General features: G+C 67.5%; 46 protein-coding genes (2 of these 46 running past the window's edge). 22 read left to right on the top strand and 24 right to left on the bottom strand.

From position 1 onward, the window contains the following. The 16 genes from ACTOWK_RS08505 to ACTOWK_RS08430 form a co-directional block, all read left to right on the top strand. Nucleotides 1-1,310, top strand: the 3' portion of a protein-coding gene (locus tag ACTOWK_RS08505) for an ATP-binding protein (protein ID WP_441329740.1). It extends 778 nt beyond the left edge of the window; 1,310 of the gene's 2,088 nt are visible here — the last part of the coding sequence; its start codon lies beyond the left edge, outside the window; its stop codon occupies nt 1,308-1,310. Next, a complete protein-coding gene (locus ACTOWK_RS08500) occupies nt 1,307-1,567 on the top strand; it encodes a hypothetical protein (protein WP_441329739.1) in 261 nt (86 codons plus the stop codon). The genes ACTOWK_RS08505 and ACTOWK_RS08500 overlap by 4 nt, the downstream gene beginning before the upstream one ends. Further along, complete coding sequence (locus ACTOWK_RS08495) at nt 1,564-4,083, top strand: eCIS core domain-containing protein (protein WP_441329738.1); 2,520 nt, start codon at nt 1,564-1,566, stop codon at nt 4,081-4,083. The genes ACTOWK_RS08500 and ACTOWK_RS08495 overlap by 4 nt, the downstream gene beginning before the upstream one ends. Then, the gene (locus tag ACTOWK_RS08490; RefSeq protein WP_441329737.1) at nt 4,080-4,793 is read left to right on the top strand and encodes a hypothetical protein; all 714 of its coding nucleotides are present in this window, start codon (nt 4,080-4,082) and stop codon (nt 4,791-4,793) included. Before ACTOWK_RS08495 ends, ACTOWK_RS08490 begins: the two co-directional genes overlap by 4 nt. Nucleotides 4,794-5,190: 397 nt before the next feature. Further along, on the top strand, nt 5,191-5,694 hold the full coding sequence (locus ACTOWK_RS08485) for a hypothetical protein (RefSeq protein ID WP_441329736.1): 504 nt from the start codon (nt 5,191-5,193) through the stop codon (nt 5,692-5,694). Beyond that, on the top strand, nt 5,628-6,416 hold the full coding sequence (locus tag ACTOWK_RS08480) for a hypothetical protein (RefSeq protein WP_441329735.1): 789 nt from the start codon (nt 5,628-5,630) through the stop codon (nt 6,414-6,416). Before ACTOWK_RS08485 ends, ACTOWK_RS08480 begins: the two co-directional genes overlap by 67 nt. A 24-nt stretch (nt 6,417-6,440) precedes the next feature. Further along, on the top strand, nt 6,441-7,094 hold the full coding sequence (locus tag ACTOWK_RS08475; RefSeq protein ID WP_441329734.1) for a hypothetical protein: 654 nt from the start codon (nt 6,441-6,443) through the stop codon (nt 7,092-7,094). 66 nt (nt 7,095-7,160) lie between these two features. After that, nucleotides 7,161-7,484: a LysM domain-containing protein gene (locus ACTOWK_RS08470; RefSeq protein WP_441329733.1), complete on the top strand. Its 324-nt coding sequence runs from the start codon at nt 7,161-7,163 to the stop codon at nt 7,482-7,484. Between the two features lie 3 nt (nt 7,485-7,487). Beyond that, nucleotides 7,488-8,615 (top strand): hypothetical protein, encoded by a 1,128-nt coding sequence (locus ACTOWK_RS08465; RefSeq protein WP_441329732.1) that lies wholly within the window; start codon nt 7,488-7,490, stop codon nt 8,613-8,615. Continuing rightward, nucleotides 8,612-9,154, top strand: coding sequence for a phage baseplate assembly protein V (locus tag ACTOWK_RS08460; RefSeq protein ID WP_441329731.1), 543 nt, complete (start codon nt 8,612-8,614; stop codon nt 9,152-9,154). Before ACTOWK_RS08465 ends, ACTOWK_RS08460 begins: the two co-directional genes overlap by 4 nt. 10 nt (nt 9,155-9,164) lie before the next feature. Continuing rightward, nucleotides 9,165-9,524, top strand: a complete 360-nt coding sequence (locus ACTOWK_RS08455; protein WP_441329730.1) for a hypothetical protein — start codon at nt 9,165-9,167, stop codon at nt 9,522-9,524. A gap of 27 nt (nt 9,525-9,551) precedes the next feature. Then, nucleotides 9,552-9,908 (top strand): GPW/gp25 family protein, encoded by a 357-nt coding sequence (locus tag ACTOWK_RS08450; protein WP_441329729.1) that lies wholly within the window; start codon nt 9,552-9,554, stop codon nt 9,906-9,908. Between the two features lie 19 nt (nt 9,909-9,927). Further along, on the top strand, nt 9,928-12,438 hold the full coding sequence (locus tag ACTOWK_RS08445; RefSeq protein ID WP_441329728.1) for a putative baseplate assembly protein: 2,511 nt from the start codon (nt 9,928-9,930) through the stop codon (nt 12,436-12,438). Beyond that, complete coding sequence (locus ACTOWK_RS08440; protein WP_441329727.1) at nt 12,435-15,644, top strand: putative baseplate assembly protein; 3,210 nt, start codon at nt 12,435-12,437, stop codon at nt 15,642-15,644. The genes ACTOWK_RS08445 and ACTOWK_RS08440 overlap by 4 nt, the downstream gene beginning before the upstream one ends. A gap of 8 nt (nt 15,645-15,652) precedes the next feature. Then, nucleotides 15,653-17,905, top strand: coding sequence for a hypothetical protein (locus ACTOWK_RS08435; protein WP_441329726.1), 2,253 nt, complete (start codon nt 15,653-15,655; stop codon nt 17,903-17,905). An 18-nt stretch (nt 17,906-17,923) separates the two neighbouring features. After that, on the top strand, nt 17,924-19,528 hold the full coding sequence (locus ACTOWK_RS08430) for a DUF6519 domain-containing protein (protein WP_441329725.1): 1,605 nt from the start codon (nt 17,924-17,926) through the stop codon (nt 19,526-19,528). 298 nt (nt 19,529-19,826) lie between these two features. On the opposite strand, the gene ACTOWK_RS08425 is transcribed toward ACTOWK_RS08430, so the two are convergent. The 10 genes from ACTOWK_RS08425 to ACTOWK_RS08380 all read right to left on the bottom strand — a co-directional run bounded on the left by ACTOWK_RS08425 (nt 19,827) and on the right by ACTOWK_RS08380 (nt 32,798). Further along, on the bottom strand, nt 19,827-20,978 hold the full coding sequence (locus ACTOWK_RS08425) for an XVIPCD domain-containing protein (protein WP_441329724.1): 1,152 nt from the start codon (nt 20,976-20,978) through the stop codon (nt 19,827-19,829). Between the two features lie 250 nt (nt 20,979-21,228). Then, nucleotides 21,229-21,981 (bottom strand): uroporphyrinogen-III C-methyltransferase, encoded by a 753-nt coding sequence (gene cobA / locus ACTOWK_RS08420; protein WP_441329755.1) that lies wholly within the window; start codon nt 21,979-21,981, stop codon nt 21,229-21,231. A gap of 79 nt (nt 21,982-22,060) precedes the next feature. Continuing rightward, nucleotides 22,061-24,892 (bottom strand): nitrate reductase, encoded by a 2,832-nt coding sequence (locus tag ACTOWK_RS08415; protein WP_441329723.1) that lies wholly within the window; start codon nt 24,890-24,892, stop codon nt 22,061-22,063. Next, a complete protein-coding gene (gene nirD / locus ACTOWK_RS08410; RefSeq protein ID WP_441329722.1) occupies nt 24,892-25,236 on the bottom strand; it encodes a nitrite reductase small subunit NirD in 345 nt (114 codons plus the stop codon). Before nirD ends, ACTOWK_RS08415 begins: the two co-directional genes overlap by 1 nt. Nucleotides 25,237-25,239: 3 nt before the next feature. Beyond that, entirely contained in the window at nt 25,240-27,693 is a 2,454-nt protein-coding gene (nirB, locus tag ACTOWK_RS08405; protein ID WP_441329721.1) for a nitrite reductase large subunit NirB, read from the bottom strand. A 20-nt stretch (nt 27,694-27,713) separates the two neighbouring features. Next, complete coding sequence (locus ACTOWK_RS08400) at nt 27,714-28,883, bottom strand: nitrate/nitrite transporter (protein ID WP_441329754.1); 1,170 nt, start codon at nt 28,881-28,883, stop codon at nt 27,714-27,716. A 1,301-nt stretch (nt 28,884-30,184) separates the two neighbouring features. Continuing rightward, entirely contained in the window at nt 30,185-30,445 is a 261-nt protein-coding gene (locus ACTOWK_RS08395; protein WP_441329720.1) for a hypothetical protein, read from the bottom strand. 550 nt (nt 30,446-30,995) lie between these two features. Further along, complete coding sequence (locus ACTOWK_RS08390; RefSeq protein WP_441329719.1) at nt 30,996-31,586, bottom strand: hypothetical protein; 591 nt, start codon at nt 31,584-31,586, stop codon at nt 30,996-30,998. Nucleotides 31,587-31,635: 49 nt separating this feature from the next. Further along, complete coding sequence (locus ACTOWK_RS08385) at nt 31,636-32,241, bottom strand: hypothetical protein (protein ID WP_441329718.1); 606 nt, start codon at nt 32,239-32,241, stop codon at nt 31,636-31,638. A gap of 110 nt (nt 32,242-32,351) precedes the next feature. After that, a complete protein-coding gene (locus ACTOWK_RS08380) occupies nt 32,352-32,798 on the bottom strand; it encodes a hypothetical protein (protein ID WP_441329717.1) in 447 nt (148 codons plus the stop codon). Between the two features lie 236 nt (nt 32,799-33,034). Here ACTOWK_RS08380 and ACTOWK_RS08375 point away from each other — a divergent pair, with 236 nt between their 5' ends. Further along, nucleotides 33,035-33,796 carry a glutathione S-transferase N-terminal domain-containing protein gene (locus ACTOWK_RS08375; RefSeq protein ID WP_441329716.1) on the top strand — a complete coding sequence of 254 codons (762 nt, stop codon included), beginning with the start codon at nt 33,035-33,037 and terminating at the stop codon, nt 33,794-33,796. An 18-nt stretch (nt 33,797-33,814) separates the two neighbouring features. Here the strand turns inward: ACTOWK_RS08375 and ACTOWK_RS08370 are convergent, their stop codons facing one another. After that, nucleotides 33,815-34,957, bottom strand: a complete 1,143-nt coding sequence (locus ACTOWK_RS08370; RefSeq protein ID WP_441329715.1) for a serine hydrolase domain-containing protein — start codon at nt 34,955-34,957, stop codon at nt 33,815-33,817. 473 nt (nt 34,958-35,430) lie between these two features. On the opposite strand from ACTOWK_RS08370, the gene ACTOWK_RS08365 reads away from it, so the two are divergent. Then, complete coding sequence (locus tag ACTOWK_RS08365) at nt 35,431-35,904, top strand: DUF1456 family protein (protein WP_031372738.1); 474 nt, start codon at nt 35,431-35,433, stop codon at nt 35,902-35,904. A gap of 864 nt (nt 35,905-36,768) precedes the next feature. On the opposite strand, the gene ACTOWK_RS08360 is transcribed toward ACTOWK_RS08365, so the two are convergent. Together ACTOWK_RS08360 and ACTOWK_RS08355 are read right to left on the bottom strand one after the other, a co-directional pair. Further along, entirely contained in the window at nt 36,769-37,845 is a 1,077-nt protein-coding gene (locus ACTOWK_RS08360; RefSeq protein ID WP_441329714.1) for a CmpA/NrtA family ABC transporter substrate-binding protein, read from the bottom strand. 7 nt (nt 37,846-37,852) lie between these two features. Continuing rightward, a complete protein-coding gene (locus ACTOWK_RS08355; protein ID WP_441329713.1) occupies nt 37,853-38,428 on the bottom strand; it encodes an ANTAR domain-containing response regulator in 576 nt (191 codons plus the stop codon). Between the two features lie 86 nt (nt 38,429-38,514). Between ACTOWK_RS08355 and ACTOWK_RS08350 the strand changes: the two genes are divergently transcribed. From ACTOWK_RS08350 to ACTOWK_RS08340, 3 genes are all read left to right on the top strand, one after another. Next, a complete protein-coding gene (locus ACTOWK_RS08350; RefSeq protein WP_441329712.1) occupies nt 38,515-39,495 on the top strand; it encodes a siroheme synthase in 981 nt (326 codons plus the stop codon). A gap of 472 nt (nt 39,496-39,967) precedes the next feature. Beyond that, nucleotides 39,968-41,014 (top strand): type VI secretion system protein TssA, encoded by a 1,047-nt coding sequence (gene tssA, locus ACTOWK_RS08345; protein ID WP_441329711.1) that lies wholly within the window; start codon nt 39,968-39,970, stop codon nt 41,012-41,014. Between the two features lie 27 nt (nt 41,015-41,041). Beyond that, the gene (locus tag ACTOWK_RS08340) at nt 41,042-41,392 is read left to right on the top strand and encodes a hypothetical protein (RefSeq protein ID WP_441329710.1); all 351 of its coding nucleotides are present in this window, start codon (nt 41,042-41,044) and stop codon (nt 41,390-41,392) included. Here ACTOWK_RS08340 and recJ read toward each other — a convergent pair. The 11 genes from recJ to hrcA form a co-directional block, all read right to left on the bottom strand. Further along, nucleotides 41,364-43,088, bottom strand: a complete 1,725-nt coding sequence (gene recJ / locus ACTOWK_RS08335) for a single-stranded-DNA-specific exonuclease RecJ (RefSeq protein WP_441329709.1) — start codon at nt 43,086-43,088, stop codon at nt 41,364-41,366. The two genes, ACTOWK_RS08340 and recJ, sit on opposite strands and share 29 nt — an antisense overlap. Before the next feature lie 8 nt (nt 43,089-43,096). Then, a complete protein-coding gene (locus ACTOWK_RS08330; protein WP_441329708.1) occupies nt 43,097-44,038 on the bottom strand; it encodes a phosphoglycerate mutase in 942 nt (313 codons plus the stop codon). Between the two features lie 42 nt (nt 44,039-44,080). Beyond that, the gene (gene greA, locus ACTOWK_RS08325) at nt 44,081-44,557 is read right to left on the bottom strand and encodes a transcription elongation factor GreA (RefSeq protein ID WP_036149007.1); all 477 of its coding nucleotides are present in this window, start codon (nt 44,555-44,557) and stop codon (nt 44,081-44,083) included. 214 nt (nt 44,558-44,771) lie between these two features. Continuing rightward, nucleotides 44,772-48,023, bottom strand: a complete 3,252-nt coding sequence (gene carB / locus ACTOWK_RS08320) for a carbamoyl-phosphate synthase large subunit (RefSeq protein WP_441329707.1) — start codon at nt 48,021-48,023, stop codon at nt 44,772-44,774. A 3-nt stretch (nt 48,024-48,026) separates the two neighbouring features. Further along, entirely contained in the window at nt 48,027-48,431 is a 405-nt protein-coding gene (locus tag ACTOWK_RS08315; protein WP_441329706.1) for a four helix bundle protein, read from the bottom strand. Beyond that, the gene (gene carA, locus ACTOWK_RS08310) at nt 48,428-49,597 is read right to left on the bottom strand and encodes a glutamine-hydrolyzing carbamoyl-phosphate synthase small subunit (protein ID WP_441329705.1); all 1,170 of its coding nucleotides are present in this window, start codon (nt 49,595-49,597) and stop codon (nt 48,428-48,430) included. Before carA ends, ACTOWK_RS08315 begins: the two co-directional genes overlap by 4 nt. A 379-nt stretch (nt 49,598-49,976) precedes the next feature. Continuing rightward, nucleotides 49,977-50,714, bottom strand: coding sequence for a 4-hydroxy-tetrahydrodipicolinate reductase (dapB, locus tag ACTOWK_RS08305; protein ID WP_441329704.1), 738 nt, complete (start codon nt 50,712-50,714; stop codon nt 49,977-49,979). A gap of 282 nt (nt 50,715-50,996) precedes the next feature. Beyond that, complete coding sequence (gene dnaJ, locus ACTOWK_RS08300) at nt 50,997-52,130, bottom strand: molecular chaperone DnaJ (protein ID WP_441329703.1); 1,134 nt, start codon at nt 52,128-52,130, stop codon at nt 50,997-50,999. Between the two features lie 212 nt (nt 52,131-52,342). After that, nucleotides 52,343-54,259, bottom strand: a complete 1,917-nt coding sequence (gene dnaK / locus ACTOWK_RS08295) for a molecular chaperone DnaK (protein ID WP_441329702.1) — start codon at nt 54,257-54,259, stop codon at nt 52,343-52,345. Between the two features lie 229 nt (nt 54,260-54,488). Continuing rightward, the gene (gene grpE, locus ACTOWK_RS08290; protein WP_441329701.1) at nt 54,489-55,004 is read right to left on the bottom strand and encodes a nucleotide exchange factor GrpE; all 516 of its coding nucleotides are present in this window, start codon (nt 55,002-55,004) and stop codon (nt 54,489-54,491) included. A 437-nt stretch (nt 55,005-55,441) separates the two neighbouring features. Beyond that, the gene (hrcA, locus tag ACTOWK_RS08285; protein ID WP_441329753.1) at nt 55,442-56,509 is read right to left on the bottom strand and encodes a heat-inducible transcriptional repressor HrcA; all 1,068 of its coding nucleotides are present in this window, start codon (nt 56,507-56,509) and stop codon (nt 55,442-55,444) included. Between the two features lie 238 nt (nt 56,510-56,747). Here hrcA and recN point away from each other — a divergent pair, with 238 nt between their 5' ends. Next, nucleotides 56,748-57,671, top strand: partial view of a DNA repair protein RecN gene (gene recN / locus ACTOWK_RS08280; protein ID WP_441329700.1) — the 5' portion only. The gene runs 759 nt beyond the window's last position; only the first 924 of its 1,683 coding nucleotides appear in the window; its start codon is at nt 56,748-56,750; its stop codon lies off the right edge, out of view.

Genomic DNA, 57,671 nt, shown 5'->3' with positions numbered 1-57,671 from the left:
CGATCGCGGCCCATGCCTGCGCCGCGTTCGGTTGCCGCCTGTATACGCTGCCGGTGCGGTCGTTACCGACCGCGCGCAGCGAACTGGAAACCCTGGCCCGGCTCTGGCACCGCGAAAGCCTGTTGCTGCCGGTGGCCTTGTTCCTGGATGCCGACGAACTCGATACCGACAACGGCGAAACCGCGGACGCCGTGCGGACGTTGCTCGGGCATCCGCTCGGGCTCGCCTTCGTCGGCTTGCCGGGCTCGGCGCTGCGCATGGACGGCGCGCAATGCACCGCGGAAGTGCAACTGCCGAGCGCCGCGGAGCAACATGCGGCCTGGTGCGACGTGTTGCCGACCGCGCTGCCGGACCGCGAACGCCAGGCCGAAGCGCTGTCCGGCCATTTCCGCCTCAATCTGCGGCAGATCCACGAAGTCGCCGCGAGCGCCCAGGCGCGCGGCGGCGAAGCCTGGGAAGCCTGTCGCGACCTGTCCTCGTCGCGGCTGGATACCTTGGCCCAGCGCCTGGAGCCTAAAGCGCGTTGGGAGGATCTGGTGCTGGGCGAGGAAGCGATCTCGCTGCTGCGCCAGATCGCCGGCCAGGTGCACGAGCGCCATCGCGTCTATCAGCAATGGGGCTATGCCCAGCGCATGAATCGCGGCCTGGGGCTCAGCGCTCTGTTCGCCGGCGAGAGCGGCACCGGCAAGACCATGGCGGCGGAAGTCATCGCCAACGAGCTGCGCCTGCACCTGTACCGCATCGACCTGTCCTCGGTGGTCAGCAAGTACATCGGCGAAACCGAAAAAAACCTGCGCCGCGTGTTCGACGCCGCCGAGCAAGGCGGCGCGATCCTGTTCTTCGACGAGGCCGACGCCTTGTTCGGCAAGCGCAGCGAAGTGAAGGACAGCCACGACCGTTACGCCAACATCGAAATCAACTATCTGCTGCAACGCATGGAGGCCTTTTCCGGACTGGCGATCCTGGCCACCAACATGAAGTCCGCGCTCGACGGCGCATTCCTGCGACGGCTGCGCTTCGTGGTGAACTTCCAGTTCCCCGGGCCGAACGAACGCGCCCGCATCTGGCACAACGCGCTCGCGCCCGGCGTGCCGAGGGAAACGCTCGACTACGACCGCCTGGCCCGGTTCGGCCTGTCCGGCGGCAACATCCACAGCATCGCCTTGAATGCCGCATTCTCGGCGGCCCAGGGCGGCGTCGCGGTATCGATGCCGTTGCTGCTGGCCTCGCTGCGGGTGGAACTGCGCAAACTCGGCAAGCCGGTCAACGAAAGCGAATTCGCCGCCGGCGCCGGCCGGAGGCTCGGATGAGCGTCAGCGTGCACATCGAGCGAGTGATCGTGCATGGCGCAAGCATCGCCGATGCGCAACGCGGCGAGTTCGTACGGACCTTGACCGATGAGTTGGCGCGCCTGATCGGCGATCGCCGCCTCGCGGACGCACGCGGCAGCGCCTCGCTGGCGCGGTTGGCGGCGCCGGCGATCCGCATCGAGGGTGGCACCGCGCGCTTGGCGCGCGCCGTCGCCGGCTCGGTCGCCGCGTCCCTGGGCCGGGAGATCCGAAGATGAACAAGGCCACCTCGCTCACCGCCACCTCCGCGCTGGCGCCGATACCGGCCAAGGACGGCATCCTGGCGCGCCGCTGCGAGTGCGGCAACCACACTGTCGCCGGCGCGGTCTGCGGCGAATGCGCGCAGCACGCACCCGCCGCGTCGTCGGCGCCGCTGGCAGCCGATGCACGCCCCGCGGCCAGCGTATCCGGTGCCCCCACCCTGGCCGCGATTCCGCCGGGACCCTCGCTGCACCGCCAAGCGTCGGCGTTGCGCGCACCGCCGGCGCCGCACCGACGCGCGCCGGTTTCGCTGGCCGCCGCGGTCCTGCCGCAGCGCATCGATGCCGGGTCGGGACACGAGCGCGAAGCCGACCGCATCGCCGAGACCGCCGTGCAACGGCTGTCGATGCCGACCACTGCGCCAGCGGGCGACGACGCCGCGCAAGCGCCCGCATCGGCCGCGCGCATCGCCGAGCTGGGCGCGGGCCGGCCGCTGTCGGAGTCGCTGCGCAGCGCATTCGAGAACGCATTCTCATGGGATTTCTCCGGCGTGCGCGTGCACACCGGCGATGGCGCCCAAGCCGCGGCCGGGCGTCTCGGCGCGCGCGCTTTCACTTACGCGCGCAATCTGATCTTCGGGGCCAAGGTCGCCGATCCCGAAGCGGCCGAACATCGCCATCTGCTCGCGCACGAGCTGACCCACGTCGTCCAGCAGGACCTCGGCGCCGGTGCATCGCCGGCACGCTCGGGCCTGTCGCAGCATATCGCCGCGGCACCGATGCAAGCCCAGGCCGCCCCCCTGGTCACCGCCGTCGCGGTTTCCGCTGCCGAACTCGGCGTCGGCGGCAACGACATCACGGCCACCGCGACCGTCGCCGGCCGCAGCGCCCTGACCTGGACGGTCAACCCCGGCGGAGCGGCGCCCGCCGGCGTGTCGGTCGTAGGCGGCGGTCGTCGGGTCAGGATCCGTGCCGTGCAGCCGCCGCCGGGCACGGTGGTCGGCGGCACGCCGCTCACGATTCGCGCCGAGGTCGCCGGCACGCCGGCCGACAACGCCGATTCCATCGCGGTGCGCCTGGTCCAGGTGACCAGTGCCACCTATGCCGCGGCGCCGGCATTGGTACCGGTGCCGGCATTGGTAGCGGGCGCGGCGCCGGCCGGCACCGCCGAGCCCAACCGCGACGGCATCAACGGCAATACCGCCACCGTCAACGCGATCACCGCACCGGGTGTTCGCCCGGTACGGGTGACCTTGCGCCGCGCGCTCGGCGCCGGCGTCGCCGGCACCGTCATCACCCCGGGCGCACAGACCGGCGACATCCGCGTGCGCATCACCGACACCGCCACCGGTGCGCGACTCAACGAAACCCAGCCCGTCGCCGCACCCGTGGCCGGCGCCTCCGGCCTGATGGCCGAGCTGACCGTCAATGCCGTGCCGACTCGGTTGACCGCGCTGAACTTCGCCGGTGCCGCAGGACCCTACGGCGTGCGCAACCGCATCGTCTTCCAGTCCTCCGACGCCTTGCACGCGCCGCTGACCCGCATCGTCGGCGAGCTGATCACTCTCACCCGCGACGATTTCAACCTGGGCCCGGTCAATCCGCCGATCGGCTTCAACAACGCCTTCAATCTTGCTTTGGCCGTGCCGGCCAACGCCTGGGTCGACCAGTTGGTCACCCCGGTCGCGCTGCCCAACGTCGCCGACGCACTGCCTGCCATCGACGTCAACCGCTTCGTCGGGCCCGGCGTGGCGCAGTTGCCGCGCTTCTGGAACTTCCGCCAGCGCTTCCAGTACTCGTCGTGGCAGGGCGCCGGCGCCGTGGTCAGCCGCACCTTCGCCGATGGCGTGCACGAACGCTCCCTGCGCGGCTCGCCCACCGCCGGATTCCAGTTCCGTACCAACCATCGTTTCGGCGCGGTCGCCGCGCCGCCGCGCAACGACCCGTATGCCGGCAATCCGTTGATCGTGTTCAGCGCGGTCACCGCGACGCCGACCGCGGCCGGCGCGACCGCGCTCGCTGCGGACGACAGGGCGACGGCGCGGCTGACCGTCGCCTCGACCGTCGCCGGGCGCAGTGCCCGATGGGCCGTGCTGGCGGGCGATAGCGCGGTGACCGCGGGCAATCCCGCGGCGCTGCCGGCCGCAGCGACGCTGACCGCCGGCCTGCGCGCCGGCAACTTCGGCCTGCGCGCGGCCGACACGATCTTTCCCAACCGCCGCGCCGACGGCCGCGTGCGGGTCGACGCCGTGCGCCTGCGCAACATGCGCGCGGCGCCGAGCCCGGTACCGGTCGGCGTCCTGACCAGCGTCGTCACCCTCGACGCCAACCCCGGCGGGCGGGTGGTGAATTTCATCGTCGACCCCGCCGCGACGGCCGCAGGCGTCGTCGTAGCGGTCAACGCGGTGCCGCCGGGCGTGGCGGTCGCAGCGACGGTGACGCGCCCGGCAGGCTTCACCGGTGTCGTCACCGTCACCGCGACCGACTCGGTACTGGTCGCACGCACCGCCACCACCAGGATCCGCTTCAGATGAACATGCACTCCGAACAGCACGAGGCGGTGCAATCCATCGAGGTCGAAGGCCTGCGGGTACGCGCCGGCTTGCGCGTCGCGAGCGCCGTCCTGCTCGCCGGGGCGCCGATAGCGTTGAGCTATTTCGTCGAAGTCGAAGGCCCCGGGCGTTTGCATCTGGCCGTCGGCGGCGACCGCGCCAAGCAGCGTCCGGCGGGATTCGGGTTCCGCGCCACCCTGGCCGGCACCGGTACGGCGCTGGCCGACCCCTGCGCCGGCGTGCCCGATCTGGGCGGCCCGATCGGCCTGGTCGTCGTCGCAGCCGACACCCCGTGGCGCCAGACCTTGCTGCTGAATCAGTTCGTCGCCCTCGAGAACAGTCGCCGCTCGATCGCCGAAGGCGAACACGACCTGTTGACGCTGACCTGTCGGCGCGCGCTGAAACTGGCGACCAACGAGGACGGCGCACTCGACCTGGCGAATGCGACGCCGTTGGAACTGACGCTGTCGTTCGCGCTCGAACGCGACGACGCCACGGTCGCGGCGATAGCGGCCACGCTGGCACAAGAGATCTTCGACGGTCCGATCGAACGGCGCGAACCGGCGCTCAGCGAATTGTTCGCGATGCGCGACGCCGCGCGTACCCAGATCCGCGCCCTGACCCAGCATCCACAGGCCGCCGTGGCCGAACGCGCCAAGCAGGTATTGGACGCATTGGAGTCGGTGTCGTGAGGGCGTTCGCACCGTCCACCCGACGAGCGCTCGACTCCCCCCACGGCGCGCGCCACGACGGCGTCATGCGCGGTGGCGATTCGTGCAACGCCCGGAGGAGCCGCTGATGGACCACCATCGCCTTCACCCTCGCCTGCGACGCAAGAACACCGCCGCACCGGCGCGCGTCGCCATCGGGGCGAGCGCGGCGCCGGTTACCGCCCGCGAATGCCGGGAACGTCCCTCCTCTGCGCGCCCCCCGTCAGGCACGGACTTCGCGCGCGTAGGCGCGCACGCCGCGCAAGCGACGCCACGGACCGGCCAGGCCGATCCGGACGACACCACCACGATTCCGCGAATACCGTCCTTCGTCCTGCAGCCACCGTCGCTGCTCGAGCCGCGGCCACGCTTGCCGAACATGTCGCTGGTTCCGCCGTTGCGCCTGTCTCCCTTGCCCGGCGCGACGACCTCGTTCCTGCCGTCGTCGACCACGCCGGCGCTATCGCCGATGCCGCTGCGGCTGCCGTTGCAGGCACCGTTCGGACCCGTGCCGCCGTCGAGCGGCCTGGATCCGAACTTCTGGCAACCGCCCTCCACCGACATGAACTCGCGCATCGACTGGCTCGGCATCCGCCGTGCCTACAGCGCCCGCGGCAGCTACTTCGGTTCGCGCGATGCGACGTCCTTCGTCGCCGAAGCGCATCGTTCGGCCGAGCTCATGCGCACGATCGGCATGCCGGAGCGCTTGCGCTTAGGTCCGATCGACCTCGACTTGCTCAACCTGGGGCTGCGCATGCAGGCCGACCAGCTCAACGCCCGCGACAACCCCAATGTCATGGATCGCATGGACCGGGAATGGAAGAGCCACTACCCCGACGACCGGCGCACGCCGAACATTCCGATCTTCAGCCGGGATTTCTGACCGCGATGGAACGCCAGAGTCTCGACCGCAGCCCGCTTCGAGCCGCCCCGGCGGCGAATCCGTTCGCGCCGCCGCTGCGCGACGCGCAGGAAGCGCCGGCCGATCAGCCCCGGCTCCATGTTCCGATGCCGCGCAGCCAGATCCATCTCGATCCGATCGATTCGCGCTTCCCGCCGCTGGCGCCGCCGACGCCTTTCGGTGTGCGCCGTTTCGCGCCTTCGCTGTCGCTGGTGCCGCCGCTGCAACTGCCGCGGCTCCCCATCGCGCCGCCGGCGCCGGAGAACGGAACGACACTGAAGGGTCCCGCTCCGGTAGGGCCGATGCCGGAAGGACCGACACCGTCGCCGCCCTTGCGCATGCCGGCGGATTTTGTGCGGCCCGCGCCGGGTCCGGACCCGAACGCGCTGATCGACTGGCGCAGCATCCGTCAACACTACAACCTCAGGGGCGCTCCATTCGGAACCGCCGACGGCGATTCTTTCCTCGCCGAATACCGGCGTATCGACCAGATGTACCGCACGCTCGGCTTCGACCGCGACATGCGCCTGGGCCCATTCAAGCTCGACCGCAACTCGATCATCAACCTGGGGCTGGGCAAGCAGGCCGAGCAACTGACCTCGCGCGACTCCCCCAACATGATGGATCGCGATGCGGCCTTGCGAAAGCTCTTCTATCCGGATGAAAAGCGGTTCGTCTTTTCGTTCCCATCGATCCGCTTCTAGAGCCGCCGCCGGAGGATATCGAGCATGAGCGGATACCCACGATCACCGAAACTGCTGCGCGGCGGCCTGGTCCTGCTCGACCCGATCACCGGCAACGTGCTGCGCATCATCGGACTGCAGTACAACCCCGACAGCATGACCCGCAGCCTGCAGATCAAGGGGGTCGGCGGCGAATCCGGCGACCGTTCGGAAGCGCTGCGATTGAAAGGACCGCCGGCGGAGACGATCAAGCTGGAAGCCGAGATCGACGCCAGCGATGCGCTCGAAGCCGGACAGGTGTCGTCGACGCTGAACGGCCTGCATCCGCAGATCGCCGCGATCGAAGCCCTGGTTCATCCGAGCAGCGGCGATCTGTTCACCGCCAATGCGATCGCGGCGACGGGTTCGCTGGAAATCGCACCGGCGCTGGCGCCGCTGTCGGTATTCGTGTTCGGGCCCAACCGGATCGCGCCGGTGCGCATCACCGAGTTGAGCATCACCGAGGAAGCCTTCGATGTGTCGCTGAATCCGATCAGGGCCAAGCTCAGTATCGGCCTGCGCGTGCTCAGCATCGACGACATCGGGTTCGACAGCAAAGGCGGCGGCTTGTTCATGAGCTACCTGCTGAGCAAGGAGCGCCTGGCAGCGCAAGCCATCGGCGCGGATTTCCGCGCCCTCGGCATTCCAGGCGTGTTCTGACCACGAGCGAGAGATCGACTGGGACGAGGCGGATCTCGATCCCGCCGCACCACGCAGGAGACGACGATGGCGAACTACGACTTTCCACCCGGCAGCCGCTACCACGCGGTGCCGGTGGCCATGCGGGTCGGTGAGGACGGCACGGTCGTGCCGTATCTGCAGCGGCGATTCCTGCCGCCGCAGGACGGCTTCGTCACCTTGCACGAACACACGGTGGTCGAAGGCGAACGTCCCGACCTCGTCGCCGCACGCGAACTCGGCGACTCCGAGGCGTTCTGGCGCCTGTGCGATGCCAACGGCGTGATGCATCCCGACGAACTCACCGACACGATCGGCGAGCGCGTGCGCGTGACCTTGCCCGACGGCGTGCCGCCGCCGGCGCGGGAATAGGCCGTGGTCCAGGGCATCCACCTGACGCTGATGATCGGGCCGGCAGTGCCGGTGCCGGCGCCGCGCGTGGTCGTGGATGCCCTGCAGAGCGTCGAGGTCACCAGCGGCAAGGACAAGAGCGGGTTCCAGCTCAGCTTCGGCGTCGGCAAGGACTCACCGCTGTTGACCACTCTGCTCCCGGCCGGCTACTTCGATCCGATCACCACCCGCGTGGTGGTCATGGTGACGCTGGGCGGGTTCCCGCACGTGTTGATGGACGGCCTGGTGACGCGGCAGGAACTCGCGCCGAGCAGCGACCCGGGCCAGTCGGTACTGACCATCACCGGCGACGACCTGAGCACGGCGATGGATCTGATCGAACTGGCCCTGCCCTATCCCAACATGTCCTCGACCGTGCAGGCCTACCAGATCCTGGCCCGATACGCAGGGCTCGGCATCGTGCCGATCGTGATCCCGCCGTTCATTCCCGAACAGCCCATCATGACCAAGAAGATCGAAGCCCAGAACGGCACCGACCTGGAGCACCTCAAGAAGATCGCCGACGACAGCGGATTCGTCTTCTATGTCGAGCCGGGCCCACTGCCCGGGCAAAGCATCGCCTACCTCGGGCCGAACATCCGCATCCCGGTGCCGCAACCGGCGTTGAGCATCAACATGGATGCGCACACCAACGTCGAGACGATGAGTTTCCAGCTCGACGGACTGGCCAAGGAGACGTTGCTGGTCAACGTCCACGATCCCATCACCGGGCGCTTGCCGCTGGTGATTCCGATCCCGTCGGTGAACATTTTCCAGCCGCCGCTCGGCGCGCGGCCGACCCCGCCACTGAAAATGGTGATGTCGCACGACACCGGCGGCGACTCGACCGAATTCACGATCAAGAAAATGCTCGGCCGCATGCTCAAGGGCGCGGCCAACGCGATCACGGTCAGCGGTTCGCTCGATGTGCTGCGCTATGGCCATGTGCTGCGCTCGAAGCTGATGGTCGGCGTGCGCGGCGCCGGACTGGCCTACGACGGCCTCTATTACGTCGACAGCGTGACCCACAAGATCAAGCGCGGCGAATTCAAGCAGAACTTCCAGCTCAGCCGCGACGGATTGATTTCCCTGACCCCGAGGGTGCCGACATGAGCGACGGATCCAGCGGCGTGCGACTGTATCCGGGCCTGTACCGCGGCACGGTCGCGATCAACACCGATCCCGAATTCCGCGGCCGGCTGCTGCTGACCGCGGTCGACGTGGCCGGCTTCGTGCCGACCACCTGGGCCGAGCCCTGCACGCCTTTGTCCGGCCCGCCCGGCCCGGGCATGGGCGTGTATGCGGTGCCGCCGGTCGGCGCCGGCGTGTGGCTGATGTTCGAGCACGGCGACGTCAACAAGCCGGTGTGGCTGGGCTGCCGCTTCGACACCAGCGCCGATCCGCCGGCCATGGCCAAGCTCGGCAATCCGGCCGATCCCAACATCGTCATCCAGTCCTTGCTGCAGAACATGCTGATGGTCAGCGACATGCCGCCCACGCCGATCACCGGCGGGATCGTGCTCAAGAGCACCACCGGAGCGATGTTGGTGGTCAACGACAGCGGCATCTACATCGACAACGGCAAGGGCGCCTCGATCTATCTGGTCGGGCCGACGATCACCTTCAACAAAGTCGCCATGGCGATCACCTGAGGACACGGCCATGCCCGGATACCTGTTGCACGCCAACGCCGTCATGACCTGCCAGCACGCGGTCGGCCAGGCCAAGATCGCGCCGGTGCAAACGCGCGTACTGGTGATGGGCCAACCGGTGGCGACGATCCCGCCCGGTGCGCCGACCATCGTCGTCGCCGGCTGTCCCTTCACCCTGCCCAACGGTAAACCGCAGCCTTGCGTCAGCGTGCGCTGGTCGATGCCGAGCGCGCGCGTAACCGTCATGGGCCTGCCGGCAATGCTGACGCCGGCGCCCGGGCCGGCGCCGGGCATCTGCCAGAGCGTCGAACAGATCCCGCAGGGCGCGCCCATCGTCGGCGCCATGCAGGCCCGCGTGTTCGCGATGTAGCCGCCCAGGCGCAGCCGGAGAATCGCCATGCATCTCGACTTCCCTTTCCATGTCGACGGCCGCGGCCGCAGCGCCGCCACCGACCATGCCGGCCACGTGCGCGACATGATCGAGCAACTGGTGTTCACCCAGGCCGGCGAGCGGGTCAACCGGCCGGACTTCGGCAGCGGGCTGTTGCAACTGGTGTTCGCCGGCAACAGTCCCGAGTTGGCCGCGACCGTGCAGTTCACCTTGCAGGCGGCGCTGCAACGCTGGCTGCAGGACGTGATCGAAGTGCGCGCATTGCAGGTCAGTGCACAAGACGCCGCGTTGACCGTCGAGCTGACCTACCTGCTGCTGCGCACCCGCGAAGAGCAAAGCGCGCGCTTCACCCGCGCGATCTGACCGAGGCAGGGATTCCATCATGACGCTTTCATGCTGCAACGATCCGCGCCGCCAGGATGTCCGCGCTTTCCGCGGACGGGTCGGCCTGGACTTCGTCGAAGTCTCCGCCGACCAGCTCGAACTGCAGGTCTATTTTCTCGGCAAGCTGCCACCCGAGCTCCGCGAGGACGGTCCCGGACTGCTCCGCCATCTGCGTGTCGAAGGCGGCACCCGCATCGGCGGGATCGGCATCGTCGACGTCGACCCGCACCTCAGCGACGAACCCGACGTCGACGATTGGTTGACGGTACGCCTGGACCGACGCGGCGACCATTCGCGCTACCGCCTGCGCCTGCTCGACATCGACCGGCTGGACCCGATGTACGCCAGCGCCGAATTCTCGTTCAAGGCCGGCTGTCCGTCCGACCTGGATTGCGCGACGGTACCGGCGTGCCTGGAGGAGCCTGCGAGCGAGCCTGCGCTGTCGTACCTGGCCAAGGACTACGCCAGCTTCCGTCGCCTGATCCAGGACCGGCTCGCCTTGGTTTCGCCCGACTGGAACCCGGAGCACGTGCCCGATCTCGGCGTCACCCTGATCGAGCTGCTGGCCTATGCCGGCGATTACCTGAGTTACTACCAGGACGCGGTCGCGACCGAGGCCTATCTCGACACCGCGCGCCAACGCATCTCGGTGCGTCGGCACGCGCGCTTGGTCGACTATCGTCTGCACGAAGGCTGCAACGCCCGCGCCTGGGTCGCCGTCGAGACCTCGCAGGATCTCGATCTGGCGGTCGCCGACATCACCTTCCTCAGCGGCATCGCCGCCGATGCGCCGGTGCCGCCGCTGCTCGGCGACGAGGCCATGCGCACGCTCGCATCCGACGGTTACCACCGCTACGACAGCTTCCTGCCGCTGACCGGCGACGGCGACGACCTGATCGCCCTGCGCAGCGCGCACAACCATATCGCCTTCTACGATTGGGGCCGCGACGACTGTTGCCTGCCGCGCGGCGCGACGGCGGCGGTGTTGCGCGACGCATGGGCAGAGCCGGAAGGCGAGACGCGCGCCCTCGAGCTGAAGAGCGGCGACGTCGTCTTGTTGAAGGAACTGCTGGGACCGCGCAGCGGACTCGAAGCCGATGCCGATCCCTCCCACGTCTGGCCGGTACGACTGACCCGGGTCGAGCCGATCGAGGACACTCTGTATCCCTCGGGTCCCAATGACCCGCGGCCGATACCGCTGCTACGGGTGGAATGGCAGGTCGACGACGCGCTGCCGTTCGCGCTGTGCCTGAGCGCGCTCGGCCCGGCACCGGGTTGCGCACGCCTGCGTGAGGTGTCGATGGCGCTCGGCAACGTAGTCTTGGCCGATCACGGCCGCCACGCCGGCCCGATCGATCTGGGTACGGTGCCCGACGCACATGGCGAAGCCGAATGCGAGTGCGAGGGCCAGCCGTCCGAGCTCGTGCAACGGCCCGGCCGTTTCCATTGGCGCCTGCCCGATGCGCCGCTGACCCATCGCACGCGGGTGCCGGCCGCCACCCGCGCCGCATCCGCGAGCCTCGACCAAGACCCGCGCGAAGCGCTGGCCTCGTTGCGCCTGGACGACGACGGCGGCGGCCCATGGATACCGGTGTTCGATCTGCTCGGCAGCGGCGACGAGGACCGCCATATGGTCGTGGAGATCGACAACCAGGGCCTTGCCCATCTGCGCTTCGGCGACGACGACCTCGGCAAACGCCCCGAACCCGGCCAACGCTTCGCCGCCCGCTACCGGCTCGGTAACGGCAGCGCCGGCAATGTCGGTGCGCACGGCATTAATCGCGCGCATCTGCATGGCGAATGGAGCGGCCTGCAGCTGCGCGTCGACAATCCGCTGCCGGCGCGCGGCGGCATCGACCCGGAACCGCTCGCGCAGGCGCGCTTGCTGGCGCCCGGCGCGTTTCGCAAGCAACGCCTGCGCGCGATCACCGCCGACGACTACGCACGCCTGGCCGAACACGATCCGCGCGTGCAGCGCGCGGCCGGCGAACTGGTCTGGACCGGCAGTTGGTACGAAGCCGATGTGGCCCTGGACCCATACGGCCGGGTGCCAGCCGATGCCGAGTTGATCGGCGACGTCCACACGGCCTTGCATCGCGTGCGGCGCATGGGTCATGACCTGCACGTGGAAACGGCGGTGTACGTTCCGATCGAGCTGGCCCTGGAAGTCTGCGCCCTGCCCGGCTACGAGCGCGGCGCGATCAAGGCCGCCCTGCTCGAACGCTTCGGTGCCGGCCGTCGCCGCGACGGCCGAACGGGGTATTTCCATCCCGATCGCTTGAGCTTCGGCTACAGCCTGCGGGCCAGCGCCCTGGTCGCCGAGGCGATGGCGGTGACCGGTGTGGAATGCGCCCGCGTGATCCGTCTGCAACGCCTGTTCGCGGCCGCCAACCGCGAACTCGAGGACGGCATCCTGCGCTTGGGCGCGCACGAGATCGCGCGCCTCGACAACGACCCCAACTATCCCGAGCACGGCAAGCTCTCGATCTTCGTCGGAGGTGGCCGATGAGCGCTCACGACTGCGGCTGCGGCAGCGCCCACTGCGGTTGCTGCGAAGGCGTTGCGACATCGACGCCGGTGGCGTTGGACAACCGTCGCGGATTGCCGGCGCTGAGCTACCGGGTCGGCACCCACGGCCGGTTCCTCGCCAGCATGAAGGCGCGACTGCCGAGCATGGAGGTCGAAGTCCCCGGCGACGGCCACCAGGCCGCGCGCAGCTTGCGGCCTTTGCAGCCGCTGACCACGCGCGACCCCGCCGACCCCGCGATCGCCCTGCTCGACGGCTGGGCCACCGTGTCGGACGTGCTGAGCTTTTATCAAGAGCGCATCGCCAACGAGGGGTATCTGCGCACCGCCGGCGAACGCCGCTCGTTGGTCGAACTGGCCCGTCTGGTCGGCTACGCGCCGCGCCCGGGCGTCTCGTCCGGCGTGTTCCTGTCCTACACCGTCGACGACAACCAGGCCGAGCCCGTCGAACTGCCGGTCGGCACGCGCGCGCAAAGCATTCCCGGCCCCGGCGAATTGCCGCAATCGTTCGAGACCGACGAGGCGTTGCAGGCGCGGCGCGAGTGGAACGACCTGCAGATCCGCCGTGAACGGCCGCAACGCATCGAACTGGTCAACGTGCTCGCCCTCCTTGGCATTCACGCGGTCGGCGTCGATACCGGGGTCCTGCCCGGCGACCTGTTGCTGTTCCAGTTCGGCGCTTCGGCTACCGCCGTACACGTCGCGCGTCGCGTGATCGCGGTCGAGCCCGACTTCGCCGGGCAACGCACCGCGCTGCGCCTGCAACCCTTGCCGCCGTTGGAGCCGCAGGCGCAAGCACTGTTGCAGATCCTGCAGAACAAGCTGGCCTTCATCCAGGACAAGCGTGCGATCGAGAATTGCGAGCAACTGTTGAATGCGCTATTACTGAGTGCGCCGCGGCCGACCTTGTCAAAATGGGCCGACTGGCTCAAGTCGGGTGTCGATGACGCCGATGCGATACTGGCCATCGCCGTTTTTGGCGACGCAGTGTCCGAACTCAAACCACCGAGCACGGGCGCGCCGAGCGGCGGTCCGGACGGCGCGGTCAAGCAACTGCTACGACCGCCGGAGCTGCAGGCCGCCAACACGCTGCGTCTGTCACGCGAACTCGACGAAACCTTTCGCGTGTACGCCGACGTGCAGCCACAGCTGATCACTGAGTTCGCGCCCAGACTCAAGGACAGTTACTACGACGCGTGGCGCGGCTCCAGTCCGGAACAGGCGACTCCCTCGCTCACGGCCGTATACGTGCTCGGCGCCGGCGAGACCCTGTTCGGCGCCGGATCGTCCAAGCCCATGCCCGGCACCACCGGCAACAACACGATCCCGCCGGTGGAATCGTGGGCAGATTGGCTCTACGAGGACGACGAAAGCGACAGCAACGCCTTTCTCGGCAAGGCCGATCCTCTGCTCGCCGCAGGCGATCGGATCCTCGTCACCCGTCCTGCGTTGGACGAGCACAAGCTGCCGCGCTACCAAGTGCTGACCATCGCCACGGTACGCACCGGCCCGCGCAGTGCCTACGCCCTGTCCAGCGAAACCACGGCGGTCGAATTCGTTTTCGAGCCCCCTGAAACCGGCTGGCGGGATGTGGCCCACGAAAAGGGGAATTACCCGATCGACGAACTGCGCAAGACCTGGCTGCACCCGCAGCGCCGAAAGCTCGAGATGGCGCAGGAACCGATCGTCGGCGACGTTTCCGGAAAAGAACTGGAACTCGGCCCGCTGCACGAACAGTTGAAGTCCGGCCGTTGGGTGGTGGTGGAAGGCGAACGCAGCGATATCCCCGGGGTGCGCGGCGTGCACGAGAGTGAGCTGTTGATGGTCGCCGGCCTTGTGCATGGCAGCGACGACACTTTGCCCGGCGACCGTCCGCATACCACCCTGCGCCTCGCCACCAAAATGGCCTACACCTATTACCGCGACGGCCTGCGCATCCACGCCAACGTGGTCCCGGCCAGCCACGGCGAGAGCCGCAAGGAGGTGCTAGGCAGCAGCGATGCGCGCCGGCCGCTGCAACGCTTCGCCCTGCGCCAACCGCCGCTGACCTGGCGCCCGGCGCCGACCGCCGCGGGCGCGACCAGCACCCTCAAGGTGCTGGTCAACGAGGTGGAGTGGCAGGAAACCGACAGCCTGGCCGGGCTGGCTCCCGATGCTCGCGCCTACGTCACCGTGACCGGCGACGACGGCGTGACCTCGGTGGTGTTCGGCGACGGCGTCAACGGCCTGCGCCCGCCGAGCGGCTTCGAGAACCTGCGCGCCGAATACCGCACCGGCATCGGCAAGGCCGGCAACGTGCGCGACGGGCAGGTCTCGCTGCTGATCAGCCGCCCGCTCGGGATCAAGGACGTGATCAATCCGCTGCGCGCTTCCGGCGGTGCCGACCGCGAAAGCATCGGCCTGATCCGCGAGAACGCGCCGCGTTCGTTGATGGCGCTGGACCGGCTGGTGTCGCTGTCGGACTACGCCGACTTCACCCGCATGTTCGCCGGCATCGCCAAGGCCGTCGCGCGCCGGGTCAGCGACGGCGTGCGCGAAGTGGTGCACATCACCGTCGCCGGGGTCGACGACATGCCGCTGGATCCGAATTCCGACCTCCATCGCAACCTCATGCAGGCTCTGCGCGAACTCGGCGACCCCGCCTTGTCGGTGCAGGTGGCCATGCGCGAACGCATCGCCCTGGTGTTGCAGGCGCGGCTGCGTCTGCTGCCGGGCCATCGCTGGGAACCGGTCGCCATCGCGGTGCGCGAGCGCCTGCTCGAACGCTTCGGCTTCGACCAGCGGGCCCTGGCCCAGCCGGCCCTGCTGTGCGAGATCGTCGCGGCGATGCAGTCGGTGCGCGGCGTCGACTGGGTCGACGTCGACAGCTTCGGCGGCATTCCCGAGACCGTGTTCGATCCAAACGCCGAATTAGACGAGCAGGAGCAACCGATCCCAGGCCGTCGATTGGTGCGGCAGGACGAGATCACCACGATCGTGCGGAAAATCATCTACGGCGAGATCGGCTCCGGTCTCGTCAACGGCAACAACGGCAGCGACGGCAGCGACGGCGCCCCCGTGCCGATCCAGCCGCCCGCCCGCGTCGAGGCCGGCCCCGCCGAGCCCGAGGGCGACACGATCCGTCCCGCACGCCTGGCCTGCTTCGTGCCCGGCGTGCCCGACACCCTGATCCTCAACCCGGTCCCGTGAGCGACGACATGGACATCCCTTCGCTGCACATCGAACCGCGCATCGACCGCCTGTATCGGCTGCTGCCGACGATCCACCGCATCCGCGACATCGAGCAGGGCCAGCCGCTGCAAGCCCTGCTGCGGGTGATCGCCGAGCAGATGAACCTGGTCGAAGACGATATCGCGCGCCTCTACGACAATTGGTTCATCGAGACCGCCGACGACTGGGTGGTGCCCTACCTCGCCGATCTGATCGGCTATCGCCCGGTGGATGCGGCCGGCGCGCCGGTGCAGCGCCGCGACGAAGCCGGACGCGCACTCGAACGCGCGCTGGTGCCACGACGCGAGGTCGCCCAGTCGATCCAGCACCGTCGCCGCAAAGGCACCGTCGCCCTGCTCGAAGACCTGGCTCGCGACGTCGCCGGTTGGCCGGCGCGCGCGGTCGAGTTCTTCCAGCGCCTGGACCGGGCACAGAACCTCGATCACCTGCACCTGCATCGGCTCGGCACCGCCTCGTTGCGCGACATGGCCGCGCTGGACCTGCACGGCGGGCCGTTCGACCCGCTCGCCCACAGCGTCGACGTGCGCCGGATCGCCTCGCCGCGTCTTCCGGGGCGCTACAACATCCCCAGCGTCGGCGTGTTCGCCTGGCGCATGCGCAGCTATCCGGTCACGCGCACGCCGGCCTACTGCGTCGAGCAGGCCGGCCCGCATTGCTTCACCTTCAGCGTGCTCGGGCAGGACGCACCGCTGTACCGCAAGCCGCGGCCGGAGCCGGACCGGCACCACCTCGCCGAAGAAGCGAATCTGCCGATGCCGCTGCGCCGGCGCGCGCTCGAGCAACACCTGGACGACGAATACGGCATCGGCAAGAGCCTGGCGGTGTGGGCCGAACGCTGGGCCGGCCATGACGCCAGCCAACCGCTGCCGGTCAACGCAGTCGTGGTCGCCGACCTCAGCGGCTGGCGCTATCGCGTGCCGCGCGGCAAGGTCGCGATCGATCCGGTGCTCGGCCGGCTGATGTTCCCGCCGAACCAGATTCCGAAGAAAGGCGTACGGGTCAGCTATCACTACGGTTTCGCCGCCGACCTCGGCGGCGGCGAGTACCGGCGGACGATGCGCCGCCCGGCGCAGGACTACCGCCTGTACCGGGTGGGCGAGTCCGCTGCGCACGACGCATCGGCCGACGGCCCCGCACCGCTGCCGCGTATCGCCGACGCCCTGCGCCTGTGGCATGAGCAATCGCCGCAGCACGCGGTGATCGAACTGATCCACAGCGGCGTCTGGGTCGAACAGTTGCACATCCAGTTGCAACCGGGGCAGTCCCTGACCTTGCGCGCGGCCAACGGCGTGCGCCCGGTGATCCGCCTGATCGACTGGCAGACCGACCTGGCCGATGCGCTGACCGTGGAGATGGACGTCGGCAGCCGCTTCGCCCTCGACGGCCTCCTGCTGACCGGACGGCCGTTGCACGTGTCCGCACCGCGCGAACCAGAGACCTGTGCCAAGCAGGCGGCGCAACAGCCCGATTGCGCCGCCGAGTTGTCGATCCGCCACTGCACCCTGGTGCCCGGTTGGGGCATCGGTTGCGGCTGCGAACCCGACCGCCCGGCCGAGCCCAGCCTGGAGTTGTACAACCTGCGCGCCAAGGTGCGGATCGAACGCAGCATCGTCGGCTCGATCCAGATCCAGCAGGACGAGGTCGGCAGCGATCCGCTACCGCTGACGATCCAAGACAGCATCGTCGACGCCGCCGGCCCGCGCCAGGAAGCCATCGGCGCGGCGACCTCGGCGGTCGCGCATGCGCGCCTGAGGCTGCTTCGCTGCACCGTGTTCGGCACGGTCGAGGCGCATGCCCTGGAGCTGGCCGAGAACTGCCTGTTCAACGATTGCCTCAATGTCGCCCGCCGCCAGATCGGCTGCGTGCGTTTCAGCTACGTGCCCTGCCACTGCCGCACACCGCGACGCTACCGTTGCCAACCCGACGGCGTCATCGCCGCGGTGCGCGAACGCAGGCTGCCGGCGCCGCTGGAGCAACGCGAGATCGCCACCGAGCGCGTGCGAGTGCGGCCGCGCTACCGCTCGCGCCGCTACGGCCGGCCCGGTTATGCGCGGCTGCTCGACCATTGCGCGGCGGAGATCCTGCGCGGCGCCGACGACGAATCGCAGATGGGCGTCTACCACCACCTCTACGAGCCGCAACGCGAGGCCAATCTGCGCGCGCGGCTGGACCAGTACACCCCGGCCGGCATGACCGTCGGACTTCTCTTCGCCGATTGATCTGGAAGGAAAGCAGCTATGAAAGGCGACTTCTCTCGGGCGAGCTTCGATCCTCGCCATCATTTCAGCCAGGTACTGCTGCAACAGGGCCGGGTCACCCTGGATGCCGACCCCAACGAACAGGGCGCGATCGTGCTGCACCTGCTGCGTACACTCGCCCGCGACGTGTTCGGCCCCTATGCCGCGCCGGCCGGAACGCCCGGATTCGGGCTCAGCCTGGAGCAACACGACGGCAAGCGCTCGCTGCGGATCGGCGCCGGCCGTTATTACGTCGACGGCGTGCTGTGCGAATGCGACGGCAGCGATTATCTGTCGCAGCCGCATTTCGCCCCCGCCGCGGCCGGCCAGCAGGCCGGTTCCGGCGATCCGTTGCGGCTGTGGCTGGAATCGTCCTCCAGCCAGGACGACCGTCGTTTCTGGGTCTATCTGGACGTGTGGGAGCGCCACCTCACCTCGGTGGAAATGCCGCAACTGCGCGAGGTCGCACTCGGCGGGCCCGACACCTGCAGCCGGCGCCAGGTGATCTGGCAGGTGCGCGCGCTGGAACTGGAGACGATCCACGATCGGCTCGAACAGCGCATCGAAGACCTCAACCAACGTGCCGAGCAGACCCAGGACGAAGCCGAGCGCGCGCGCCTGAAACAAGAAGTCGAACGCCTGCAGCAGGGCCTGGACCAACTGAGCGAAGACTACCGTTCGGCCTGCCCTGCGCCGTTGCTGTTGTTCGACCGGCAACGGCCGAGACTGGCGGCGCAATTGCAAGAGCTGCCACGCCTCGACGACCCCTGCGTCACCGATCCCGACTCGGCGTATCGCGGCGCCGAAAACCATCTGTACCGGGTCGAGATCCATCGCGGCAACGACAACGGCAACCTCGGCGCGACCTTCAAATGGTCGCGCGACAACGGCAGCGTGCTGACGCGCTGGATCGGCGGCGGCGACGACAAACTGGAAGTCGCCAATGCGCGCGACTTCCGCGAGCGCCAATGGGTCGAGATCACCGACGAACAGGACGACCTGCTCGGCCGTCCCGGCCAGCTGAGCCAGATCAGCGGCGTGGAAGGCAACGTGCTGACCCTGACCCAGGCCCAAGGCCGCAGCCCCAATGCGACGACCAAGGTACGACGCTGGGATCATGTCGGTGCAGGCGATATCGTGCTCGCCGACGGTGCGGTGCCGGTGGACAAACCCGGCGGCGGCAAGCCCGGCGAGCCCGGTCAGCCGTACTGGATCGCGCTCGAAGACGGCATCCAGATCCGTTTCGCGGCCGACGGCGAGTATCGCAGTGGCGACTACTGGCTGATTCCGGCCCGCGTCGCCACCGGCAACGTCGAATGGCCGCGCAACGGCGGCGTCGCCGAGCTGCGGCCGCCGCTGGGTGTCGAGCACCGCTATGCGCCGCTCGGTTTCGTCGGCCTCAACGTCGACGGCATGGAAGAAATCGACACCTGCACCTGCGTGGTCTATCCCGACCGCAGCTGCGGCATACAAGAACGCTTCGACGGCGCAGTGTCCGGCGACAGCGCGATCGGTACGGCCAAGGCGGTCAAGCCCGCGCCGCAGAACACCTCCGTCGCGGTCAAGAAAACCGCAACGAGCAAACGCAAACGGGCGGAAAAATAGCTCGGCCGGAACACACGGACGCCTGCCGCTTGACCGTGAGGGCCACCGGCGTGCACGCCGGCGTGCGCTGCGCGGACCGAACCGCCGCCGCGGCTCGATCCGCGGCTCGATCCGCGCATCCGACAGCGCCCGGATTCGGTACCCTTAGGACTGGTGCCCTTAGGACCGGTGCCCTTAGGACCGGTGCCCTTAGGACCGGTGCCCTTAGGACCGGTGCCCTTAGGACCGGTGCCCTTAGGACCGGTGCCCTTAGGACCGGTGCCCTTAGGACCGGTGCCCTTAGGACATGGCGCGCGCCTCAGATGAAGCGCGTATGCGGCTGGATCGCCACCTGCAGCGGAGTCTGCTGACGATTCAGCGTTTCATGCTGGTTGATGCTCTGGATCAACTGCTGACCCAAGACACCGCTCGGCAAGGCGCCCTCGACCTTGGCGTACTTCGCGCTGGGATCGCCGAGTTTGCCCTCGACCAGGAAATGGCCCTTGCCGCCGTCCTTCTCCGCAACGATGTGATCGACTTTCGACAGCCCGCGTTTCTGCGCGATGTCGGCCAGCTCGGCGACCTGGCGATTCTGCAGCGCGTCGCGCACCGTTCCGATGCCATGCAACTTGAGCAGATGCTTGCTCCCATCCATCGCTGCGAACATGGAACGCGCCATGTCCAGGTCCGGGTCGTCGCCGGGCTCGTGACCGCGCAGACCGCTGTGCTGCTGAGGCTTGAACTCGAACTTCGGCCCCTGCAGCTCCGTTCCCTGCCTGGGCGGCACCAGCGAGACCGCGCCGGTGCTTTGCAGGCTCTGCAAGGGCTCGCCCCCGACGACCAGGTTGGTCACCGATGGGCCGCCCTTGCCGTTGTGAAAAGTCTCGGGGTTGAAACCGTAGGCCTTGAGCGTGCCCTGGCTTGGCCAGGCCGGGTTCGCGGTGACGCAATCGACGCCGATCGCGTGTGAGACCAGCAGCGCCTGGCCGCCGCCCTTGGAATGACCCGTCACCCCGACCAGGCTCGGACCGAGTGCGGCGCTGACTTCCTTGCCGAGCGTCATCGATTCCTCGTGCTGCGCGCTCTTCATGCCGAGGGCCTGGCGGAAATTCGCCGACCAATCACCGAGTCGGGCGGTACCGCGATAATCCAGCACGAACCCCTCGGACTCGGAGGCGGAGCCGGGTTTGCGGTACAAGGTCGCATGCATGCCGCTGGGGCTGCTGTGGAATTTGCCCGGGTCCAGATTGAGCTTCTTCAGCATGTCGTCGTCGACGCGCTGCCAATCGCCGGTCTTGCCGGTGCTCTTGGGCTGGTAGCCGTCTTCCATGATCGCCGCGGCACTGACCGGATCGAGCTTGGGACGCTGCGGCTGCACGGGCTCGGGCGTGGGCCGCGGTTGACCTTGGAAGCGGCCAAACAGGCCCGACAGAAATCCGGAAGAGGAGCCGCTCGGATCGGACGTCGGCATGGAAAATCTCCTGAGAAATACACAGTTGTCCTGGATGCGCACGCCGTAAACCATGACATCAGCGCATGCTCGACGCCGTCGAGCACTTGCAGCATGTACGAAGAAAAACGCGAAGCGCAAGTTCGATTTCAGCGGCAGGCGCGAAGATTTGCGCCAGTCGATACATTCTGTTTCGGTACGGATCGGGCTCGATTAGCGACCGCGATCTCAACGGAAGACGCGAAGATTTGCGCCGGTCGACACAATTTTTTCAGGCCAGACCGACTCGACCCGCAAGGGTGTTCGTAGCGTCAGCGCGCGCTTCGGCCAGCGCCGCACCGACCAGGATCACACCCGGCCGGCCACCGCCCGTACCCATGCCGATGCCCGCGGCGTCGCCGGCCAATCGTTCCAGTGTCGTCGACAAGCGCGTTTCGCCGGCCTGGCTCGCGCCCTGCACGATCGCCGCCGGGGTATGTGCCGGCAGATGCCGCAGCAAGCCCTGCGCGACCGTCGCGATGCGGCTCATGCCCATGTAGATCGCCAGGGTGGTGCCGGTGGCCGCGAGTGCGCCCCAATCCGGTTCGCCGTGATCGTGGGTGTGGGCGGTGACGAAGGTGATGCCGTGGCAATGATCGCGATGGGTCAGCGACACGCCCAGGCTCGCCGCGGCGGCGAAACCGGCGCTGATGCCGTTGACGATGCGCACTTCGATGCCGGCACGGCGCAGGAAATCGATCTCCTCGCCGGCGCGGCCGAACAACAGCGCGTCTCCGCCCTTCACCCGCACCACCCGCTGCCCCTGCAGCGTATAACGCCGCATCAACCGGCAGATGAAAGCCTGCGGGGTCGAGCGGCAACCTCCGCGCTTGCCGACCCGAATCACTCGCGCCAGCGGCGCCAGTTCGACGATGCGCGGGTCGACCAGTTCGTCGAGCAGCACGACGTCGGCAGCGGCGAGAGCTTTCGCCGCCTTGATCGTCAGCAGCTCCAGGTCGCCGGGGCCGGCCGACAGCAACACCACTTCGCAGGGCGCGCGCCGGAGAGGGTCGGAAACGATGCGATCCATGATGACTCCGTCTTGATGGCCCGGGGATTCGTCGTCACGCCTGCGCCTCCTGGCGGCACAGCTGGTTCAGTTGTGGCCCGCAAGAACCGCAGACGGTGCCGCAGCCCAGGCGTTGTTTGAGTTCGGCGATGCCGGCGCCGCGCGCGATCTCGGCGCGGATGCTCGACTCGCGGATCTGCAGGCAGTTGCACACCACCGCATCGCGCGCCCCGCCACCGCCGGACTGGGCGAACACGGCGAGCCGCGAACCGCTCCAGGCACGTCCGGACAAGGCCGAATCGAGCAAGGCCTCGCCGGCGCCATGACGCTGTGCATCGGTCAGCAACAGGCCGTCGATGCGGTTGTCGACGCTGTCGGCACGCCAGGACACCCGCTTCAACAGGCCGCGGCGCGCGTCGCGGTATTCCAGGGTGTCGCGGCCGGCGTGCAACTGCAGCGCCTCGCCCAAGGCCTCCAGCCATTCCGGCGGCGGCGCGGTCTCGCAGGCCGCGCGCAACACCAGCCATGCCGGGTCGTCGGCCGCGCCGCCGCGGGTATTGGACGTCCCCTCGGCGGTCGCATCGGCGCTGAGGCCGAGCGCTGCGAAGCCGCAGTCCTTGAGCAGCGGTTGCACTGCCGCCTGCAGGCCCAAGGCATCGCCGCGCCGCGCCGCAAGCAGATGCCAACCGAACTCGGCCTTCTCGACCCGTACCGCCGCATGCTTGAGCTCGGGCTGCAACGAACGCGCGTCCACCGCCGGTTGGCTGACTTCGTTGATGCCGCCGCTGGACAGGAATTGCCCGCTCCAGTGCATCGCCGCGAATACCGTGCCGGAGGCGACCTCGTCGGAAAGTTCGAGCGGCAGCACCAATTCGCCGCGCTTGCTGATCACTTTGACCAGATCGCCGTGCGTCAGCCCGCGCCGCGCCGCGTCATGCGGCTGCATGCGCAGACCCGGTTCGGGGCTGTGCGCGAACGCGCCCGGCACCCTTCCGCTGCGCGACATGCCATGCCATTGATCGCGCAGGCGGCCGGTCAGCAAGCGCAGCGGAAAGCGCGCCGAGGTCGCTTCGGCCACCGGCCGGTACGGCGTGGAATGAAACCGCGCGCGGCCGTTGGCGGTGGCGAACACGCCGTCGCCGTAGCGGCGCGCCTGCCCCTGCGCGGCACCGGCCGGCAACGGCCATTGCTGCGGCCCTTGCGTGTCCAGGCGCGCGTAATCGAGCCCGCCGATGTCGTGATCGCGGCCGACGGTCAGGCGACGATGCTCATCGAAGATCTGCGCCGGCTGCTCGAAGCCGAACAAGGGCGCGGCGCCGGGCGGCCCCAACCGCGCTTCCAGGCGCCGCGCCACTTCATTGGCGATCCACCAGTCCGGCTTGGCCTGCCCCGGTGCCGGCACCGCCGCACGCACCCGCGAGATGCGCCGTTCGGAGTTGGTCACGGTGCCGTCTTTCTCGCCCCAGCTCGCCGCCGGCAACAACACGTCGGCATAGGGCACGGTGTCGGTGTTGCGGAAGGCTTCCTGCACGATCACGTACTCGGCCTGTTGCAAGGCCTCGCGCACTTGGCCGATGTCGGGCATGGAGTGCACGGGATTGGTACAGGCGATCCACACCGCCTTGACCCGGCCGCTGCGCAAGCCCTCGAACAAGGCCACCGCGGACAAGCCGGGCTTGGCCGACAAGCTGTGTGCGGGCAGCCCCCACAGTGCTTCAAGGTCGGCGCGGTCGCCGGCGTTGCCGATCTCGCGATGCGCGGCCAGCATGGTCGCCATGCCGCCGACTTCGCGTCCGCCCATCGCATTGGGTTGGCCTGTCAACGAGAACGGTCCCGCGCCCGGCTTGCCGATCTGGCCGGTGGCCAGGTGCAGATGGATCAGGGCCAGGTTCTTGTCGGTGCCGTGCGCCGACTGATTCAGGCCCATGCAATACAGCGACAGGGCCGCGGCGTCGCGGCCGAACCACTCCGCGGCCTGGATCAGGTCGGCGACCGCAATGCCGCACAACTCCGCGGCCATGCGCGGGGTGTAGTCGCGCAGCAATTGCTTGAGCTCGGCAAAGCCTTCGGTGTGCGCGGCGATGAAGGCCGCATCGATGCGGCCTTCCCAGATCAGGTGATGCAGCATGCCGTTGAACAAGGCCACGTCGGTGCCGGGCTGGATCTGCAGGTGCAGGTCGGCCATCGCCGCGGTGTCGGTGCGGCGCGGGTCGATCACGATCCAGCGCACCTCGGAGTCGCGTTCGCGCGCGGCTTCCAGACGACGGAACAGCACCGGATGCGCATAGGCCATGTTGCTGCCGGCGAACAACACGGTCTTGGCCAGCACCAGGTCTTCGTAACAAGTCGGCGGGCCGTCGGCGCCGAGCGCCAGTTTGTAGCCGGTGACCGCGCTCGACATGCACAGGCGCGAGTTGGTGTCGATGTTGTTGGTGCCGAGCAGACCCTTGGCGAGCTTGTTGAAGACGTAGTAGTCCTCGGTCAGCAACTGCCCGGAGATGTAGAACGCCACCGCATCCGGTCCGTGCTGCTGGACAATGCCGGCCAGGCGGTCGGCCACCGTATCCAGCGCCAGCGCCCAATCGACCGGGCGTCGCGGCTCCTGACGCAGGTGGCGCAGCTCCGGCTTCAACAGTCGCCCGCTCTGGCTGCTCGCGGTCTGCGGCAGGCTGCGGCCCTTGGTGCACAGACGGCCTTGGTTGGCCGGATGCTCGGGGTCGCCTTCGATGCCGACGATGCGGCTGCCGTCCGGGCCGTGTTCGGCGTCGATCAAGACTCCGCAACCCACCCCGCAGTAACAACACACCGAGCGAGTGCGGGTGCGCCGCAACGGCGCCGCCGGCGCCGGCGCGGTTTCGATCTCCTCGCGCAGCGCCAGCTCGTCCATCAGCCGCCTCCCTTCGCCGCTTCGCCGAGCGACAGCCACACCTCGTCGCCGTCGATGCGCACCGGGAACTTGCGTGCACAACCGACGTCGGGCGCACAGGCTTCGCCGCTGGCCAGGGCGATGTTCCAACCGTGCAACGGACAGGTGACGCGGTCGCCGGCGACGATGCCCTGCGACAACGGTCCGCCCTTGTGCGGGCAACGGTCGACCATCGCGAACACGCGGTCGCCGGCGGTGCGAAACAAGGCGATGTTGTCGGCCCCGGCCACTTCCAATACCCTCGCGCCCAACACCGGAATGTCGTCGAGCCGGCACACGCGCAACCAGGTAGCAGTCGATTCCATGGTTCAGGCCCCCGCGTCGACGAGGGTGGCGGCGATGCGCAGCGGCTGGAACTCGCGCGGGCGCGCCCCGGCGACGCGCGCGGCCCAAGGGTCGGGCAAGCCTTCCAGCGCGTACAGCAAGCGCTCGAACAAGGCCTTGCGGTTGCCGGCGTCCTCGACCACGCGCTGGACGATGTAGTCCATGCCGACCCGGGCGATGTAGTGCACGGTGCGATCGAGGTAGTAAGCCTCTTCGCGGTACAACTGCAGGAAGGCGCCGGTGTATTCGCGCACTTCGTCGCTGGCCTTGACCTTGACCAGAAAGCGCGCGACCTCGGTCTTGATGCCGCCGTTGCCGCCGATGTGGATCTCCCAACCCGAGTCCACCGCGATGATGCCGACGTCCTTGATCCCGGATTCGGCGCAGTTGCGCGGGCAACCCGACACCGCCAGCTTGACCTTGTGCGGGCTCCACATGTTGGCGAGCATGGTTTCCAGGTCGATCCCCATCTGCGTGCTGTTCTGGGTGCCGAAGCGGCAGAACTCGCTGCCGACGCAGGTTTTCACCGTGCGGATCGACTTGCCGTAAGCGTGGCCGGAATTCATGCCGAGGTCTTTCCAGACGTCGACCAGGTCTTCCTTCTTGATCCCGAGCAGGTCGATGCGCTGGCCACCGGTGACCTTGAGCATCGGCACGGCGTACTTGTCGGCGACATCGGCGATGCGCCGCAGTTCGCCGGCATTGGTCACCCCGCCCTTCATCTGCGGGATCACCGAGAAGGTGCCGTCCTTCTGGATGTTGGCGTGAGCGCGCTCGTTGATGAAGCGCGACTGCGGGTCGTCGACCGCTTCGCGCGGCCAGGTCGAGAGCAGGTAGTAATTGATCGCCGGCCGGCAGGTCGCGCAGCCGTTCGGCGTGCGCCACTCCAGGAAGGCGTAGGCCGCAGCGTGGGTGAACAAGCGGTGCTCGCGGATCGCCTTGCGCACGTCGCCGTGGCTGTGGTCGGTGCAGGCGCAGACCGCCTTGGTCTTCGGCGTCTCCTGGAAGTTCGAGCCCAGGCAATTCATCAGGATCTGCTCGACCAGGCCGGTGCACGAACCGCAGGAACTCGCCGCCTTGGTCTGCTTCTTGACGTCGTCGACGGTGAACAAGCCCTGCTCGTTGATCGCCTTGACGATGGTGCCCTTGCACACCCCGTTGCAACCGCAGACCTCGTCGCGGTCGCTCATCGCGCTGGCCCGGTTCTGCCCGGCGGTGCCGGAATCGCCGAGCGCCTTTTCGCCGAACATCAGCTGGTCGCGGCGGTCGTCGATGCGGCTGCCGTCCTTGAGCAGCTTGAAGTACCAGCCGCCGTCGTTGGTGTCGCCGTACAGGCAGGCGCCGATCAGGCGGTCGTCCTTGATCACCAGCTTCTTGTAGACGCCGCCGGCCGGGTCGGACAGGACGATCTCTTCGCTGCCGTCGCCGCCCATGAAGTTGCCAGCCGAGAACAGGTCGATGCCGGTGACCTTGAGCTTGGTCGAGGACACCGAGCCGCTGTAGATGCCGATGCCGTAGTTGGCCAGGTGATTGGCGCAGACCTTGGCCTGTTCGAACAAGGGCGCGACCAGGCCGTAGGCGATGCCGCGGTGGCTGACACATTCGCCCACCGCGTAGACGCGCGGGTCGAAGGTCTGCAGCGAATCGTTGACGACGATGCCGCGCGCACAGTGGATGCCGGAGGCCTGGGCCAACTGGATGTTCGGGCGGATGCCGACCGCCATCACCACCAGGTCGGCCGGCTCCTCGCTGCCGTCGGAGAAGCGCACCGCTGTCACCTCGCCCTGCGCGTTGCCGAGCAGTTCGTGGGTCGAAGTATTGAGGCGGAACTTCAGGCCGCGCTCGGTCAGCGATTTCTCCAGCAACTGCCCGGCGACCGGATCGAGCTGGCGTTCGAGCAGCCAGCCGGCGAGGTGCACCACCGTCACCTCCATGCCGCGTTGCTTGAGGCCGTTGGCCGCTTCCAGCCCGAGCAGGCCGCCGCCGATCACCACCGCATGCCGTTTCACCTTGGCGGTGTCGATCATGGCCTGGGTGTCGTGGATGTCGCGATAGCCGATCACGCCCTTGAGGTCCTTGCCCGGCACCGGCAACACGATGGGCAGCGAACCGGTCGCGATCAACAGGCGGTCGTACTCGGCCTCGGTGCCGTCGGCAGCGATGACCCGCCGCCGCACCCGGTCGATGCGGGTGACTTCCTTGCCCAGATGCAGACGGATGTCGTGCTCGGCGTACCACGCCAGCGAATTGAGCACGATGTCGTCGAAGGCCTGTTCGCCGGCCAACACCGGCGACAGCAGTATCCGGTTGTAGTTCGGATGCGGCTCGGCGCCGAACACGGTGATGTCGTACATGTCCGGGACCAGCTTCAACAGCTCTTCGAGCGTGCGTGCGCCCGCCATGCCGTTGCCGACCACGACCAATCTGGGTTTCTTCATGAATTCGCTCCGGGACCGGTTCAGACGCGCGCGGCGCTGAGCGCCGCCCAACGGTGGCGCCACTGATGGCGCAGGCTCGCCAACAAGCCCCAGGCCAACGCCGCGCAACCGGCGAACAGCCACAGGCCCAGCGCATAACTGCCTGTGTGCTGCTTCAACACGCCCATACCGGCCGCGAGCAGGAAGCCGCCGATGCCGCCGGCCATGCCGATCAAGCCGGTCATCAGGCCGATGTCGGCACCGAAGCGCTGCGGCACCAGTTGGAACACCGCGCCGTTACCGGCGCCCAAGCACAGCAAAGTGAGGACGAACAAGGCCACCGTCGCGACCGGGCCGCCGATACCGAGCGCGGCCACCGCGACCAGGGTCGCGACCGCGAGATACACCGCAAGCAAGGTGCGGGTGCCGCCGATGCGGTCGGCAATCGCCCCGCCGAGCGGCCGCATCACCGAGCCGGCGAGCACGCAGGCCGCGGTCGCCCAACCGGCGATCTTCGGCTCGAAGCCGAACTGGTCGTGGAAATAGCCCGGCAAGGCGCTGGCGAAACCGGCGAAGCCGCCGAACGTGATCGCGTAGAACAGCATGAACCACCACGAGTCGCGGTTGCCGACCAGCACCCGGCCGTAATCGGCCCAGTGCTTGCTCGGCGTATCGACCGGCGCGTCCTTGGCGCAGACCGCGAACACCACCAGCACCAGCAACAAAGGAATGCAAGCCAGACCGAACACGCTTTGGTAACCGAACGCGGCCGCCAGCGCAGGTGCGAACAAGGCCGCGAGCACCGTGCCCGAATTACCGGCGCCGGCGATGCCCATGGCCGTGCCCTGATGCTCGGGCGGATACCAGCGCGAGGCCAGCGGCAAGGCGACCGCGAACGACGCCCCGGCAACACCCAGCATCAAACCGAGCAACAAGGCCTGGACGAAGCTGTCGACCCCGAGCCACCACGCCGCCAACAGGGCCGCGATCACCACCGCCTGCGCGATCAGGCCGGCGCGCTTGGCGCCGACGCGGTCGGCGAACATCCCCAGGAACAAGCGCAACACCGCGCCGCACAGAATCGGCGCGGCCACCATCAAGGCCCGTTGCTGGGTGTCCAGATGCAGCGCCTGGGCGATCTGCACCTGCATCGGCCCGAGCAGGTACCAGACCATGAAGCTCAAATCGAAATACAGAAAAGCCGACAACAGCGTGGGCGTATGCCCGGCCCGCCAGAAGGATCGATCCATCCGCGCAATCTCCGAACGGGGCCGCCGCGTATGACCGATCCAGGCATTCCGCGGCAGCCGTGAGGGGGAGAAACGAAAACGGCGCCTTCCCGGTTCGCACCGGAAAGACGCCGTTGTCTTCGACAAACCGGGCCGCCGTTGGCCCGTCTGCCGGAATCAGGTTGTCGCCGATGCGCCGTTGCACCCGCAAGCAAGGCTACGCAATAGCCGTGCCAACTTTTCGTGGCTGGCCGCGCGATGCAGGTTCGTCGCGAATTCAATCACTTGAGTGGACGATGCGAATGCTCGTGCGGAATCCGCGGGGAGCCGCGCTCCAAAATCGAGCGGGCTTGCACCATGTTTGTGCGACGCAGCATCGGGGTGCATGGGTTCCATATCATCGACGCCTGCTGCGACTTTGCCTTTGCCTTTGCCTTGGCCTTTGCCTTGGCCTTTGCCTGGCCTTTGCCTTTGCCTTTGCCTTTGCCTTGGCCTTGGCCTTGGCCTTGGCTCTGCCGGTCAACAGAAGACCCGTAGGGCGGCCCGCATGGATGCGGGCCGTGCGCAAGCAGGCCATGGATGGCCTGTCTGGAGCATCCCCGCGTATGCATCGCTCGTGCGGGCTTGTGCCCTTGCAAGGAAGGCCTTTTCTTTGGTTAGCTTTCTTTTGGGCCAGCAAAAGAAAGTAACCCGGCCGCGTCAGCGGACGGAAGCTCTGCTCTTGATTGATGGACACGCCGGAAGCCGACAGGGCGTGGTCGCGGCTTGCGCCGCTCCTACCCTAGAAGCGGCGACCACGACGCCTCAATCTCGCGTCGATGCCGGCCTCAGCCCCATCAGGGTAGGAGCGACGCGAGTCGCGACCGCGTTCTTTCGATTTTGCGGCGCATCTCTCAAGCATGATCCAGATCAAACGCCAAAAGCTTCCGCCACTAAAGCGGCGGGTTACTTTCTTTTGTCTAAAGCAACAAAAGAAAGCTAACCAAAGAAGTTGCTTTGTTTTGAATCACAGGCCCACACGATTGATGCCGACGCGGGGATCTACATACGGGACATCCCTGTCCCGATGAAAAACGGCCCGCATCCCTGCGGGCCGCCCTCTGGGTCTTCTTTAGCCTTCGCGAGTGCTCGGCGACGCACAGCAACAGCACAGGCACAGGCACAGGCAAGGCAATTGCAACGGCAGAGGCGCAAGCAAGGGGCAGCGGCAGCGGCAGCGGCAGCGGAGCTTCGGGTAAAAGCACCCTCCTCCCGACTAGCGCGTCGACTACACAACCAACGCCTCAAGCCGCTGCGACTTGCTCGCACACCGACCGGGCCGCGCGCTCCAGCGCTTTCAGGCAATTGTCGTGCAGCAGGGAGACGTGTTGATCGCTCATGGTTTCGCTGTGCACGATCAAGGTCACCTGAGTGCCCACGCCCAGCCCCGAGAAGACGGTGCTGTGTATGACCTTCGTGCAGGACGCCTCCGGTTCCGGCTTTGCCTGTTCGATGCTCGGCGCTGCTGGAACGGCTGTGTTACGACCGACGATTTGGATGCTCATGCGAACCTTCCGCTGACGAATCAGCTGTAGCTCGATGGACTGGTCGCGATTCCGTTCGCAGGCCTTGGAGAAACCGCGTCGCCGATAGACCAAAGTCTGCGCAGGCGACACCTCCAATGGCCGGCACCCTTCCTTGTGCCCTTGCTCGACGTTGCGGGCATCGCTGCCATGCAAGGTCTCAAACCGAGCTTACAAAATAACCGTGATACAGCGCTCTATTTTCTTATGAAAATATGAACTCTAGTAAAGATGGCACACTCAAGACGAGCGCTTCGTTGCGAACTTCGGCACACATAGATGTGCTAGATAATCCATCTCAAGGCAGATGACCATGCATGGATCATCGTGCTCGCGCGACCGCGCTAGCCGCACGCTGCCGAGCAGGAGTATCGCCTCATGGAATCAGCCGCATGCAGCGACCGAGAACGACGAAGCCGCGCCGAATACGATCGGCGCGGCTTCATGATTCAACGAAACCTCGATCACTTCAGCCGGAAACATCGTTTTCGCGACTTACCTGCTGGCGGACGGCGAGTGTTCTTCCCTCGCCTCACCCGGTCCGGGTATAGCGCATCACCCAGTTGGTTTCCCAAGTCTTTCCGGCGTCGGGCGAGAACGCCTGCTCCCACTGCATGCGGTCGTCGCTGAGATGGGTGAACACGCCGCGCACCCGCACCGGCCGGCCTTCATGGAGGTCCTCGGAGAAGAAGGTGCCGACACGACCGTCGAATCGGCCGATGCCGGGCGTGTCGATCTTCACCGGGTTGCGGCCGTCGAGCCACCAGTCGGCCCAGGTCTGAGTCTTGGCGTCGAACGCGCGCAGGCCCATGCCGCGATACACGCCGCCGCCGCGATAAGACACGCTGTCGTTGAGGTTGGCCACACCACCGAGCAGGGATTGGCAGCGGGTGCTGCCGTCGAATTCCTCCCAGTCGTTATTGCCCGCCAGCCGCCGCTTGAGGCGGCGATGTTTGACCTCCCAACTGCCGAGAAAGAAATCGAAATCGCGCTCGGCGCCGGCGCGGCCCTCGCCCGCCTTCGTGGTTTCTTCTGCGGTGGCGGTGTTGCCGAACAAGATCAAGGCAGGAACGGCTGCGAGCGATAGTTGCAGCAGACGGCGTCGATCGATCGAATCGGTCATGAGTGTTTTCATCGAGTTGGCAGAAACGTGGCGACGGGATCGCGCCGGTTCAGTCGGCGGCGGCGGTCTTGGCATCGACCCGGATGAAATCGGTGACCCAGTTGAGCTCCCAGGTCTTGCCGTCGTCGATCGAGAACGCCTGCTCCCAACGCGGCGCATCCGGGCTGGGCTGCGACCAGGTCACCCGCACCAACACCGGTTTACCTTGCATCGTGTCCTTGGCGAAGAAACGCCCGAGGCCCCGCTCGAAGCGCCCCTTGTTCGGCGGGCTGAGGTCGTCGCCAGGGTTACGCCCGTCGAGCCACCACACCGACCATTGCCCGGTCTGGGCGTCGTAGGCACGCAGGCTGACCCCGCGATACGTACCGCCGGGCATGTTGAAGACGTTGTCGCCGGTATTGCCCCAGCCGTCCATCAACGGGCGCTGGCTGAAGCTGCCGTCGAATTCGATCCATTCGCCGCTGCCGACGAAGCGTTGCTTGAGACGGCGGTGCTTGGTCTTCCAGTGTCCGTTCAAGAAATCGAAATCGTGCAGGCCGGACAGATCGGCCGGCTTCGTCGTCTTGGGCGGGTCCTGCGTCGCCATCGCCACCGGGGCCATGAGCATTGCCGCCGCCAATAGCGCGGCGCCGAGCGCGTAACCGATCTGCTTCATCCGACTGTCCTCCTGGGCCTGCCGGAAAAGTAGCAAGCACCACGGACGGCGAAACAGGGCCATTAACGCCGAAGCCGCAAGGCCAGTCGGGCCGCTGCGGAGTCCCGCGCTTACCGGGACTGCAGCAGGCGCTCGATTTGCTCGCGCTCGTCCAGCGGGCGCTGAAAATCGGCCGGATAGACCGGCTGGTAATCGTCGCCCTTGAGCAGGAAAATCCCGGTCGAACCCGTTACCTGCTCCCGCATGCTGCCCAGCTCGTAATGCCAAGCCGACCACAACGGCACGCGCAAGGTCGGCGGCAGCGCTGGCGAACGGGTGAACAACAGTTCCTTGATCCGCAGATTGAAGCGCATCCGGTTCTTCGATCCGGGCCCTGTACGCGCCCTTGGATCGGTAATCGGCTTGCCGCGGCCGCCGACCATGTCCACCGACTCGACCGTCGCGACTACGACATGATCCGCCTCCCTGACCATCTCTTTGAGAGGCTTCGGGAGCACGGATGTAGCGCAAGCTGCGTCTGCGAGCAGCAGGGCGAACAGAGCCAGGAGGTATCTCATCGCTTGCCTTGGATAATTGCAGTCCGACTCACGCGCTGACGTCCTCGTCCAAGGCCTAGGCAAGCTGCAGGCCTAAAAGGCGCTGCATACTTAGCCGATCTCAGGCCTTACTGTACCCAGTCGCCGAACCGCAAACCAGACGCCTCGATCGGAGGGCTTGCGCGCAAGAGGCCGTGGCCAGAAGCGACGTAGCGTCGGGTCATGCACGCAGCGACCATCCGGGCGGGAGAACACCTATGAAGGCAGATCCGGTAATGCTCTTGGTCGGCGAATCGTTTTCGCCGTGGACGCAGAAGGCGCGCTGGGCTCTGGAGCACTGCGGCCGGCCCTTCGCTTATCGCGAGTACACGCCGACCCTGAGCGAACCCTGGCTGCGTTGGCGCATGCGGCAGTGGTCGGGTGCGGTCTCGGTACCGGTGCTGCTGGCCCCGGCACAGGTCGTGCACGGTTCCTGGGACATCGCCCTCTATGCCGATGCCCACGCCGGCGACGGCCGCCTCGGCGATTTCGCCGCGATTGCCGCCTGGAACGAACTCAGCGAGGCCGCGCTCGCCGAAATCCGCACACGCGTGGTGCGCGGCGTGCTTGCCAGTCCCACCGCCCTCGACGAAGCCCTGGCCGGCCTGTTGCCGGCGCCCTTGCGCCCGCCGCTGCGTTTCGTCGCCCGCGATGCTGCGCGCAGGCTCGACAGGAAGTATCGACACCTGCTCGTCCCCGACGCCTTGCGTCGTGCATTGGAACGACTGCGCGAAGGTCTTGATCGCTCCGGCAGCGGCTATCTGTTCGAGCGCTTCGGCTATGCCGACATCGTCATGGCGGTGGTGCTCGAAGGTATCGCCCCCATCGCCCGCACCGAGCCACCGCTCGGCCCGGCCAGCCGCCAGTGCTGGAGCGACCCGCAACTCGCGCAGGAATTCAGCGACCTGCTGGATTGGCGAGCGTCTCTGGCGCGCTCGCCTGTAACCACCTACTCGCAGTTGTCGGCAATCGCACGCTGATTGCCCCTGCCCCTCGCTCTACTTCTTGCAATTTGCCACCGGATCGGCCTTCGCCGCATCCGCCGTCCACAGGCAAATGATGCGGTCCAGCGCCAGGCCGGTGCGGGAGTTGCTGAAGAAGACGATGCCGTCGCGTTGCTGCGGACGCATCAGGAAGTTGGCGCGGAATCCGGCCTGATTGCGGCCGTCGTGGCCGACCGCGGTGCTGCCGTCGCTGAGGCGTTGGATGAAATGGCCGAGCCCATAGACGGCGGCGCCGGGAGCGCGTTCGGTGCTGAGCTTCGCCGGTTCGAACATCTGCGCCAGTTGCTGTCGGGACATCGGGCCGATAGTCGTTCCATCGGCATTCGCCATGCCGGCGATCATCCATCGAGAGAAATCCTCGACCGTGGTGCTCAGGGTCGAGGGCGCCTGCTCGACGTAGTAGCGCATCGGCACCGGGCTGCCGTCGTCGCCATGGCCTTGCGCCGCGCCGGCCAACAGCGGTGGCGTCATCGCCACGCTCGAATGCTTCATACCCAAGGGTCCGAACACCAACTCTTGCGCGAGTTCGGAGTATTTGCGTTTGGTGCCGCGCTCGATCGCGAGCTGCATCAAGGTGTAGCCGCCGCCGGAGTACTGGAATTGCGCTCCGGCCGGCGCGAACAGTTCGACCGCACCGCGTCCGTTGGTCTTGCCGGCCAGCGATTCCTCGAGAGTCGGCAGCTCCTTGAAGTCGAGCCAGCCCTGGTAGCCACCGAGAGTGGTGCCGGCGGTGTGCGACAGCAGATGGCGGAACGTGATCGCGCGAGGGTCGAACTGGCTTGCGGCCAGCGGCCACGGCGACAGCAACTCGGCCACCGGTTGCTCCAGGCGGATCTTGCCCTGCTCGACCAGGCTCATCGCCACCCAGGCCGCGATCGGTTTCGACAGCGACGCGGCCAGGAACACGGTCTCGGCGGTCGCCGGGACCTTGCCGGCGTGATCGGCGAAACCGAAGCCCTTGGCGTAGACCAGTTCGCCATCGACGATCAGCCCCACCGCAGCGCCCTGGATCTTGGCCGACTGCATCAATGCCGGCACTTCGCTCTCGATGGTCGCGACGAAGGCCGGTGTCGGCGTGTCGGCTCCGGAGGATACCGGCGCGCCGGTCGCCGCCCCGCATGCCAAGGCCAAGGCCATCGCGGCTATCGGCAGGCTAAGGCGCTTCCTGGGGCGGTTCGCGGGGCGGAACGGATGCTGCGTGGGCGCGATGCGGGTCATAGGTACCCTCTCAGATGGAATGGCGACCGGGTTCGAGCAAAGCCGAACCTTGCCGTGGATGCGAACGCGAACGACGCCCGGTGCGGTGCCGGCACCGGGACGATGGGAAGGCCCCAGGTCTCGCGGCCGGCGACAGCCCCTTGCCGGACGCGAACATCGGCTTGGATGCGCCCTGCGAGCATTCGGTTTAGGCGATCAGCGCAGCCGAACGGCCTCGACGACGAGGTGGCTGAACGACCCCGTTCACCCCTGCGCGGCCAGGGATGCCAAAATGGCCCACCCCACCACTTTCCCGCGGCCGGCCTCGCGTCCGGCACCGCCGGCACGACGAAAGCCCCGAACTCACTACCGCCCGCCTTCGGCTGCAACAGGCGCGGCGCCATGGAACACCGATGATCAACAACGACGTACTGCGCAGCATCCGCTACATGCTCGACCTCAGCGACCTCAAGGTCGTCGAGATCGCCAAGCTGGCCGACCCGAACCTGGCCCTGGAAAAGGCCGACATTCTGGCGTTCCTGAAGAAGGAGGACGAGGAAGGCTATGCCGAGTGCAGCAACCTGGTGCTCGCGCATTTCCTCGACGGGCTGGTGTTCCACTACCGCGGCCGCGACGAAAGCCAGCCGCAGCGCCCGGTCGAAAAGCGGGTCACCAATAACGTGGTGCTGAAGAAACTGCGCGTCGCGTTCGAGCTGAAGGACGTCGACATGCACCAGGCCTTCCAGGACGCCGGCTTCCCGATCTCCAAGCCGGAACTGACCGCCTTGTTCCGCCAGGCCGACCACAAGAATTTCCGCCTGTGCGGCGATCAGCTGCTGCGCAACTTCCTCAAGGGCCTGACCCTGCGCGTGCGCGGCGGCGGCTGAGGCCGAGCAGCGGCACGGCCGTCGCCCTGTTCGAGGTTTCGAACTTTCGCGGGGTAGGAGCGACGCGAGTCGCGACCGCGTTGTGATGGCCTCGCGACGATGCACTCCTTCGATCGATGGCAAAGGCGTTGCGGACTCTGCGCGTCCCGTGGCCCAAAAGAAAGCTAACCAAAGGGAGGCCTTCCTTGACGAAGCTCCCCTGCGAGTACGCAGCTGTCGCCGGGATTTTTCGATAGGGCATCCTTGTCCTATCGGGGCATTCTATTTAGGGGCTGGGCACACGTCCTGTGCGCCGCCCTCCGGGTCTACGATCGCATCGCGAGTTCGGTACTGCGCCAAGCTTTCACGGCAACGGCAACGGTCGTCGTTGCTCTTGGGTAGGAGCGGCGCAAGCCGCGACCGCGCAACCTCGACCGCCTGCGCAGGCAACGGCAGATTCGCGGTCGCGGCTTGCGCCGCTCCTACCCAGAGGCAGCATGTCCAGCCCTTGCAACCGCCCCTGCAGTTGCCTTAAGCATTTGTTGTTGCTGTGCGCCGTCGCGCACTCCCGAAGGCAACAGGAGGCCCGGAGGGCGGCCCGCAGGGATGCGGGCCGTTTTTCATCGGGACAGGGATGTCCCGTATGAAAAATCCTTAGACAAAAGAAAGTAACCCGCCGCTTTAGTGGCGGAAGCTTTGGGCGTTTGATCTAGATCTTGCGTGAGCGATACGCAGCAAGACCGAAGCATGGCGGTCGCGGCTTGCGCCGCTCCTACCCCGGCGAAACCGAGCCGCTTCGATGGATGACATCGGCCTTGGTGTCCCTGTGCGTCCCTTGGTCGCGACTCACGTCGCTCCTACAGGCAGCCGATTCGCCACGTTTCGTCACTCCCAAACCGTTCCGTCGAACAACAGGCTGCCGCGGCTGTCGACGGCCGGAACCGCGATGTTCAGTCGCTGCGCCGCCTCGCGATAAGTATCGAGGCGGTGGATATTACCGAGGCGGGTCGCGTCTTCCCCCGGCTTGCCCGGCGCCAGCCAGCCCCAGCGACGGAATTGCTGCAGAAACCAGCGCCCGTCCGACAGCCAGGGGAAGTTGACCCGACCGTCGTCGTGGAAACGCAGGCCGCTGTCGCTGGCGTCGATGGCGCCGCCCGGCAGCAGACAGGCTTCGATCGAGGCCGCGGGTAAACCGATCACCTCCGGCTGCGCCAGCCAGGCCACCGCTTGGCGCCGGTGCTCGGCATCGTCGAGCCAGCGGCAGGCGTCGAGCAGGATCGCGGTCAACGCCAACGCGAGCTCCGGCTGCAAAGCGGCGAACTCGCGCCGGCAGGCCAATACTTTCTCCGGGTGCCCCGGCCACAATTGTCCGCTGCGGATCGCGAGCCGGCCGACGCCGAGCGCTTCGGCCTGGGTCGCCCAGGGTTCGCCGGCGCAATACCCATCGAGTTCGCCGTCGGCGAGCGCCGCCGGCATCTGCGGTGGCGGCAGGGCCAGGCTGCGGATATCGTCGATCGGGTTCACACCCTGCGCGGCGAGCCAGTAATACAGCCACATCGCGTGGGTGCCGGTCGGAAAGGTCTGGGCGAACACCGGTCGCCTCGGCAGTTCCGCCAGCAGTTCGCGCAAGGGCCGGCCTGCAGCAAGACCCTGCGCCAACGGCGGCGACAAGGCGATGGCCTGGCCGTTCTGGTTGAGGGTCAACAGGATCGCCAGATCGGCCTGCGGCCCGGCGATGCCGGCGTCGATCCCATACACCAGGCCGGCGAGCGCATGCGCGGCATCGAGTTCGCCGGACAGTAGCTTGTCGCGGACCGCGGCCCAGGACGCTTGCCGCCGTAGTTCCAGGCGCAGGCCGTGGCGGCGGTCCAGCCCCAACCGCACCGCCGCGATCAGTGGCGCGCAGTCGATCAGCGGCATATAGCCCAGGGTCAAGGTCGGCAGCTCGTCGTCGATAGTCATGCGGCCCTCATCCGATCAGGTCGGCCATGGCGATGATCTGGCGCGCCACGTCGACCAGCTTCGCGCCCTGCCGCATCGCCTGCTGGCGCAGCGCGGCGTAGGCCTCGCTTTCGCTCATGCCGCGCTTTTCCATCAACACGCCCTTGGCGCGGTCGATCAGCTTGCGGTCGAGCAACTGCTGCTGGACGTCGTCGAGCCGGCGGCGGATATGCAGTTGCTGCTCGAAGCGCGCCAGCGCCACCTGGATGATCGACGCCAGCCGTTCCGGAGCCAGCCCGTCGACCACGTAGGCGGTGACGCCGGCGCCGACCGCGGCGCGGATCAATTGGTGGTCGCCGTCGGCGGAGAACATCACCACCGGCCGCGGCGCGTGCTGGTGCAGCATCGCCAGTTGCTCCAGCGAATCGCGCGAAGGCGAGTCGACGTCGACGATCACCACGTCCGGCTGCTGCGTCTCCACCGCCCGCAACAAGGCGCCGGTGGCGGCCACTTCGTCCAGCACCTCGTGGCCGGCCGCCTGCAGCGCGTTGCGCAGCTGGCCGATCGGCTTGTCGGTGTCGGTGACCAAGAGGACGCGTAGCATTGCAGCCCTGGCTAGCGGAGTTCGACCCCATGTTGCCATGCAACATGAGCGGCCGCGAGCCACCCCCGCCGCCCTCAGGAACCCGCATGGCGCTGTTTCCCCTGTTCGCCAACCTGTCCGGCCGCGAGGTCCTGGTGATCGGCGGCGGCGAGGTCGCCACCCGCAAGATCGAAGCCCTGCTGCAGGCCGGGGCGCGGGTCGAGGTGCACGCCCATGCGCTCCACGAAACACTGCGACAGTGGCTCGACGAGGGTCGGCTGAGCCGGCGCGAGGGGGCGTTCGACCCGGATTGGATCGACCAGGCCTGGCTGCTGGTCGCGGCCACCGACGACCACGCCTTCAATCAGCGCCTCGCCGACGAGGCCGGACGCCGCAAGCGTCTGGCCAATATCGTCGACGACGCCACCCTGTCGAGCTTCCAGATCCCGGCCCTGGTCGACCGCGCGCCCTTGCAGGTCGCGATCTCCTCCGGCGGCGCCGCGCCGATGCTGGCCCGGCGCCTGCGCGAGCGCCTGGAGTCGCAGCTCGACCCTTCGCTCGGCGAACTCGCCGGCCTGTTCGAACGCCACCGCGACGCGATCCGCCAGGCCCTGCCGCAGCTCGCGCAACGGCGGCGCTGGTTCGACCAGGTGCTGGACGGCCCGGTGCCGGGTTTACTCGAACGTGGCGAAAGCGAACAGGCCGAGCAGGCGTTCCGCTTGGCCCTGCAACACAGCGACACGGTCTCGCGCAGCGGCGTGGCGCTACTGGTCGGCACCGGCAGCGGCGAGGTCGGGCAGCTGACCTTGCGCGCGCTGCGTGCGCTCAATCAGGCCGATGTGTTGTTGTACGGCCCCGCGGTTGCCGCAGCGGTATTGGTGTTGGCGCGACGCGATGCGCCACGCCGGCCGCTGCCGGCCGATGCCGAAGCGCAATGGCGCTTGCTGCTCGATCGCGTCGAAGCCGGCGATTGCGTGGTCTGTCTGCAACCCGGCGATGCTTTCCGCACCGCGCCCGGCGATGCGCTGGTTAAGCGGCTCAGCGAACACGGCGTCGCGCACGAAGTGATCGCGGGCCTGGCCTCGTAAGCACACGAGCGCAGGCAGCGCTCGGCGAAGTCGCTGCGCTCGGCCGAGCAAGTGCCCGGACAAAGAAATCGCGCGCCAGCGACAGCAGCGATCTGAACCAGGTCGATCGTCCCGACCACGGCGAAATCGCGGGACCAGCCTTGGAAGCACGAATATGCATCAAAGCATATTCACAACGAATTCATGCTTTCGCCTCGTCCACTCGCGCTTCGAGTCCCGAGGCACGCGGCAAACGCAAGTTTCAGATTCGGTCCACTTATCGCGTCTGGACGATCCGTCATCTCCGCAGCCGCTTATGCGGCCATGGTTCCTCGGCCCCTCGCCAATGTGCCTGGAATTACATTGACCACGCGGCACAGATCATGAGCGGACCCGGCGGGCATCGTCGTTGTTAGACTCCGGCATGACTGTTATCCATAACATTCAACACCGAACGAGCAAATCACGTCACTAAGGACTGAGGACGGTTGGGATGCTTCCTTTCGACACACTCCAATGCGCGTCTTCGCTGACCGGGCCGATCGAAACGGATCGCCCATGCGGAGAAAACCTCGACCACGAGCAAGACTATGTCGGCCTGTTGCGCATGGCGGCCGGTCGCGAGCTGCCGCTGTGCGGCGCTTCGGTGCTCGCCGTCGAGCCGCCCGATTGGCTCGCCGTGGAACGCGAAGCCTGCAAGCTGCTGGCGCGGTCGAAGGATCTGCGCATCGCCGCCTTGTTGACTCACGCCTGGTTGCAACGCCACGGTCTGCCCGGATTCGCCAAGGGCCTGGAGTTGATCGAGGAATGGCTGGAACGCTACTGGCTGGAAGTGCATCCGCGGCTCGACGTGCTCGGCCGCTACGACCCGCTGCCGCGTCTGTATGCGATCGCCGCGATCGCCGACGCGACGAGCATCGGCAAGTCGATCCGCAATGCGACCTTGCTGCGCGACCGCCACGGCGTGCTGACTTTGCGCGAAACCGTGCGCGCCCTGGTCGAGGCGCGCGTGGCGGGCCTGCCGAGCGGTTGCAGCGCAGAACGCAGCAGCCTGGCCATCGATCTGCGCAATGCGCGATCCGGCGGACAGACCGAAGTCTTCGCGGTCGTGCACATCCTCGCGGTGCTCGCGCGGATCAAGGCGCGGCTCGGGCAAGCGCTCGACCCGAGCCTGGTGCCTGATTTCAGCGCCATCGAGGCGCCGTTGCGCGTCGTCCACGTGGTGTTGGACGCGAGCGCGCCGCTGGACGGCCAGGCCACGCCGGATCTGCGTCCGGACGCCTGCGGCGAGCGGGTCATCCGCCAGGCCACCGCGGCGATGCTGGAATTTCGTTCGCGCGACGATGTCGCGCTGGCCCTCGAACAAGCCAGCGCTTACCTGGAACGCTACGAACCCAGCCATCCGGCGCCGCTGCTGATCCGACGCGCCCTGCGGCTGATGGACATGAATTTCTGCGACATCGTGCGCGAGCTGGTGCCGGCCTCGTTGGCGCATGTGCAGAGCCTGGCCGGCACTTCGGCGTACGTACCGGCCGAGTGAATCTTGCCAAGCCGCGAGTTGCCGGCCATGAATAAGCTACCCGCGTTCGCCGTGCTGCACCGCTTGCTCGGTAATGCGGACGTGAGCATCGGTTACGTGCACGCCGAAGGTCTGCATGTCCGCGAGGCACTCATCGACATCGACGCCAGCCATGGGCTCGCCCTGCCGCATTTCCACGCTCTTGAAATGCGACCAAGGGGCAAACTGCGCAGGCAGATTGGCGCCGGACAAATCGCTGGTGAAGCCGAAGACGCGGCCGGGCCCTCGAAACAAATGTACTTGCATGGCGATACCTACGATCTCGAAGAATGGTGTCCAGGCGAAGCGGTCGGAGCGGCCAGAGTGGTTTTTAGACCGACTCTCGGTAGACAACATTGAGCTGGATCGCGTCCCCGCCTCGGTAGTCGTCCGGCTCGAGCTTGAATGCCGCCAAGACGTGCTTCGGCGGAGGAACGCCATCCCAGCTGTTGAAGTGGATGGCGCTCAATGGCTCCGCCCTGCCCTCCAGGCGGAGCACCAGCTTCAGGTGCTTCTCGCTCAGCACTCGATAGCTGACCACCTCGAAATTCCCGGAAAAAGTCGGCTCGGGGAAACCCTGGCCCCAGGGGCCGCCGTCGCGCAGCGATTCGGCATGCGCGCGGTCGAATTCGCCGACTTCGAGTTCGCCGTCGCTGAGCACGTCGGCCTGCAGCAGTTCCGGGGTCAGGACGCGGCGGGCGCAGGCCTCGAAGGCCTCGCGGAAGGCTTCGAACGCATCCAGGCGCAGCGACAGCCCAGCAGCCATCGCATGTCCGCCGAAGCGTTCGATCAGGTCCGGATGCTGTGCGGCGACGTCGGCCAGGGCGTCGCGGATATGGAAACCGGGAATCGAACGCGCCGAACCGCGCAGGTGGTCGCTGCCCGGCTCGGCCGGTGCGAATGCGATCACCGGCCGGTGCAGGCGTTCCTTCATTTTCGAGGCGACCAGCCCGACCACGCCGGGATGCCAATCGTCGTCGAACAGGCATAGCGCCATCGGCATCGCCGCGGCGTCGATAGCGACGCGGGCGAAGGCGAGTTCGGCCTCGTCGGTCATCTGCTGCTGCACGGCGCGACGTTCGGCATTGATCTCGTTGAGCGTTGAGGCGATGTCGCGCGCTTGCGCGGCGTTCTCGGTCAACAGGCATTCGATGCCGAGCGCCATGTCTTCGAGGCGGCCGGCGGCGTTGAGACGCGGCGCCAGGGCGTAGCCGATGTCGGATGCGGTGAGCCGCCGGTAATCGCGCTGCGCGACTTCGATCAACGCACGCAGGCCGGCGCAGCCCTGCCCGGCGCGCAAACGGCGCAGGCCGGCGGCGACCAGGGCGCGGTTATTGGCGTCGAGCGGCACCAGGTCGGCGACCGTGCCGACCGCGACCAGGTCGAGCAAGACGCTGAGGTCGGGGCCGTTGCCGTCGCCGAAAGTACCAACGTCGCGCAGGCGCCGGCGCAACGCCAGCAACACGTAGAACATCACCCCGACCCCGGCCAGCATCTTGCTCGGGAAGGCATCGCCGGGTTGGTTCGGGTCGACGATGGCGTCGGCGACCGGCAGGTGTTCGCCGGGCAGATGGTGATCGGTGACCAGCACTTGCCAGCCGCGGCCGCGCGCCGCGGCGATGCCGGCGTGGCAGGCGATGCCGTGGTCGACGGTGACGAGCAGATCGGGTTGCAGTTGCGCCAGCTCTTCGACCAAGGCCGGCGACAGGCCATAGCCGTGCACGATACGGTTCGGCACCGCATGCGATACGCGTTGCGCGCCGAGCATGCGCAGGCCGCGCACGCCGACCGCGCAGGCGGTGGCGCCGTCGCAATCGAAATCGCCGACCACGACGATGTGGCGATCGGCGGCGATAGCATCGGCGAGCAAGGCGGTCGCCGCATCGAGACCGAGCATGCCGTCCGGCGGCAGCAACTGGGTCAACCGCGGCTGAGCCTGTTCGACGCAGGTCGCGCCGCGCGCGGCGTAGACCCGGCGCAGCAACGGCGGAATTGCGTCCGGCCACGACCCGGCTTCGGCCGGTTCGCGCAGACGCAAGCGTGCGACGGGTTTCATCGTGCCGTTCAATCCTGCAGGGAATGCAGCGGCTTGCGCCAGAAACGCCAGCGCTGCGAGCGCGCGAACTCGAAACGTTCGCCATCGGCGAAGGCCAGGCTGACGCGGTCGAGGGCGCCGGCATCCAGCGCGAGCCCGATCGGCTCGAACCAGTCGCGTTGCAAGGGAGTGATGTCGCGGGCGCTGCGCAGGTCGAACAAGCGTGCGCCCTCGCCCGCGCTCCAGGCCGACGGCATCTCGCCGACGACGATGCCGGCCTGGGCGCCGAACGCGGTCAGTGCTTCGTCGCCGCTGCGCACTTCGTCGTAGTCGCTGCGCACGTGGTCGGGCAATACGCCGGCGCCCCAGAACCACAGCGAATTGATCGGCGCCAACCCGGCGGCGATGCGCTGGGCGTTATGCGGATGGTTGTGCAGCAGCACTTGCGCCTCGCTGAGCAAGGCACGCCAGCGGCGGCCTTCGGGGCCATCGCCTTCGACGCCGGGCAGGTGCTGGAACATGTCTTCGCCGAGCGCCTGCTCGGGCGAGGCGAAACGCGGCAGGCGCGCCTCGCGCGGCAATGCCAGATACCAACGCGTCGGGGTCGGCGCATCGATCGGAAAGCCGGCATCGCCGAATAAAGGCTTCAAGGCCGGCAGCAGCGCGGCAGCGTCGCGCTCGCTCAGCGCCAAGGCTTCGCCATAGGCCAACAGACGCGCGCCGTTGATATCGGGGCGCACATAGGCCGGGTCGGCGCGCAGCCAGGCGCCGAGCATGGCGTTGCCGACGTCGCGCTGGCGCGTCACCGCCGCGACCGGCCAGCCGCGCGGCAGGATGTCGAACACCCGCGCGGCCTGGTCGCCGGCCTCGACGCTGCGATCGGCGCGTCCGAGCCGGCGCCCGAAGGCCTCGCTCAGGCGCTGGCCGCCGAAACGCGCCCGTTCGGGCAACAGCAGGGTGACGCTGTTCATGCGCGGCGGGTCATGCACGGCGAGCGCGGATGAGGATCACGGTCAGCCTTCGTAGCTGACGCCGACGATCTCGTACTCGTGGGTGCCGCCCGGCGCTTCGATGACCACGCTGTCGCCTTCGTTCTTGCCGATCAGGGCGCGCGCGACCGGCGAGGAGATCGCGATCAGGCCGAGTTTGATGTCGGCTTCGAGGTCGCCGACGATCTGGTACTTGCGCTCTTCGTCGGTGTCGACGTTGGCCAGCTCGACGGTAGCGCCGAACACGACCTTGGAGCCGGCGTTGAGCTGGCTGATGTCGATGACCTGGGCATGCGACAGCTCGGCTTCGAGCTGCTTGATCCGGCCTTCGATGAAACCCTGTTGTTCGCGTGCGGCGTGGTACTCGGCGTTCTCCTTGAGGTCGCCGTGGGCCCGCGCTTCGGAAATCGCATTGATGACCGCCGGCCGCTTGACCGACTTCAGTTCTTCCAGTTCGGCGCGCAGACGCTGCGCACCCTTCACCGTCATTGGTGCTCTCATTCCAGCTTCCTCATACCGGGCTGTCCCGGCCGATCGAGTTGATTGTTGACCCATTGTGCCGGGAACGCGCGCGCTTGACACCCTTGTGACGGGGCGCCGGGTTCCGCAACGCGGCAGGCGGGAGAAGGCATCCCCTGCCCGGCTCGCGACGGGACAGGGGCGCAGCGGGCCCGGCTGACCGCCGGACCCGCTGTGCGGGCACCGTCGCCGCGGATCAGGCCGTGGCGGCGCCGATCTGCGCGTGCAGTTCCTGCAGGGACCAGACCGGGCCGGTGCCGCGGTAGTCCAGCGAGTTCACCAGCGCGCGTGCGCCCGACACCGTGGTCGAATAGGTCACGCGCTGCTGCAAGGCCTCGCGGCGGATCGAGAACGAGTCCGAAATCGCCTGGCGGCCTTCGGTGGTGTTGATGATGTAGACGATCTCGCCGTTCTTGATCAGGTCGACGATGTGCGGACGGCCTTCGGTGACCTTGTTGACCAGTTCGCAGGCGACGCCGTTCTCGCTGAGGAAACTCTGGGTGCCGCTGGTCGCGACCAGGCTGTAGCCGCGGCGCACCAGTTCCTGCGCCACCGGCAGCACGCGCAGCTTGTCCGGGTCGCGCACCGAGATGAAGGCCTTGCCGACCGGCGGCGCCTTGATGCCGCCGGCTTCCTGCGCGCGCGCCATCGCCGCGCCGAAGTTCTTGCCCACACCCATCACTTCGCCGGTCGAACGCATCTCCGGTCCGAGGATCGGGTCGACGCCCTGGAACTTGGCGAACGGGAAGATCGCTTCCTTGACCGAGTAGTAGTCGGGCACGATTTCTTCGAGCGCGCCCTGCGAGGCCAGGGTCTGGCCGACCATGCAGCGCGCGGCGATCTTCGCCAGCGCCATGCCGGTGGCCTTGGACACGAACGGCACCGTGCGCGAGGCGCGCGGGTTGACCTCGATCAGGAAGATCGTGTCGTTGCCTTCGGCGTCGGTCTGGATCGCGAACTGGGTGTTCATCAGGCCGATGACTTTGAGCGCCTTGGCCAGGGCCACGACCTGCTGACGCAGGCGTTCCTGGGTGGCGGCCGACAGCGAGTACGGCGGCAGCGAGCACGAGGAGTCGCCCGAGTGCACGCCGGCTTCCTCGATGTGCTCCATCACCCCGCCGATCAGCACGTGGCCTTCGCGGTCGGCGATGATGTCGACGTCCACCTCGACGGCGTTGTCGAGGAAGCGGTCGAGCAGCACCGGCGAATCGTTCGAGACCTTGACCGCGTCGCGGATGTAGCGGGTCAGGTCGGCGTCGGAGTAGACGATTTCCATGGCGCGGCCGCCGAGCACGTAGCTCGGGCGCACCACCATCGGGTAGCCGATCTGGCCGGCCAGCAGCAGTGCTTCGTCGGGGTTGCGCGCAGTGCGGTTGATCGGCTGGGCCAGGCCCAGCTCCTGCACCAGTTGCTGGAAGCGCTCGCGGTCCTCGGCCAGGTCGATGCTGTCCGGGCTGGTGCCGATGATCGGCACGCCATTGGCTTCGAGCGCGCGCGCGAGCTTGAGCGGGGTCTGGCCGCCGTACTGCACGATCACGCCCTTGGGCTTTTCGAGGTCGGCGATCTCGAGCACGTCTTCCAGGGTCAGCGGCTCGAAGTACAGGCGGTCGGAGGTGTCGTAGTCGGTCGAAACCGTCTCCGGGTTGCAGTTGACCATGATGGTTTCATAGCCGTCCTCGCGCAGGGCGAGTGCGGCGTGGACGCAGCAGTAGTCGAACTCGATGCCCTGGCCGATGCGGTTCGGGCCGCCGCCGAGCACGATGATCTTGTCGCGGTTGCTCGGCGCGGCTTCGCACTCGTCCTCGTAGGTCGAGTACATGTAGGCGGTGCTGGTGGCGAACTCGGCGGCGCAGGAGTCGACGCGCTTGTACACCGGGCGCACGCCGATGGCGCGGCGCAGGGTGCGCATCGCGGTCTCGTCGGTGCCGGTCAGCTGGGCGATGCGCGCGTCCGAAAAGCCCATGCGCTTGATCGCACGCATGCGGGTCTTGTCGAGCGCGCCCAGGCCACCGTCGGCGATCTCGCGTTCGCTGGCGATCAGCTCTTCGATCTGGTCGAGGAACCAGGGGTCGACGAACGACAGCGCGTGCACCTCCTCGACGCTCATGCCGGCGCGGAAGGCGTCGCCGATGTGGAACATGCGCTCCGGGCCCGGCTCCTTCAGTTCGCGACGCAGCTTGGTCAGGTCGACTTCGTTGCCCAGGTCCAGGCCGGTCGGGTCCAGGCCGACCTTGCCGGTTTCCAGACCGCGCAGGGCCTTCTGCAGCGATTCCTGGAAGGTGCGGCCCATCGCCATGACTTCGCCGACCGACTTCATCTGGGTGGTCAGGCGGGCGTCGGCCTGCGGGAACTTCTCGAAGGCGAAGCGCGGGATCTTGGTAACGACGTAGTCGATGCTCGGCTCGAACGAGGCCGGAGTCGCACCGCCGGTGATCTCGTTGCGCAACTCGTCCAGGGTGTAGCCGATGGCGAGCTTGGCGGCGATCTTGGCGATCGGGAAACCGGTGGCCTTGGACGCCAGCGCCGAGGAACGCGACACGCGCGGATTCATTTCGATCACCACCACGCGGCCGTTCTGCGCGTTGATGCCGAACTGCACGTTGGAGCCGCCGGTGTCGACGCCGATCTTGCGCAGCACCGCGATGGAGGCATCGCGCAGGCGCTGGTATTCCTTGTCGGTCAGGGTCTGCGCCGGCGCGACCGTGATCGAGTCGCCGGTGTGCACGCCCATCGCATCGAAGTTTTCGATCGAGCAGACGATGATGCAGTTGTCCGCGGTGTCGCGGACCACTTCCATCTCGAATTCCTTCCAGCCCAGCACCGATTCTTCGACCAGCACTTCGGTGGTCGGCGACAGTTCCAGTCCGCGGGTGACGATTTCGATCAGCTCTTCGCGATTGTAGGCGATGCCGCCGCCGCTGCCGCCAAGGGTGAAGCTGGGGCGGATGATGGTCGGGTAGCCGACCCGCGTCTGGATATCGAGCGCTTCTTCCAGCGTGCGCGCCACTTCGGCCTTCGGGCATTCCAGGCCGATCTCCTTCATCGCCACACGGAACAGCTCGCGGTCTTCGGCCATGCGGATGGCGTCGCGCTTGGCGCCGATCAGCTCAACGTTGTACTTCTCCAGCACGCCGTTGTCGGCCAGGTCGAGCGCGCAGTTGAGCGCGGTCTGGCCGCCCATGGTCGGCAGCAGCGCGTCGGGCTTTTCCTTGGCGATGATCTTCTCGACCGTCTGCCAGTTGATCGGCTCGATGTACACGGCGTCGGCCATGTTCGGGTCGGTCATGATCGTGGCCGGGTTCGAATTGACCAGCACGACGCGGTAGCCCTCGTCGCGCAGCGCCTTGCACGCCTGCGCGCCGGAGTAGTCGAATTCGCAGGCCTGTCCGATCACGATCGGGCCGGCGCCGATGATCAGGACGGTTTTGATGTCGGTACGCTTGGGCATGTTTTAACTCCGGGACTCGGGGCTCGGGACTTGGGACTCGGTCTCAAGCCTGCGAATAAGGGACTGATGAAGGCGTTGCAGCATCTGCCCCACCCGTTCACATTCTTCGATAGCGATCGTGCGTGTCGTCTCATCGCCGAGCATCAACTCGCCGGACAAGATCAACTGTGTTTGCAACTCGGCAGAGGAACCCAGCGCCATCGACACGAATCGCGCGTAGTCCCGGGTGCTATGCCGGGCATTGCCTTCGGCGATATTCGATGGAATCGATACCGCCGAGCGTTGTAGCTGGGAACTCAAGCCATATCGCTCGTCGCGAGGAAAGTCGCCGGTCAGTTGATAGACCTGCTTCGCCAGCGACATCGCCAAGCGCCAGACTTCCAGTTCGCGGAAGTGCGAGATGCTCATCCCGCTCCTTTCGAGTCCCGAGTCCCGAATCCCGAGTCCCGCATCGACGAGACGAAACGGTCGAACAAGGGCGAAACGTCGTGCGGGCCCGGGCTGGCTTCCGGGTGGCCCTGGAAGCTGAAGGCCGGCGCATCGGTCAGGGCGATGCCCTGGTTGCTGCCGTCGAACAGCGAGCGGTGGGTCACCCGCACATTGGCCGGCAGGCTGGACTCGTCGACCGCGAAACCGTGGTTCTGCGAGGTGATCATCACCCGGCCCGAATCGAGGTCCTGGACCGGATGGTTGGCGCCGTGGTGGCCGAACTTCATCTTCAGGGTCTTCGCGCCCGAGGCCAGGCCGAGCAGCTGATGGCCGAGGCAGATGCCGAAGGTCGGGATCTTGCGGGCGACGAATTCCTTGATCGCGGCGATCGCGTAATCGCAGGGTTCCGGATCGCCGGGGCCGTTGGACAGGAACACGCCGTCCGGATTCAGCGCCAGCACCTCGGCGGCCGGGGTCTGCGCCGGCACCACGGTCACGCGGCAGCCGCGCTCGGCGAGCATGCGCAGGATGTTGAGCTTGACGCCGAAGTCGTAGGCCACCACGTGGAAGCGCGACTCGACGTTGACGAAGGCGTTGCGGTCCAGGTCGAGCTGGCCGTCGGTCCACTCGTAGCGCTCGCGCGTGCAGACTTCCTTGGCCAGGTCCATGCCCTTGAGGCCGGGGAACTTGCGCGCGGCTTCGAGCGCCTTGGCCACGTCCAAATGCTCATTAAGAGCCGCACCGGCCATCAGCGCGCCGTTCTGGGCGCCGGTGTCGCGCAGCAAGCGGGTCAGCTTGCGCGTGTCGATGTCGGAGATGGCGACCACGCCGCGCTCGCTGAGCCACTGCGGCAGCGCGACCTGGCTGCGCCAGTTGCTGGGACGGCGCGGCACGTCGCGCACGATCAGGCCCGAGGCCCAGACCTGGCGCGCTTCGTCGTCCTGGTCGGTGCAGCCGGTGTTGCCGACGTGCGGATAGGTCAGCGTGACCAACTGGCGGGCATAGGAAGGATCGGTGAGGATTTCCTGGTAGCCGGTGATCGCGGTATTGAATACGACTTCGCCGACGCTAAGGCCGGGCGCGCCTACGGAAACGCCCTCGAACACGGTTCCGTCTTCGAGTGCGAGGATTGCGGGTTGGGTCACGGGGGTCGCCTTGGCTGCCGAAGGATCTGATCCCGTGCGCGACATCGGCAAAACCGACTTGCAGCAAAGCGCGGACGCGGTGCGGGACCGGTCCGGCGTTCGGGATTCAGGCGAGCCGGAATTCTAGCGGCGATGGGCTCCGGAAGCCAGCTAAAATTTGCCCGGATTGCAGCGGCCCGGCTCGTTCAGGCAGCGGCGGCGCGACCCGTTCGCCGCGGATTTATCGCGCTGGCGGCGCGCCCGATACGCCTCCGGCGCCTGAACGAAGCCTGGGCGCTCCGCTCCGCCGGCCCTGGCGCGGTCATTCCCGAGCTGGCGCACCGCCCCTTGAGGCCCCGCGCCGCCCGGGTTCAGGCCCCGGTGACGACCGACAGGTCGATCAAAGATTCGGAAACATCAGCTCGGCCAGCCCGTAGCGCCCCGGCGCCTGGTGGGCGACGCGCAGCGCGGCTTCGAGCGCGCCACGGGCGAAGATGTCGCGATTGGTGGCGCGGTGGATCAGCTCGAGACGCTCGCCGGCGGCGGCGAACTGGACCGTGTGCTCGCCGACGATGTCGCCGGCGCGCAGGCTGGCGTAATGCGGCTCCTCGCCGCGGCCGATCGCCGCGGCCGCGCCCAGGTGCAAGGCGGTGCCCGAGGGCGCGTCGAGCTTGCGGGTGTGGTGGGCCTCGATCACATCGCAGTCCCAGCCCGGCAAGGCTGCAGCTGCGCGCCGCACCAGTTCGGTCAGCACCGCCACGCCGAGGCTGTAGTTGGCCGCCCAGACCACGGCGATGCCGTTGGCGGCGTCGTTGATCGCGGCATTCTGCGCCGAGCTGAGCCCGGTGGTGCCGGACACCAACGCTTTGCCGCGCGCCGCACACAGGGCCAGCACCGGGTCGAAGCCCTGCGGCAGGCTGAAATCGATGGCGACGTCGAACTCCGGCGCGCCCGACAGCTCAGCGACGGCGAAATGCGGCACCCCGTCGATGACCCGTTGGGCCGGCTGCGAACGCGAGTACGCCGCAACCACGCTCAAGTCCTGGCGCTCGGCGGCCAGACGCAACAGGGCCTGGCCCATACGCCCGGAGGCGCCGTGGATCAGGAGACGGACCGGGGTTTTGGTGTGCTCGCTCATGCGCGCAGGCTAGCGGCTGCGCGGGCGTATGTCATGCACGGTGGGTGGATCGCGGCGCGACCGGAAACTCCGCGGTCGCGGCTTGCGCCGCTCCTACCCTTTGCATTCGTTGCTTTTGGGGTAGGAGCGGCGCAAGCCGCGACTGCGAACCGCCCCATGCTGCGGAACCATCACGGATGCGACATCGCCTCGACAGCCACCGCGCCGATCGCCGCTGCGCAACGACACCCACGAAGAGGGGCCGAAGCCCCTTTCCCTAACGCACATTCGATACGACCCGACTCAGGACGTCATGCGGTCCCAGAATCCTTTGACCCCGTCGAGAAAGGTGGAGGACCGTGGCGAGTGCTTTCGCGCCCCCTCACCCACGAACGTAGTCTCGAACTTCTCCAGCAGCTCGCGCTGCTCGGGGGTCAGATTGACCGGCGTCTCGACCACGGCGCGACAGTACAGATCGCCCGGCTTGCGGCTGCGCACCGACTTGACGCCCTTGTCGCGCAGACGGAACAGTTTGCCGCTCTGGGTTTCGCCCGGAATACGCAATTCCACTTCGCCGCCGAGCGTCGGCACCCGGATGGTGTCGCCGAGCGCGGCCTGGGAAATGCGGATCGGCACTTCGCAGTGCAGGTCGTCGCCGTCGCGCTGGAAGATCTCGTGCTCGCGCACGCGCACTTCCACATACAAATCGCCCGGCGGCGAACCGGTCGGGCCGGCCTCGCCTTCGCCGGTCAGGCGGATGCGGTCGCCGTTGTCGACGCCGGCCGGAATCTTCACCGACAAGGTCTTGGTGCGTTCGACCCGGCCCTGGCCATGGCAGTCGGCGCAGGGGTTGGCGATGCTCTGGCCGCGCCCGTTGCAATGCGGGCAGGTCTGCTGCATCGAAAAGATGCCGCGCTGGAAGCGCACCTGGCCGCGGCCGCCGCAGGTCGTGCAGTTCTCGACCTTGCCGTCGGCCGAACCGCTGCCTTCGCAGGTGTCGCAGGCGTCCAGGGTCGGGATTTCGATCTGCTTTTCGATGCCGCCGACCGCTTCTTCCAGCGACAGCTCCATCACGTAGCCGATGTCGGCGCCGCGGCGCGGCGCGCGCGAACCGCCGCCACCGCCACCTCCGAAGATGTTGCCGAAAATATCGCCGAAAATATCGCCCATGTCGGCGTAGCCGGGACCGCCGCCACCGCCGCCCATGCCGTGCTCGAACGCGGCGTGGCCATGCTGATCGTAGGCGCGGCGCTTGTTGGCGTCGGCCAGGACCTCGTAGGCCTCCTTGCATTCCTTGAACGCGGCCTCCGCGGTCGCGTCGCCCGGGTTGCGGTCCGGGTGGTGTTTCATCGCACAGCGGCGATAGGCCTTCTTGAGGTCGTCGTCGCCGGCGTTGCGCGCAACGCCCAGCACTTCGTAATAGTCGCGTTTGCTCATGGGCGGAAGCTTAAGACTCGGTAATCGGGATCAGGCAAGAGATAAGAACGCAAGCCGCGGCACGGAGTGAATCCTCGGACCATCGCTCCTGCAAACGCAGAAACCGGACCGCCGCGCCCGTGTCGCGGAAACAGGAACGGGGAACCGGGAGTTGGACGTCACAGGCCGCAGCCCTTTCCTGTCCATTCCCGATCCCCCATTCCGGTGCCGACTTACTTTTTCTCGTCGTCCTTCACTTCGGTGAATTCCGCGTCGACCACGTCCTCGGACTTGGCCGAACCGGTTTCAGCGGCGCCGCCGGCGTCCGGCTGCGCGGCCTGGGCCGCGGCGAACAGCGACTGCGCGGCTTCTTCCAGCGCCTTCGACTTGGCCTCGATCTGGCCCTTGTCGTCGCCCTTCATTGCCGTTTCGAGGTCGGCGATGACCGCCTCGGCGCGGCCGATCTGGTCGCCCGGCAACTTCTCGCCGTGCTCCTTGATCGTGCTGCGGGCCATGTGGATCAGGCCGTCGGCGTGGTTGCGCGCCTGCACCAGCTCGTGGAACTTCTGGTCTTCCTCGCGGTTGGCTTCGGCGTCGGCGACCATCTTGGCGATCTCTTCCTCGGACAGACCCGAGCCGGCCTTGATCTCGACCTTCTGCTCCTTGTTGGTCTTCTTGTCCTTGGCGCTGACGTGCAGGATGCCGTTGGCGTCGATGTCGAACGACACCTCGACCTGCGGCATGCCGCGCGGCGAGGGTTCGATGCCCGACAGGTCGAAGCGGGCCAGCGACTTGTTGAAGCGGGCCTGTTCGCGCTCGCCCTGCAGCACGTGCACGGTCACCGCGGACTGGTTGTCCTCGGCGGTCGAGAAGGTCTGCGAGGCCTTGGTCGGCACCGTGGTGTTCTTCTCGATGATCTTGGTGAACACGCCGCCCAGGGTCTCGATGCCCAGCGACAGCGGGGTCACGTCGAGCAGCAGCACGTCCTTGACGTCGCCGGCCAGCACGCCGCCCTGGATGGCCGCACCAACAGCAACCGCCTCATCCGGGTTGACGTCCTTGCGCGGCTCCTTGCCGAAGAACTCGGCCACGGCCTGGCTGACCTTGGGCATGCGGGTCTGACCGCCGACCAGGATCACTTCGGCCACGTCGCTGGCGCGCAGGCCGGCGTCGTTGAGGGCGATACGGCAGGGTTCGATGGTCTTCTTGACCAGATCCTCGACCAGCGACTCCAGCTTGGCGCGGGTCAGCTTGATGTTGAGGTGCTTCGGACCCGAGGCGTCGGCGGTCACGTACGGCAGGTTGACTTCGGTCTGCTGCGAGGACGACAGCTCGATCTTGGCGCGCTCGGCCGCGTCCTTCAGGCGCTGCAGCGCCAGCGGGTCCTTGCGCAGGTCGATGCCCTGGTCCTTCTGGAACTCTTCGACCAAGTAGTCGATGACGCGCTTGTCGAAGTCTTCGCCGCCGAGGAAGGTGTCGCCGTTGGTCGACAGCACTTCGACCTGCATCTCGCCGTCGACCGAGGCGATCTCGATGATCGACACGTCGAAGGTGCCGCCGCCGAGGTCGTAGACCGCGATCTTGCGATCGCCGCCCTTCTTGTCCATGCCGTAGGCCAACGCCGCCGCGGTCGGCTCGTTGATGATGCGCTTGACTTCCAGGCCGGCGATCTTGCCGGCGTCCTTGGTCGCCTGGCGCTGGCTGTCGTTGAAGTAGGCCGGCACGGTGATGACCGCCTCGGTGACCGGCTCGCCCAGGTAGGCTTCGGCGGTTTTCTTCATCTTGCCCAGCACTTCGGCCGAGATCTGCTGCGGCGCCATCTTCTTGTCGTCGAGGGTCGCGACCCAGGCATCGCCGTTGTCGTGCGCGACGATGTTGTAGGGCACCAGGCCGATGTCCTTCTGCACTTCGGCATCGCTGAACTTGCGACCGATGAGGCGCTTGACCGCATAGAAGGTGTTCTTGGGATTGGTGACCGCCTGGCGCTTGGCCGACGCGCCGACCAGAACTTCGCCGTCCTTGGTGAACGCGACGATCGACGGCGTGGTGCGGTCGCCCTCGGAATTTTCGATGACCTTGGCCTTGCCGCCTTCCATCACTGCGACGCAGGAATTGGTGGTGCCCAGGTCGATGCCGATGATCTTGCCCATACGTAGTGCTCCCTCTCGAATGCTTGAAATAGTTGGGGCGGTCCGCGCTATGCGCCGTGCCGCCGATGTCCGTTATCTGGGGCTAGGTGCCGGGCAGTTCAAGCGCCCGTGCCCCGCCCTCGTGACGTCCGTCCCGGCCCTTCCCGGAACGTCCGTTCGCGGCTCGCGCCGCACCCCGCTTCGGTTTCGCGACCGCGGCAAGCCGCGGCCGGGACCGTCCCGGGTTCGTTCAGGCGTCCTGGGCGACCACCACCAGCGCCGGACGCAGCAGGCGCTCGTTGAGCAGCCAGCCCTTCTGGTAGACCTGGACCACGTGGTTCGGTGCCACGCCCGGCGCCGGCACCATGCTCATGGCCTGGTGATGCTCGGGGTTGAACGGCTGGCCGGCCGGGTCGACCGCGACCAGACCGTTGTCGCCAGCGACCTTGAGCAGCTGGCGCAAGGTCAGTTCCATGCCCTGGCGCAGCGCGCTGGCGTCGTCGCCGGCCACGGCCAGGCCAGCCTCGAGGCTGTCGATCACCGGCAGCAGGTCGCCGAGCAGACGCTCGTTGGCGAACTTGCGCGCCATCTCGACGTCGCGCGACACCCGCTTGCGCTGGTTGTCGAGTTCGGCGCGTTCGCGCAGCGTGTCCTCGCGCAGCTTGCTGAGCTCGGCGCGCAGCGCCTCGACTTCGGACACCTCGGAGCCCGGGACATCGTCCTGGGCCGCCGGATTGAGTTCGGAATAGGGATCGTGTTGGTTCATGCTGGGTCCTGGCGGTTTTTCCGCGACAGGCCAGCAATGGGGCCGGCGCGGCGGCATTCAAGTGCCGGGATCTGCGCCGATCGGCCGCCATCGGCGGCGAGCCGCGGGTTTCGTGGAGCGGTTCGGGACAATCGCCGGGACCCGCCCCGGGGTAGGAGCGGCGCAAGCCGCGACCAACCGAAGCGATAAACCCCGGCCGAACCCCGAAGCCGAGAACCCTCAAGCCCAACCTCAACCGAGGCATCGCAGTCGCGGCTTGCGCCGCTCCTACCCTGGACTTCCGGGACGGGTCACTGCCACCCGGCCTCAGTCCCCTTCGGTGACCGCGATACCCCCCGGCCCGGCCCGGCCCGAAGCCGAGAACCCTCAAGCCCAACCTCAACCGAGGCATCGCAGTCGCGGCTTGCGCCGCTCCTACCCAGGGCTTCCGGGACCGGTCACTGCCCCTCGGCTTCAGTCCCTTTCGGTTCCCCGAACGCATCCCCCAGCGCATCCGCGGCCGCCTGCACCACCGGGATGACCCGGTCGTAGGCCATGCGGGTCGGGCCGATCACCCCCAACACGCCGAGCACGCGGCCGCCGGCGGTGTACGGCGCGGTCACCAACGACACGCCCTCCAGGGGCGCCAGGCCGGTCTCCTCGCCGATGAAGATGCGCACCCCGGGGGCGCGCACGGTGCGTTCGAGCAGTTGCAGGATCTCGCGCTTGCGGGCGAAGGCCTCGAACAGCTCGCGCAGGCGGTCCAGGTCGGCCAGCTCCTGCACCCCCATCAGCCGGGTCTGCCCGGCCAGGACCATGTCGTCGTTGTCCGGCATCAGCACCTGCTCGGCCAGCTCGACCGACTGCGCGAGCAGGGACTGCATCTCCGACTGGGCGTTGCGCAGTTCCACCAGCAGGGTCGCGCGGATCTCGGCCACCGGGCGGCCGGCGAAGTGTGCGTTGAGGTAGTTGGCGACCCGTTCGAGCTCGCCGGCGTCGTAGGGCCGGCGGGTCTGGATGATGCGGTTCTGCACGTCCTGATCGGCGAACACCAGGATCGCCAGCACGCGCTGGGCGTCGAGCGGCACGAAGTCGATGCGCCGGAACGCGAACTGCTCGCGCTTGGGCACACTGACCACGCCGACGAAGTGGGTCATCGCCGACAACAGCTCGGACGCGCTGCCGAGCAGGGCCTGGGTGCCCGAGCCCGACGGCAGCTCGCTGCGCAGGCGCGCGACCTCGCCTTCCGGCAACGGCCGCACCTGCAGCAGCGAGTCGACGAACAAGCGATAGCCCTGCACGGTCGGGATGCGCCCGGCCGAGGCGTGCGGCGCACTGAGCAGACCGACGTCTTCCAGGTCGGCGAGGATGTTGCGGATCGTCGCCGCGCTGACGTCGAGGCCGGCGTGCTTGGCCAGGGTCTGCGATCCGACCGGTTCGCCGCTGTGGATGTAACGGCCGATCAGCGTGCGCAGTAGTTGCCGCGCGCGCGGGTCGAGGCTCGGGTCGGGCGGTCGGCGATTCATGCTGTGGATATAGGCGCGCACGCCGGCCGGCGCAAGCGCCTTGCCCGGATTCGCCGATGACGGTCCGTATCCGCCGCCCTGCGATGCGCGCTGCGTCGGCATCGGTAAGCATCCTCGTGCACACTGCCGGCAGCGCGCGCGTCTGGCCGTCTCAGCCTGTGATCCGCATCCGCCCTACCCTCCGGCCCGCTTGCCGCCCATTCCCAGTCCCTCGCCGCCAAGGCACAATCGCCGCCGCATGCTCGCTCACCTCTCGCTCAAGCAATTCGCCGTCGTCAGCGCCGCCGAACTCAGCTTCGGTCCCGGCCTCACCGTGATCTCCGGCGAAACCGGTGCCGGCAAGTCGCTGCTGGTCGACGCTCTCGGTCTGCTGTCCGGCCTGCGCGCCGACAGCGGCGTGGTCCGCCATGGCGCCGACCGCGCCGAACTGGTCGCCGACTTCACCCTCGACGATGCCCCGTTGGCCGCCGCCTGGTTGCGCGACAACGAACTCGACGAAACCGGCGACGGCGAGGCCCCGATCTGCCAGATCCGCCGGGTGATCCGCGCCGACGGTGGCTCGCGGGCCTGGGTCAATGGGCGGCCGGTGACTTTGAACCAGCTGGCGGATTTGACCTCTCGCTTGGTCGAGATCCACGGCCAGCACGAACACCAGGCACTGATGTCGCGCGCCAGCCAGCTCGGCCTGCTCGACGCCTACGGCCGCCACGACGCGCCGCTGGCCACGGTCGAGGCCGCCGCGCAGCAGTGGAGCGCGCTGCTGCGCGAACGCGACACCTTGTCGGCGCAGGGCGACGTCTCCGACCGCATCGCCTGGCTCGAACATCAGCACACCGAGCTGGAACGCGAAGTGCTCGAAGCCGAGGCCCTGGCCAAGCTGCTCAGCGACCATCGCCGCCACGCCCATGCCGCCGGCCTGATCGCCGCCTGCGAATCGGCCTTCGCCCGCCTCGGCGGCGACGAAGGCCCGTCGCTGACCCGGCTGGTGCAACAGGTGCGCGGCGAGCTGCAGCGCGTCGCCGAACACGAGCCGCGCCTGAACGATGTCGACGCCATGCTCGACAACGCCGCGATCCAGATCGACGAAGCCCTGACCCTGCTCGACCGGGTCCGCGACGACCTCGACCTCGACCCGTCGGCTTTCGAGCAGATCGAAAACAAG

This window comes from Lysobacter sp. CA196 (assembly GCF_052078695.1).
GTDB lineage: Bacteria > Pseudomonadota > Gammaproteobacteria > Xanthomonadales > Xanthomonadaceae > Lysobacter.
The sequence above is the reverse complement of the archived record's forward strand: the minus strand, read 5'-3'. Positions and strand labels throughout refer to the sequence as shown.

What these genes read in the sequence shown, in the direction of transcription:
- ACTOWK_RS08500 (WP_441329739.1), top strand. Translation starts at nt 1,307, where the DNA reads ATGAGCGTCAGCGTGCACATCGAGCGAGTGATCGTGCATGGCGCAAGC.
- ACTOWK_RS08495 (WP_441329738.1), top strand. Translation starts at nt 1,564, where the DNA reads ATGAACAAGGCCACCTCGCTCACCGCCACCTCCGCGCTGGCGCCGATA.
- ACTOWK_RS08490 (WP_441329737.1), top strand. Translation starts at nt 4,080, where the DNA reads ATGAACATGCACTCCGAACAGCACGAGGCGGTGCAATCCATCGAGGTC.
- ACTOWK_RS08485 (WP_441329736.1), top strand. Translation starts at nt 5,191, where the DNA reads ATGTCGCTGGTTCCGCCGTTGCGCCTGTCTCCCTTGCCCGGCGCGACG.
- ACTOWK_RS08480 (WP_441329735.1), top strand. Translation starts at nt 5,628, where the DNA reads ATGGAAGAGCCACTACCCCGACGACCGGCGCACGCCGAACATTCCGAT.
- ACTOWK_RS08475 (WP_441329734.1), top strand. Translation starts at nt 6,441, where the DNA reads ATGAGCGGATACCCACGATCACCGAAACTGCTGCGCGGCGGCCTGGTC.
- ACTOWK_RS08470 (WP_441329733.1), top strand. Translation starts at nt 7,161, where the DNA reads ATGGCGAACTACGACTTTCCACCCGGCAGCCGCTACCACGCGGTGCCG.
- ACTOWK_RS08460 (WP_441329731.1), top strand. Translation starts at nt 8,612, where the DNA reads ATGAGCGACGGATCCAGCGGCGTGCGACTGTATCCGGGCCTGTACCGC.
- ACTOWK_RS08455 (WP_441329730.1), top strand. Translation starts at nt 9,165, where the DNA reads ATGCCCGGATACCTGTTGCACGCCAACGCCGTCATGACCTGCCAGCAC.
- ACTOWK_RS08450 (WP_441329729.1), top strand. Translation starts at nt 9,552, where the DNA reads ATGCATCTCGACTTCCCTTTCCATGTCGACGGCCGCGGCCGCAGCGCC.
- ACTOWK_RS08445 (WP_441329728.1), top strand. Translation starts at nt 9,928, where the DNA reads ATGACGCTTTCATGCTGCAACGATCCGCGCCGCCAGGATGTCCGCGCT.
- ACTOWK_RS08440 (WP_441329727.1), top strand. Translation starts at nt 12,435, where the DNA reads ATGAGCGCTCACGACTGCGGCTGCGGCAGCGCCCACTGCGGTTGCTGC.
- ACTOWK_RS08435 (WP_441329726.1), top strand. Translation starts at nt 15,653, where the DNA reads ATGGACATCCCTTCGCTGCACATCGAACCGCGCATCGACCGCCTGTAT.
- ACTOWK_RS08430 (WP_441329725.1), top strand. Translation starts at nt 17,924, where the DNA reads ATGAAAGGCGACTTCTCTCGGGCGAGCTTCGATCCTCGCCATCATTTC.
- ACTOWK_RS08425 (WP_441329724.1), bottom strand. Translation starts at nt 20,978, where the DNA reads ATGCCGACGTCCGATCCGAGCGGCTCCTCTTCCGGATTTCTGTCGGGC.
- ACTOWK_RS08415 (WP_441329723.1), bottom strand. Translation starts at nt 24,892, where the DNA reads ATGGACGAGCTGGCGCTGCGCGAGGAGATCGAAACCGCGCCGGCGCCG.
- nirD (WP_441329722.1), bottom strand. Translation starts at nt 25,236, where the DNA reads ATGGAATCGACTGCTACCTGGTTGCGCGTGTGCCGGCTCGACGACATT.
- nirB (WP_441329721.1), bottom strand. Translation starts at nt 27,693, where the DNA reads ATGAAGAAACCCAGATTGGTCGTGGTCGGCAACGGCATGGCGGGCGCA.
- ACTOWK_RS08395 (WP_441329720.1), bottom strand. Translation starts at nt 30,445, where the DNA reads ATGAGCATCCAAATCGTCGGTCGTAACACAGCCGTTCCAGCAGCGCCG.
- ACTOWK_RS08390 (WP_441329719.1), bottom strand. Translation starts at nt 31,586, where the DNA reads ATGACCGATTCGATCGATCGACGCCGTCTGCTGCAACTATCGCTCGCA.
- ACTOWK_RS08385 (WP_441329718.1), bottom strand. Translation starts at nt 32,241, where the DNA reads ATGAAGCAGATCGGTTACGCGCTCGGCGCCGCGCTATTGGCGGCGGCA.
- ACTOWK_RS08380 (WP_441329717.1), bottom strand. Translation starts at nt 32,798, where the DNA reads ATGAGATACCTCCTGGCTCTGTTCGCCCTGCTGCTCGCAGACGCAGCT.
- ACTOWK_RS08375 (WP_441329716.1), top strand. Translation starts at nt 33,035, where the DNA reads ATGAAGGCAGATCCGGTAATGCTCTTGGTCGGCGAATCGTTTTCGCCG.
- ACTOWK_RS08370 (WP_441329715.1), bottom strand. Translation starts at nt 34,957, where the DNA reads ATGGCCTTGGCCTTGGCATGCGGGGCGGCGACCGGCGCGCCGGTATCC.
- ACTOWK_RS08365 (WP_031372738.1), top strand. Translation starts at nt 35,431, where the DNA reads ATGATCAACAACGACGTACTGCGCAGCATCCGCTACATGCTCGACCTC.
- ACTOWK_RS08360 (WP_441329714.1), bottom strand. Translation starts at nt 37,845, where the DNA reads ATGACTATCGACGACGAGCTGCCGACCTTGACCCTGGGCTATATGCCG.
- ACTOWK_RS08355 (WP_441329713.1), bottom strand. Translation starts at nt 38,428, where the DNA reads ATGCTACGCGTCCTCTTGGTCACCGACACCGACAAGCCGATCGGCCAG.
- ACTOWK_RS08350 (WP_441329712.1), top strand. Translation starts at nt 38,515, where the DNA reads ATGGCGCTGTTTCCCCTGTTCGCCAACCTGTCCGGCCGCGAGGTCCTG.
- tssA (WP_441329711.1), top strand. Translation starts at nt 39,968, where the DNA reads ATGCTTCCTTTCGACACACTCCAATGCGCGTCTTCGCTGACCGGGCCG.
- ACTOWK_RS08340 (WP_441329710.1), top strand. Translation starts at nt 41,042, where the DNA reads ATGAATAAGCTACCCGCGTTCGCCGTGCTGCACCGCTTGCTCGGTAAT.
- recJ (WP_441329709.1), bottom strand. Translation starts at nt 43,088, where the DNA reads ATGAAACCCGTCGCACGCTTGCGTCTGCGCGAACCGGCCGAAGCCGGG.
- ACTOWK_RS08330 (WP_441329708.1), bottom strand. Translation starts at nt 44,038, where the DNA reads ATGAACAGCGTCACCCTGCTGTTGCCCGAACGGGCGCGTTTCGGCGGC.
- greA (WP_036149007.1), bottom strand. Translation starts at nt 44,557, where the DNA reads ATGAGAGCACCAATGACGGTGAAGGGTGCGCAGCGTCTGCGCGCCGAA.
- carB (WP_441329707.1), bottom strand. Translation starts at nt 48,023, where the DNA reads ATGCCCAAGCGTACCGACATCAAAACCGTCCTGATCATCGGCGCCGGC.
- ACTOWK_RS08315 (WP_441329706.1), bottom strand. Translation starts at nt 48,431, where the DNA reads ATGAGCATCTCGCACTTCCGCGAACTGGAAGTCTGGCGCTTGGCGATG.
- dapB (WP_441329704.1), bottom strand. Translation starts at nt 50,714, where the DNA reads ATGAGCGAGCACACCAAAACCCCGGTCCGTCTCCTGATCCACGGCGCC.
- dnaJ (WP_441329703.1), bottom strand. Translation starts at nt 52,130, where the DNA reads ATGAGCAAACGCGACTATTACGAAGTGCTGGGCGTTGCGCGCAACGCC.
- dnaK (WP_441329702.1), bottom strand. Translation starts at nt 54,259, where the DNA reads ATGGGCAAGATCATCGGCATCGACCTGGGCACCACCAATTCCTGCGTC.
- grpE (WP_441329701.1), bottom strand. Translation starts at nt 55,004, where the DNA reads ATGAACCAACACGATCCCTATTCCGAACTCAATCCGGCGGCCCAGGAC.
- hrcA (WP_441329753.1), bottom strand. Translation starts at nt 56,509, where the DNA reads ATGAATCGCCGACCGCCCGACCCGAGCCTCGACCCGCGCGCGCGGCAA.